The following is a 57671-nucleotide window of genomic DNA, read 5'->3' on the forward strand; positions in this document are numbered from 1 at the left end:
GCGTGTTCGTCGTGGATGCTGGAAAGTCGTTACTTCAGATAGCGCCGATTAGTTTACGCAATTCAGAGTGGATTTCAAAGGGCTACAAAACCCGACCTACCGGGAAACTTTGATCACCACCGCGACGTCGCTCGCTCGCTACGGCGCTGTCGAGAGAGCGCCCGCGAGCGGCTTCGCTGCCGCCCAGCCCACCACTTGTGGCGACGCGACCGGGTTTAGATTGTAAACGCATTTGGGCGGATCTGCTCGCCAACCTCGATGAACTTGCTCGCAATCTAGAACAAGGTCGAATGGCCACTGATCCTATTGTCCCGCAACTCAGGTACCGACCTGACACGAATGCTTGGATACGGGCGATGATTGGCGCGCACCTGGAGCGCACCACACGGCGGGCGCCCGCTATTTACTCCGCCGTCCCGATACCGCATTCGATCAAGCCAGAAGATAGCGAAGCGCCGCCGACGAGTGAAAGCCGGTGAGACGGTGCTCGTCAATCCGCGTTCGCTCCGATTATGAAGCGAGGGGCCGATGGGCTGCGCGCTTGTGACTGGCACGAGTTACCAAGACGCTGGCGCGGAGACCTTCGTGCGGAGCGAGTGCTCAAGCGGATTTAGTTTCTTGCAGTGTCGTCAGATACGACCCGCGCGTATGCTTTCTCCGCGACCCTGCGCAGCCGCTTGTCTCGTGTCCACAACTCGGCTCGGCTGTCTATTAAGGTTGACGCGAGCAGGTGGGCGTCCGTGTAGCCTATGCCCATGCTGTAAAGTTGGTACTCGTTGATCATCGACATGACTTCATCGTGCGTGGCGACGATGACCTCCCGCTGTACGGCCAAGAACCCGAGCGTGACCATGCGGTTCTTTAAACTGCCCAAGGCAAGTTCGCCAACGATGGCGGGATGGCAAAGCAACATATCGTTTTCGATCGTTTGGATTAGCTGCGGGTCAGCTTGGCGGAAGTGGTCAATCCAAATTCCTGTATCGGCCAGTCTCACTTTTCGCTCCGCCTCCGCGGACCAGCCTCCGCGTTGGGCATCGTTCCGCCCAAGGCAATCAGACGCTTGCCTGCTTCCATGCGAACCAGTGTTTCCAGCGCCTGACGGACGACCGCGGCGGTTTCTTTCGTGCCGGTCAGCGCCTTAGCCTTCTCCATGAGGCTGTCGTCTATGTTGATGGTTGAGCGCATGTGTTGCCTCCTTCGCTTGCATCAGAAATAACACCAACTGGTGCCGTTCTCAACGCCTGCTCAGCGATAGCCTCATTGATGTCTGGCCCATGCGGAAGTGAACATCACGCATAGATCAGAGACAAGATTGGAGCCGAGCGTCCCGAGAGACGAAAGAAGAATCTCTCTTAGGTGGCTACAGGAATGCTCTGATCCGACGCGATGGTCAGAGCGCAGATTGAGCTACATCAGGAAACGGGCGCCGCCCGCTATGGATCCTTGATACTGCCTCGATGTCCCGACGCCGGTTCGATCTCACCGGGGACATAGCCGCCGCCGATTGGGCATCTGTCCGGATTTCAGACTTCTTTTCTGCGAACTGGAGGCGCGGGTTCTGGGGCGGGCGCCGGAGTTGATTTACTGCCCAACGCTCCCACCAGGGCTAGCTCCGAGCGTTTGTTGCGTTTAACTCGGAGCGGTCATCGGATAGATCGAGATCTGCCCCTCAACGACCTCGCGCAGCCCAGGATCGTCCTCGCCAGCATTTCGTTGGGGACGAGGACCGCATCGTTGCCCGCCTGTTCCGCAAGCAAACGCAGCCGGGTTGCCGTAAGGGTTCTCGACTACTGCAGAAGCAGTTCGTTCGCCGCGGCCGCCTGAGTGCCCTGGAGGACCACGATCGAGTCGGGGGCCTGCACTAAATCCCCGGTCCCGGACTTTCAGCGACTGGACAATGCCGCCTTCCAGGTGCTGTACGGTCCGCCGGCTTCCATCCTGGCTAATTAGGCCACGGCCTCCAGCCGCCTGGCGCAATCCTGACCCGCGGAACGTGCAAGCACCCGCAGGGGCGGATAAGAGCCGCTGCATGCTCCACGCGCAGTTCGGCCCGATGGCATAGTGGAGCCTCTGCTTGGCTTGCCAGGGAAATCCGAGCCATGCGCGGAGAGTGTGTGCCGATTACGTCGCGAAATCGGTTGCAGCACGGATGGCGGAAAGAAGTTCATGATGAAAGTAAGAGCCTTCAGCGCGAGTGCCGGAGCAATACTGTTCGGCAGGAAGCCTCTCACGCCGGCCTCTGATGCTCGGGCCATCTCCCCCGGGCTCGTCGCGATCGGACATGACAACCGCCGGGACTCCGATACGTTGCCGATTGTTACGAATGAATCCACTCGGTCCAGCGTTGCACCAGAAGGCCGCATTCCCGATCGAAATCCGTCATTAGATTTCTCTATTTACCGAGCGGGAAATTCGATCAGTTTCCTGCGTCTTAATTCTCCTATTTTCCCGATCGGGAAAATCTCTCTGGACAAGAGGCAACTTCGCTGCTACTTTCCCGATCGGGAAATTTCATGGCAAAACAAGTCAGAAGTCCAGCCGACATTGGCGCCCTAGTTCGAAGTGCCCGCAGGGAGCAAAACTTGCGGCAGGACGAGCTCGCGGGCGTTTCCGGCGTGGGGCTTCGGTTCATTGTCGATCTTGAAGCCGGCAAGCCCACAGCACAACTCGGAAAAGTACTGCAGGTTCTACAAACGCTCGGTTGCACCATCGAAATCCTGGCCCCAGGTGAACGCAGACAATGACGACCAAGGCCCTCAATGTCTGGTGGAACGGCCGCGTCGTCGGTCAATTCACCCAAGATAGGCATGGAGAAATCGGCTTTGCCTATGCGCAGGCATGGCTTGAGGATGACCGAACGCTCCCGTTGTCCGTATCCCTTCCTAAACGATCGGAGCACTTCTCGCGACGAGAGTGCCGGCCGTTTTTCGGGGGCCTGCTTCCCGAGGAAAGCCAGCGGGCAGCCGCCGCGCAAGCATTGGGCGTTTCGCCCGCGAACGACTACGCGCTTCTTGATCGTTTGGGCGGGGATGTCGCCGGCGCATTGCAGCTACTTCCTGAGGGCCAAGAGCCCGCAGAGATCGGGCCGACTGGCAATCAGCAGCCGACGCCTCTTGACGAGACCGGAATTCTTCGCGTGCTGGACGCGCTCCCGACACGGCCGCTTTTGGCCGGTGAAGAGGGCCTCAGACTGTCGCTGGCCGGCGCGCAATCGAAAGTGCCGGTTGTCTCGGTTCGTGGTCAGATTGCACTTCCGCTGCCTGGTCAGGCTACCACGCATATCCTGAAACCGCCAATCGCCCGCTTCAACGCCACAACCGAAAACGAAGCCTTGGTGATGAGACTTGCGGCCGCCATCGGGCTCGATGTCGCACCGGTCGAACCGAGATACGTGCAGGGGCGCTCGTTTCTTTTGGTCGAAAGGTTTGACCGCATGCGCGATGCCAGCGGCACAGTGCAACGCATCCACCAGGAGGATTTCTGCCAGGCGCTCGGCGTGCCACCTGAAACGAAGTATGCGAATGAAGGCGGACCGACCTTCAAGGACTGCTTCGAACTATTGCGGCGGGTCTCAACAAGGCCGGCCGTCGATGTGCTGAAAATGTTGGACGCGGCAATATTCAATTTGATCGTTGGGAATGCCGATGCACATGGAAAGAACTTTTCCATCCTGTACGACGGGCAGGGCCCGAGGCTCGCTCCGCTTTACGACTTGCTTTCGACGGTGGTTTATTCAGAACTTTCGGCGAAAATGGCGATGAGGATCGGGAAACGCGCCACGCTCGCCGAAATGGATGCAGGGGGGTGGCAGGTTTTCGCAAAAGAAGCGGGGATTGGCTTTCCGCTGTTACGCCGCCGCTTGAGCGAGCTTTGCGACAATGTAAACACGCTAATCGGCGAGGTAGTTGACGATCTCGTATATGCATCGCCTGATCGAAAGCCAATCAATGAGATCGCCGCCGTGATATCAGACCGGGCAAAGATAGCGAAATTGACTGCGAAAGGCTGAGGGAAGTGAGGATCAATCCCCAACAACTCACTCGAACGCCAGGACGAAAGAATTTTCCGGCGGGCGTAAGCTGCCGGTGCGGCGCTTGGTGGCAGCCGTGCGGGAAAGATGCGGCTGACGCGGTTCCTGCGCGATTGATGCCGTGACGCCGCAGCTCTGCCTCGGTCGGCATGTTGTGGCGATCCAGGACCCGGCGGTGCTGCGCTCGACAGGCAACCCATCTGCATGCGGTTGTGGCGGTGGATGGCGAGGACGATGCGGTTCTGGGGCTTGATCGATAGGACTTTCCTGGAGCGCGGCGGCGGCCGACGCTCCGGATGGCGGCACGCGTGGATTGAGCAGAAGGAGAATTTCCGCTGGCTGATGGATGCGGATCAGGTCGCTTCGGCCTATCTTCGCGAACGGGTGAGGCCTATCCCGGCCTGACAGGGCGGCGGCTTTTCCGCGAGGTCAAGGATCTCGGCTGTTCCGGCGGCTACACGGCCCTGACCGACTTCTTGCGCGACATTCGGCCGCCGGATCTGAAGTTCGCTTCGGGTCACCGCCGGGCGAGCAGGCGCAGGTCGATTTTGCGCTTCATTCGGCGAGGAGGCTAATGCCTCGCTTCGTGGCCGCGAACTCGAGCCATCCGCCGCGCATGACTATTTTGCGACGTGGGCACAGGCCCGGGCGGCGTGGGCGAGCGAGCCCGTGGGTCTTCTGCCGTTCGGTCTTGCCCTCGAGCAGGGCACAATAGACTTAGGCTCGAAGGCATAGGAAGCGCACCTCCATCGTGGCCAAGCGCGATTTGCGCCCCCGGGGCTTGGCCGCAAGCGCCAGTCCGCCCGACCGGCCACCGGTGCAGCGTCAATGGCGCCAACAGCAAACGTTTCGATTGCGCAGGCAAAGATGAACGAATTTCCATCGAGGATTTCGCTCAGTCTTCGGCATCTATCCCTCGCGCAAATATGAGGGCGTAGCGTAGCGCGATATCGCCTCGGCCATTAGCGTAGCCGTTTCCCCTACGGCGGCTCTCGAATTCGTCCGTCGGCTGGCACTGAGCGTTGTTACCGCAATGGCGACATGCACCTGAAGAACTGGTCGGTAATCTATCATGGAGCTGTAACATGCCGGCCCTTGTGCCAATTTGCGACGTGCTGTCGACGGTGCCATATCTTCCCGCAGACGCTATGGCGCTTTTGCTCGGCGGAGAGCGGTCATTCAAAGCGTTCGCCAACCGCGCGAGGCTCCCGGCGATCCTGAAGGCCGGAGTGGAAACTGTAGAGGTGGTCAACCAGCACTGGTGGCTATTTCGTTGAAATTGTTCCCACCAAGGTCCTTGAGGGGATCGATGAGCACGTGCAGGCAATGACGCCGATATTGAAGACGATGTCGTCGTGCGCGCCTTGCAAAACAGCAAACAGTGCCATACATTTTGCACATAGAATGCGTTTTCGAATATGGCAGACAGCAAGAATGGTTCAGGCGCAGAAAGTTCGTAGCGAGAACGGACCATTGGTTCTCTCCTATATGGATCGGAGTGGAAAGATCGCTGTTGAGCAGGTGGCAGACGGTTTTGGCATGTCCAAAAGCCAGCTCGCCGCGACCGCGGGGCTTGCACGCGAAACACTTTACCGAACCGAACGCAGCCGTGGGGCAAAGACGCAGAGCCGCCTTCGGGAGATGCTCGAGATCATCAGTCGCGTTACCGAGTGGGCCGGGGGCAAGGAACAGGCAATGGCCTGGTACCGGGCCCAACCTCTGCCGGCATTTGGCGGACGCACCGCCGAGGCGCTCGTCAAGGACGGCAAGGCCGCAGCCGTTCGCGATTATCTCGACCATATGGCCGTCGGTGGCTTTGCTTGAGGTTTGTGGGAACGTGCTACCGAGCGCATGATCCACGCTGGGCTTTCAAACCGACATCAGGCGATGGCGCCGCCATCAGAGGCGCGCGGTTCAATCCGAAGGGCGTGCCCGCGCTTTACCTTGCGCTCAGCATCATGACAGCTGTCAAGGAGGCCAACCAAGGCTTCGCGCACCGTATCGATCCCTGCGTGCTGTGCTCCTACAATATCGATTGTGAAAACGTCTTTGACCTGACAACGGAGGAGGGGAGGGCCGCGCATTCCGTCTCCATGGAGGAAATGGCTTGTAGCTGGGCCACAGCGCTTGCGGAGGGGAGGCGTCCCGCCTCGTGGTCGATCTATGATCGCCTCGATGCGCGCGGGACGGCCGGTATCTTGGTGCCAAGTTTCGCGCCGCGTGCTGAGGCGGATGACCGGAACCTCGTTCTGTGGAAATGGGGACCGGATCTTCCGCGCCAGGTGAACGTGAATGACCCGAGCGGCCGGCTACCCCAGGATCAACTATCCTGGCGCTGACTTCCTTGTGCGCGGCTTTCACGGTCCGTCACAAACTGCCCCAAAATTCTAATGGTTCGTCATGGCACCCTGGCAAGTTGATCGTGCATTGAGGAGGATGGGTTGTTTCAGCAGCCATTTGGAGCAGAGCCCGCGCAAGGGTTGCCGGGCTCTGCTTGCTGTTTGCGAGCGGCTGACGTTCGTCAATGCCGCTGTTACTGACTTGTAATGCTGGCCGATATCGCACCTATTTTCAGTCGCTGAAGCTGATAACGCCAACCGCCAGAGATCCGGCTTTGCCCCCGCGTAACTCCGAGCGTTTCATGTTTTGACGGAAGCCTAGCCTGCGTTGGCCAGATAATTTTACGACAGCGCGGATCGTAGGAAACACGTTCAGAAATAAGCAGTTTCGAGAAGGGAAGCTTGAAATCACCCTCCTTAGAATGTATATGCCTGTGTATATGCACAGGAGCCCGGCATGCCCCAACTCCACCACAACCAACCTAAACCTCCCAGGGAAGCTAAACTCTTCCGAAATAACAAGAGTCAGGCTGTACGCATCCCGGCTGACTTTGAGTTTCCGGGCGATCGGGTGATCATCCACCGCGACGGAGATCGGCTTATCATCGAGCCGATGCAGCGTAAGAACCTGCTGGAAGTTCTGGCCGGTTTAGAACCGCTCGGACCTGAAGATGAGTTCCCCGATGTTGACGACACACTGCTGCCGGTGAAGGAAATCGATCTTTGAGCAGGCTCTATATGCTGGACACCAATATCGTGTCGGAGCTTGCACGGAACCCGAGGGGCGCTGTCACTGAACGTATCGCTGAGGTTGGGCCGGATGCGATCTGCGTCAGCATTATTACAGCAGCAGAGTTGCGTTATGGATGCGCCAAGAAGGGATCCCCGAGGCTGCTGGCACAGATCGAGGCCATTCTTGGAAGCTTGCAAGTGCTCGCGCTCGACGTGCCTGCTGATGCCGAGTACGGCGGCATCCGGACTGAACTGGAAGCCGCTGGCAAACCAATTGGCCCAAATGACCTGTTCATCGCTGCTCATGCTTGTGCAGTCGGAGCGGTACTCGTGACGGCGAATATCGGGGAGTTTGCGCGCATTCGTGATCTCCGTATTGAAAACTGGCTGGATTTAACATCCAGGCAAACAAAGGGCGCCTCCTATTAAGGCAGGCAATTATCAAGGGAACAATCACGACACCGCAGGTCAACTAGAGCATTCCAATAAGGCAGAATGATCGACGGCGTATGCTGCAGGCAAGCATCCTTCGGGTGGCTTAATCGCACTCGGGCGGATCTCTTATGTGGATGCCTTGGGATACTGCATTCCAACCAATCGGAAAAATCGGCGTCTGCGGTCAGCATTGCAACTAGCCGTGGACCTTGCGCGCGGCCGTGAGGCGAGGGGAGGGCGTCCACTCCACTCTTGCCATCTTCTTTCGTGCGCTTCTCTACGGTCAGGCTAAGACTAGCGGCATACGGCGTCGGGGGTGCTCTTTAGGCGGGCAAGAATTTCTACTGTTGGAATGAGCGACGAAAGCTGCACGCCCTGCTGACGGGCGTAGTCCCGCAACGCGTTTTGGCTGACGAGACCCCACTTGCCGTCGACTTTTCCGAGAAGGCACCCGAGGCGCGCCAGTTCTCTTTGAGCTTCCACGGCAAGGCCGGCGCTAAGCGTTGGAGCATCACCTTCAATCTCGACGATAAAGCCGGTAGTGCCGTGACGGCCAGGCTTGTCGTCCCATCGCAGTGGGCGCTGTTCGTCTTTTGGTTCCAGCTTTCCGTAGCTGTGGAATAGCGCTGAATCATGATCGGGGTCGTAATTGTTCGGTTGCCCACGGGTCCAGTTCTTGTAACGGAATGGCTCGCCGGTTACCCATTGCCATCCACCGGCAGGTTCCGTTGAACCCGGCGGCTGGTAAAGTCCTATCCACGGTCCTTCCTTTTGCTCACCGATCCGAACAAATCGGCTGTCTTCCGAAAAGAGCTTGTAGACAAATGCGTTCTCCTCTCTCGTGGAAAGCGTCACCAGATGACCGCCAGCAGCTTCGGCCAAAGCTTTGGATCTAGTCCAGCTGGTGTGGGCGAGGACAGCCACGTAGAGATGACCTCCGAAGAAGTCGTAAGTCATTTCATAACCGTTCAGTGCGAGAAGAGCTTTCACCAACCGTGGATCGGCATCGGGCCCGACATGGGCGGCAGCGATTCTCGAAGCTTTACCGCGTGATCTACTCTTGGGCGGCTGAGTTGGCGCTGGGTCTCCAAGAGGCTTCAAACCAAGGTCCGGAGGCTGGAGGAAAGTTTGCAGCTCACCTCCTGCGGAATCCGATGACGCTTGCGGCCGAGTAGCTTTCGCTGCCTGCGTAGCGGCGTCGACTTCTTCGATCTTGAGCTTTGCAATGTCCGTGAACAGCCCATCAGGGAAGCGCTTGATATAGGTCTCGAAGTACGACTTGGACTTTGCGTCTTTGATTGAGTCCCAATAGGCGAGTTCGACCGAACGATCCGACGGTGGCACCGTGTCCAGAAGGCCAGAGTTGCCACTCTCCTGCGCGTCAGGATTGAGGATGACGGGACCGGTTAGCGACGAACTATCCCATGGCACCTGTTTGCCGTCCGTCGCCTCCAGGACAGCGCGACGCACCGCGATTAGGTCATCGGTTATGCTCTGCCCAGGCGTGCCGAGGTGTTTCAGCAACGCTGTCGTAAACGGAGAATTCCGACCAATACCATCGAGTGCAACATTTCCCGGTTGCGTAGCAAAAGCAATCAGCGAGCCAAGGCCGGTACCGAGCTTGGCTAATCCGCGGCCGACGGCCGCAGATCGTGTTCCCATGGAACGGGCCAGGGTCTCGGCAAGCGGGTTGTCGCGGCAGGCATCCAGAAACACCAGATTGACACTCGCGTTACGCTCCATCGCCGAGAGCACGAGCTCGATCGGTAGCGCCTCAAAGTCCAAGTCGTTATACGACGTAAGTCGCGCGTCGATGGGGATCAAATAATTGTCGCCGCTTACCTGCACTCCGTGACCGGCGTAGAAGAAGAGTGCCATGTCCGCACCTTCGAGTTTTCCCACAAAGTCACGGATTGACCGACGCATTTCGGTCAGGTCGAGATCGCGGCCAGTGAAGACCTCGAAGCCAAGACCGGTCAATTTCGATGCCATGTCGCTGGCGTCATTGTCAGGATTGGTTAGCTGTGGTGCGTGTTGATAAGCGGAGTTTCCGATGATCAGTGCGACTCGCTTCTCCGCGACCGCATCGCTGGAAATGCCCGCGAGCAGCACGACAAGGAAGATCCAGATCCACCGCATGACAGAAGCCCCCTCGGGTATTTTATCAAACCTTGATAGTCGAGAAAAGGAACGATCCGGTTAGACGGGACCAGTCAAAAGCAGCACTTCTCCTCCGATAGTGGCACCGTGACGTTATTGTTTGTGTGAGATTGAGCCGGTATCCTTCAGTTGCAAAAGCGCTGCGCCATCTTGAGGTCCGTTTACACGTGCGAGCAATAAGATTGATCGCGAATAAAGGGCTAGGCGTGGGCGCAGTGTGCTTGATGTACCTTGTACTTCTGGCCGTCGCGACCGCAATCTTCTCGCCTCCATTGCAAAACCTGTTACGCGACATGATGATGATTTCGATATCACCCTTCACCAATCCCAAACCAGGTATTGTAGTAGTGGCCATCAATGAGGAGACGTTGGCGCGCCTTCCGTACCGCTCACCGATTGATAGGGGACTGCTAACCGATATTCTCAACCGGATCCAATCTGGAAATCCGCGGGCGATTGGAATTGACTTGCTGTTCGATCAGCCGACCGAAGCTGATAAGGACCTGCGATTGCGCTCGGTCTTGGAGAGCTTTCCGGCGCCTGTCGTTCTTGCATCGGGTACGAAACTTGACGGGCTCAGTTCCGAGCAACTCGATTATCTCAAAGCGTTTTCTCCGCGGGCCACTCAAGGCCTTGGAACACTGCTGCACGACAACTTGGATCGGGTTGTTCGAGGGGCTCATTTGGGAAGGACGATTGACGGTGAATGGGCCCCGAGCTTCCCGGTTGCCATTGCCGAGGCCGTAGGTGTCGACAGCGGGCAGGGCTCCCGAGAGATGGTTTACTACCGGGACCGCAATTTCGCCCCGTTTAGATTTCTCGTTTATCCGGCGCAGGCGGTCCAATTTGCTCCGTCGAGTTGGTTTGAGAATAAGCTCGTTCTGCTCGGACTTGATCTCCCACAAGTGGATCGTCACCCCACTCCGTTCACCTTGCTCAATGGCGCCGACAAAGGTGATTTGCCCGGTGTGATCATCCACGCACATTTGCTGGCAAGCATTCTTTCCGGCGACAGGATCAACACACCCGGGCAGATCATTGGATTTGCACCCTTCGTAGCAGCTTGCGCCTTTTCGCTTTGGATCTCATGGCGATCCATCGCGGTAATCCAAAAGCCCATCGCGATTGCTGCCGCTCTTGCCGTTGTATGGGTATGCGCCGGGTTTGCGTTCGCATGGTTCGCGATCTTGATTCCGCTGGTTGCACCTAGCTTTATTGTCGTAGGCCTCTCCAGTCTCGTCTCGTTTCTTGCATGGCGGCGCGACTCGAAGGAACGTCAATTCGTAGAAGGAGCCTTCGCAAAGTACGTCAATCCAGCTGTTGTGACGAAAATAGTCCGCGAACACGGGGAACTCCGGCTTGGTGGTGAAAGACGCGTGATCACTTCCATCTTCACGGATCTAGAGGGCTTCACCGGACTTAGCGAGAGTGTCGGGCCCGAAGAGGTGGCCTCGCTCTTGAATGAATACCTCGATCGGATCTGCGATCAATTCATCGAGCACGGAGCCACGATTGACAAAATTGTCGGTGACGCTGTCGTCGGGTTCTTCGGTGCTCCTGCAGAGCAGCACGACCAGGCGGATCGGGCGGTTGCCCTCACGCTTGCAATTGAAGGCCTCGGGCAGAAGCTCCACGACGACACGGCCAAGCGCGGCCTTGCGCTCGGCGGCACACGGATCGGCGTGCATGCGGGGCCGGCCATTGTTGGAAATTTCGGGGGCGTCAGATTCTTCAACTATACGGCCGTGGGTGATACCGTGAACATTGCGGCCAGACTTGAGCGTGCCAATAAACTCGTCGGCACGAAAAACTGTATAAGTCTCGCGGTGTCCAAACGAACGACCGGATTTTTACTTCGGCCGATTGGTGTTCTATACCTCAAGGGCAAAACAGAGGGTGTGAGTGCTTGCGAGGCCTTGGTAGATACTCAGGAGAATCGCACGCGATTTACAGCGTACACGAAAGCCTATGCGCTCGCTGCGGCCGGAGATAGCACCGCATCGCACGCATTCGAAATGCTCGCCCAGACTTACCCGCAGGATGGGCTGATCCTTTTTCATCAAGGTCGGCTGGCTGGTGGAAACCAAGGAATGGAAATTCACCTGACTGGTAACTAGAGCTGTTGGGAATGTGGCAGATAAGCACGCGCAGACGGCTGCTAAGCAGTTTTCTTTGGCTGGGGGTCGCCTTCCTTTCTGGGTTGGCGCACAACGCATCGGCAGGCAGCCAATACGTCATCGTGTCGGCGAACCCAGAGTCTAAAGAATTGTTGCTGGGCAGGCTTTTTGTGCCCGGAGATACTATCAGAATTCCGGCGGGCACAACCCTGACCTTGCTCGGTGAAGATGGAAGCGTTACTTCCATATCCGGCCCCGCCGCTTACATGGTAACTGAGGAGAACTTGGAAGCCGAAGGATCCGTCAAAGCGCCCGACATCCGCGAGGGCAGAACCAAACTTGGCGCAATTGCAGGTCTGTTGACGAACGAACGCAAGCGGACCGAAGCCTTAGGAAGTTCGCGGGCTTCAACAATCGCGACCGAACGGAAGATTATCGAAAACCCGTGGGCGGTGTCGATCGAAGAACCCGGACCGGCGTGTGTTCGAGATGACCATCTTGTCTTGTCGCGGTCCGAGGCTACCAAGGAAATGAGCTTCTCCGTGGTGTTTGGTAATAAGAAGAGAATTGACGGGCTGTTGTGGAAAGCAGGTGAATTCCTCTACGCCGTACGAGATCCCATTCCGCCTGGGACACATGTGATTGTTGTCGAAACCCACGAGAAGTGGGGGCAGATTGATGTGAAAATAGCGTCCGCGGGCGCTGATCTTGCGAACCCCATCGAGGTCCTCCTATGGATGTTCAACAATGGCTGCCGACGTCAGGCGATAGCCTTTGCACTTCAATTGAGGGGAATAAAATAGCGACTGTAGTGAGCCGAACACGCATTTTTCCGGGGAGCGGATCGGCGTCGAAAGCGATGGCGGCGAGATGTCGGTCTGCGCGGTTGGCCGCGGGCGTGGTCTATCACCTGGCCATTTGTTCACCGCCGCCCGTTCTGGAACGTCCCCGCGTTAAGTCCCAACGCACTCCAGCGGTTGACACGGGCCATTTGCCGTGATGGAGACGCTCTTCCCTTGGGGAGCTGGAAGGCCGAACGAGAGGGCAGGGCATGGCAGATCAAGGGCGGCGTGCAGCATGACAGATAAGAGCCAGGGTACCGCAGCACGACCGAAGCTCGACGACGAGGCGTTCGAAGCCTTTATGAGGGCGCGCCGTCCAGTATCTCCGATCTGGACGATGAGCGGCCTCGACGGCTATCTGACGGCGCTTATCATCGGTCCGAAGTTCATCGACCCACGCGAATGGTTCCCGGAGCTCACCGGTTCAGAGGCCTTGGATATGCCGATGGAAACCACAGCGCACCAGGCCGTGCAGACCATTGTTGCGGAATATAACCGGATCTCGGCGAGCCTTGCCGAAAAACCTGAGGATCACCGGCCGAGGTTCAGCAGGATCGACGATCGAACCTTCGATACCATGGATTGGCACGTCAGCTCTCTGATGGGGACAGGCTTCTCGCAGAAGCAGTGGCGGCCGGTCATCCGAGGCCATGCCGTCACTGGCGATATCATCGCGCCGATCCGCAAGCTCAGTGAAGCTACTGGGCCGGCCACCCAATCGGATGCCGCAGCGGTCGCTGAAGCACTCGTCAAGATCCGCAGCTACTTCATGCGGAAGCGGGCAAAGCAGAAGTTCTAAAAAGCGCTATCGCCATTCCGTCAATGCCGAAAGCGGTGGTTTTGCCAGTGTAAAACTGTGGTACTTTGACTACCTTGGGGTGGACGAAGTTGCTTGGAACAGGCGAGGTCTCGTGTCCGGGGCGAGATGGGTTGCTCTGCATTGCTCTGCCGACGCCAAAATCGTTCAGTCCCCGTTACGTATAGGCGGATGCTTGTTATGCAAAAGCCTTTATCCTATTATCAGGGCTGAATTTTTCCGGTCTGTATTATTTATTAATATCTGAAAGGAGACGTTCTCGTGATGTTGAAACGTGTTTCCGTACTCCTCTCGGTCTTTCTGACGGCGTGCGTGCCGTCCTGGCGGCCTTCGCCACCTGCGCCATCCGAAGCCACCTGTCAAAACACGCCGCCCAGTGCCGCCGAGTCTGCGGACTGGCGCCGTGCCCAAAGGCTGAATACGCGCGAATCCTACAGGGATTTCCTCGCTAGGCATCCTCGCAGTTGCTACTCGGCTTTGGCTGTAAGCAGGATGAAGACAACGGTTCAAAAGCAACCTGTCGCCGTACGCAACGTGCCACTCCAACATCGACGGGCTTGGTCCGGACGAACAACCTACTAGCGCTCCTAAGGATCTCAGTGCCGTTCATGGGATTGCGATTGTTGCGAGGGGAATGCTTTGCGGCGTTTGGATATCGGGAGCGCAGGACTTTGCAAATCTCAAGGTTGAAATCATGCTCCGAGTTGGCTGATGCACTTTGATGTTGTTCATGCGGCCGACCCACGATTTCAGGGCGGCACATCGAGCGCACTAAGAGCCGAACTAAAGGCGGCGGGACGTTGGGAGTTGAACTGCGGACTGCTGCCGTTTCTTGGACATCAACAGTCTCCAATAGGCCTCTTCGACAGCCGTACGGCAGCGGTGATCGAGCAATCGAATATCGCTTGGCTGACCGGATCGGAAAAGGCGACCTGCGACATTCTTCTGGCGCACCACCCTGCCGTCTTTGAGCGGATGCCGCTTTCGCCGGTGCGCTTGCGGCCTCGCCGTGTCGTTTGTGTGGTTCATCATCCGCTCTTCGACGGTCAACGCATTCAGCAATACGATCCCGCAGTCGTCGAGCGCGTTTTGGATCGCCTCTTCGGAGTCCCGGTCGTGTTTGCTCCTGTCGGTCCGAAAGTCAGATCTCAGTTCGAAGCTCGCGGTACGCAAGGGCCTACACTTGTTCAGCACGATCTATGGAACATGGTCGACCTCGCCGAATGGCCCCAGCATCAGAGAAAGGCTCCAAAAGACCGCGTTAATTTGGGGCGGCACACGAGAGGGGACCCCATGAAATGGCCTGATTCTGGGGATGATCTGCGAGCAGCCTACCCTGACCGGGCTGATTTCAACATCAAAATCCTGGGCGGTGTCCCCGACGCTATCAAGAATTGGATAGGCTCGAACTGGGAGATCTGTGCTTTCTCGGAAAACGACGTACCTGACTTTCTCAGTCGCCTGGATTTTTACGTCTATTTCCACAGCAGACATTGGGTAGAGGCGTTTGGCATTTGTGTCGCGGAAGCAATGGCCAGCGGTTTGGTGACAGTGCTTGATCGTTCATTTGAGAGCCTCTTCGAAGATGGCGCTGCCTATTGCGATATCGCTGAAACACGGAACGTCATCGAGCGGTTCATCGCTTCGCCTTCAGCTTATGTCCAACAATCAAATGCCGCACGAGAACTCGTCCGGAGGAAATTTGCGATCGATCAGTATCCGCAAAGAATGGCACGCCTCTACGATGATCTGGAACTACCTATGATTTCGGGCCTGAATAACAGTCGAACGACGATCAGTAGTTATTCAAATGGGCGCAATGTCGAAGACAAATCGGTCCGATCACCGCCTCGGCATATGGGCCAAAGGCGACGGATACTTTTCGTGGCCACAAATGGAATAGGACTGGGACACATCACTCGTCTGATGGCTGTCGCTGAGCGTATGTCTGATGACGTGGATCCTATTTTCTTTACGAGATCGGCTGGAGCCGCCCTGGTTTTTGCGCGAGGTCACGCCATAGACTATATCCCTTGCGGACTGGCGATGGGAGTTACAGACACAAGCTGGAACAGAGCGTATGCGCAAGAGTTGCTGAGCGCAGTGGAGGCCTTTGATGTTTCGGCGGTGGTGTTTGATGGGAACAGGCCGTTTCCAGGATTGGTTGCCGTTGCTGAAAGCCGGCGTGATTTGGCCTGGATATGGATACGTCGCGCCTTGTGGCGCGTTGATCATGAGTTCAGTGCGGACGCCCAGGACACATTCGACATGGTTATAGAGCCAGGCGAATTTGCCCATGACGAGGACCACGGGCCGACTCGCGATTTGCCCGGTGCCGTTGCCGTCCCCCCATTGCTTCTTTTGGACCCCGGCACTGGATCGCCCCGGAGCGAAGCTGCCGCCAAGCTAGGCGTCGATCCAGACCGCTTCACTGTCGCAGTTCAACTTGGCTCACAGCGTAATTTTGACTTTGCAGGCCTGCCTGAGCTCATTTTTGCCGGACTAGCAAGGCGAGATGTGCAAACGGTCCAGATCCTCAATCCGCTTGCCAAGCCCTTTAAAGAGGATGGGTCGAGGGTTCCACGCAGAAGCCTTTATCCCTTGGCGGAATATTTCTCAGGGATCGATCTTCTGGTGACCAATGCCGGATATAACAGCTTTCATGAAAGCATCTTTGGGGGAATCCCCTCGATCTTCGTACCCAACGAAGCGCCGGAGATGGACGACCAGCATCTTCGCGCTGTTTATGCACAGTCGGCGGGGTTGGGCCTGTGCTTGCGATACTCCGAGTTGAACCGCGTGGAGGCAACGCTTGATTTGGCGCTGTCTGAAGACTTCCGGGCCGAGGTTCGCCGGCGATCAAGGAGGTTAGGTTTCATCAATGGCGCAGCAGATGCCGCCAAGGCGATCGAGCAGCTTGTCTTCAGTATTCGCGCTGACCGTCCTTTGCATGCCTCGATTGCTCGCACGTGAGCTGCTGCACGACGTCGGCGCCGATCTGATCGGCAAGAAATTCGTCGATGCTCGACGACAGCGCGATTTCGTTTGAGACGTCCCATTTCGCCATGATCAGTGACCAGCGCTGCCGGATATATCTGCCATAGATTTCCGCGGGCACCGAAGGCAGGTGCCGGCGCGTGGGAATGAATTCCAGCGGAACGGAACGGGCGGCAATCAGATCCAGACGCAGTTCAGACAGGATAGCGATCGGAAATTCGGCCTGGTCCCTGCAAGCCTGCACTGCGGTATCAAGAATCTCGACAAGATTGTCGGGCATCGTGCCCAGGACGGAGATCAGGCTTCTGGGGTTAGCCTCGAGCGTGGGGTCGTGGAAGACATACTTCAGGCTCTTCTCTTCCTCCGCCAAATCGATGGCACTCGTGATTCTTCTGGACCTGCCAAGCGAAAAGTACCAGCCAGCTCTGTCGATTATCCAGCGCACTGCCACTCCTGTGTTTTACAAACTCAAGCAATCTCAAAGCCCGTTTTGCTGAACAAATAGTTCAACCTCTCCTTCGACCGCTTTTCGAGTCGCAGCATCCAGCTTTTCGCCGACGGATGTCCTCGTTTGCTCCGCCCCTTCGACCTTGAAACGGGTCGCCAGCGTTGCGTTGAAATATGCGCGTCGCAGGTCCGGCTTTCCGCGGGCAAAAGAGCCCTGGGCGTGACCTTTGGCAAGTTCAAGATACGCGTCCTCAAAGCCGCGACGCGCCGACAATTCAAACAGCGAAAGTGCGCGCTTCGTATCGCGGGACACCTTGCCAGCTCCTTTCAGAAGAAGGCGCCCTGCGTAGAGTGGCGCATACTGGTTGCCCATCTCCGTCGCGCGGAGCATCAGATCCAGTCCTCGTTTGATGTCTTTCGGCACGCCCAAGCCGCTGACATAGGCACGGCCGAGATTGTTGATCGCGTCGATCTGCCCGGCATCGGCCGCTGCGGAATAAAGCTTTGTCGCCTCGACATCATCCTTCTTCACGCCCGTGCCGCGGCGGAAGCTGTCGCCCAACGCATTGATTGCATTCGACCAGCCGCTTGATGCTGCAAGTTTGTACCAGAGAATCCCTTCCTCGGGGATTTTAGGCACTCCTTGGCCGCGTATGTAAGCTGATCCGACATTCGTCCTTGCTCTGAGATTTCCGAGAGACGCCGCCTTCATGTACAGATCGAAGGCACGCTTGTAATCGATCTCGCGGCCCATCCCGACGCGCGCCATAAATCCGAGATTGACGAGTGCGGCGCTGTATTGCTGCTCGCCGGCGAGCTCGTAGAAATGCTCCGCCCAGTCGTAGCGCCGGGCTATTTCCAAAACCCGGCCAAACTGGTACTGCAGACGTGCGTTTGTAGGATTTGCAGCCAGGGCAAAGCCACAGGCTCGCAGCCCATCGCGAACATTCACGAGTCCGTTCGTAACACCAGGTACAACACGTTGTGGGTCGTTTGGGTCGGCTGCGTAGAGGTCGCAATCCGTTACCAGAGCCTTCATTCCACTTCCTGTAGCTGGCATTTCTCGCGGCCAGATACGAAAAGTCTCGCTTACGGCGCGCTCGCCGGCCTGCTGAAAAACGAACTCCTCACCGGCGGCCGCAGTCTTTGCGCTCAAAGGCGCCTCGTTGGAAATCGGTGTGGCAGCAAGTGCGCCGGTGACAAAGAGCCCACGCTCATGCAGTGCAGCAATCTGGAGTTTGCTGCGCTTGAGCGCTTCCGCCGAAAGCTGGCTATTTGGAAATGCCTTTACGAAGCGTTCGAAATCCCTCGGGTCGGGACTGTCCTGAATGAAGTGCCAGAGCACCCGGTCAATCGTCAGTTCGCCATTGCCTGCCGAGACCTCCGACGCCGATTTACTATTGTCGCTCGCGCGAAAGACGAACCTGGTCTCAATCGAGCCCGTGATCCATGGTATCTGCGATCCATTGGTGGCGAGGCGTACGTCTCCGCGCACTGTTCGGAATGTGTCATAAACGTCGAGTCCCGGCTGCTGAAGTGCATTGGCCAGCGCCGAAGAATAAGGGCTGTTCACGCCCGTGCCGTCATAAGCGACTTCGCCGGCGCCAGTGGCGAAGGCGATGAGAACCTGGCCTGCGCCGGCCTCGATGTTCGCCAAACCCTCTCCCAATCCCTTTTGGCTTGTGAGCGGATTGTTGCGGCAAGCGTCCAAAATGATCAGCTTGACGCCAACCGGATCGTCCTTGACGATGTCGAGCAGGGTATTGAGGGCGATGGCGTCATCAAGGACTTCTTTGGCCGATCCCGTTCGTACATCGACGGGTAGCAGCAGGTTTCGACCTTCATGCTGCAACGCATGTCCGGCATAGTAGAGGATCGCCATATCGGCGCCGAGAAGATGGGTGCGGATCGCATTCTCGAGATCGTCGACGGCTGCTTTCTTGACATCGTAGAATAGCAGGACATCGAACCCAAGCTCCGTTAGCGTGGCGGCAATCAGCTTGGAATCGTTTTTTGGATTTGCCAGAGGCGCAAACTCGTATTCGCCGTTCCCGACCACGATAGCCGCTCGCCGTTCCGCGTAGGCCATCGACGAGAACGCCGTCAAAAACAGCGCCACCAGCGGGATCAGGAAAGTCCATTTCAGCGCAAAGGAAGAAATTTTCTGTCTCATTGGCCGGTAAGCCTAATTGCTGCTTCGTTCAATTGATTAGGCGAATATTTGCATGACCATAGTAGTGCAAATTTCGCAGCTCCGCAGCCGGGAAAAAAGAGGGTCATTCCCTATGTTGTTCAAGCTGAATGCGTTGCCGGATCTCGACGGCACAACGTGAAATAGCCGGACATCACGCTTCTGGGTCTGGGCCAAGCAGGCCAAGTCGAGCAGAAATGTATCCATAACTCGGCTTGAGTTCTCGGTGGGAAAATTCAATCGAATTCGATACTTCAGGCATGGAGTACAGAACTGGTGCAATCGACATGTGTCTTTCGAGGTGGCAGGTCGTTATGGTAAGTTCATGATCCAAGTCTGCCGGCGTCACGACACAGGGTTGTTCTCCGCATGTCCGAAGACCGCAAGACATTCGTCCAGACGCCGCTCGATCCCGCGAAGCTGACCTTCACCCATCTGCTCGGGTATGACGAAATCAGCCGCTGTTTTGCCTTCACCGTCGGGTTTGTCAGCCCCGACGAGAATGTCGATCCGCTGAAACTCCTCGGAAAACCAATCTCGGTCGAGGGAGAGTCCGGTGATCCGAAACGCTGGTTCAGTGGGCTTGTTTCGGATTTTCGCCTGATCCGGATACAGGAAGGGCTTGCATATTACGAGGCGGAGGTGCGGCCGTGGCTTTGGCTGTTGGGCAACACGACCGATTGTCGCATCTTTCAGAACATGAGTGTCGTGGAAATCGCCGAGGAGATCTTCTCGAAATACAAGCCCGCCAAGTTCGAGAAGCGGTTGCAAGGTTCCTATGAGGCGCGGGAATACTGCGTTCAGTATGACGAGACTGACCTGGACTTCGTGCAGCGCCTATTCGAGCACGAAGGCATCATGTATTTTTTCGAGTATGGCGACGGTGAGCACACTCTCATCCTTGCCGACGCTATGAACAGGCTGAAGCCTGCCCCGGGTTATGCGACGGTCAAGTTCCGTGCCGAAGGCGAACCGATCCGACGGGACCAGGAATATATCACAGAGTGGGTAGCGACCAGTTCCGTCCACCCGGCCACCTATGCCCACACGGACTACGATTTCACCAAGCCCGCCGCCGACCTGATGGCGCAATCGGCGCAGCCCTTTGCGCATTCGCAATCACGGGGAGAGTATTACCGTCATCCCGGTGCCCACCTGACTGTAGGCCGCGGCGACTCCGTTGCCGTCGTAAGGCGAGAGGAAATTCAGGCTGCGCACAAAAGGATCGCGGCCGCCGGCACTGTGCGTGGACTGGCTTCGGGTTGCACGTTCAAACTGGAAGACTTCCCCCGCAAAGACCAAAACGCGGAATATCTAGTGCTTCGCGCCGACTACCGCCTTTTTGACCCAGGCTACCGCCCCGCCGCCTATGCGGACGAAGAGACCTTCCGCGCGAACTTGAAGGTTGCGCCGACTTCGCTGACTTATCGGCCACCGCGTATCACGCCTCGGCCGATCATGCGTGGTCCGCAAACGGCGACAGTCGTGGGCCCCAAGGGTGAGGAAATCTTCACGGATAAATACGCTCGGGTGAAGGTGCAGTTTCACTGGGACCGTCTTGGCAAGAAAGACCAGAACAGTTCCTGCTTCGTGCGGGTCTCGCAGACCTGGGCGGGCGCGGGCTGGGGGTTCATTCAGATCCCGCGTATCGGCCAGGAGGTGATCATCGACTTCCTTGAGGGGGACCCGGACCGGCCGATTATCACTGGCAGGGTCTATAACGGCAAGGAAATGCCTCCCTACGAGCTACCGGGAAATGCAACCCAGTCAGGGCTGAAGACGAATTCCTCACCTGGTGGGGGAGGCTGGAACGAACTGCGCTTTGAGGACAAGGCGGGATCGGAGGAAGTCTACTTCCAGGCGCAGAAGGACAACAACCTGCTGATCAAGAACGACCGCAGCAAGCTGGTCCAGCACGACCAGTCGGACCGTATCGACAACAATGCCAAGCATTCTGTTGGTGTGAACCTCGATGAGGACGTCGGTAACAACAAGACGACGAAGGTCGGCGTCGACCGAACGGTCGATATCGGCTCCAACGATACCGAAACCGTTGGAATCAACCGCTCGCTTACGGTGGGCGCTGACGAAACGATCAGCATCGGCTCGAATTCCACCGAGACGATCGGCTCAAATCACACCCAGACAGTTGGCATCGTCCAAACAGTCACTGTGGGGGCGGCACGCATCGACTCAGTCGGGGCCTCAGAAACCAGAACGGTAGGGGCCTCACAGACGAACACCATCGGCACGAACCGGTCAGTGAGCGTGGGCAGCAGCCAAAGCCATGACATCGGTACGTCCGACAGCTGGGAAATCGGCACCGACCAAAGCGTTCAGATCGGCGGCGGACAGACGAGCGAGATCGGCAAGGGCCGCAGCGCGAAAATCGGCGAGGACGATGCAACGCAGATCGGCGGAGCGAGATCGATAAAGGTCGCCAAGAGCAGCCTGGTCGAAATTGGTCAAGACGGTGGCGTGAACGTCGGGAAGAAGCTGGTGATCGAGGCAGGCGAAGCAATTACCATCAAGACTGGCTCAGCAATGATCGTAATGAAAAAGGACGGCACGATCACGATCGAAGGCAAAGATATTTCTGTCAACGCCAAGGGCAAGTTTGTCGGCAAGGCTTCGGGCGAGGTCAGTTGGAAGGGCAGCAAGATCAATCAAAATTAGAGGGGCACTCGGATGTCCGACACTCGGGAACGTATTGAAGGAGTGGTGATCGGTGTTTTGCTGGGGTTCGAGGCAGGCGCGCCGCTGGTGGTCTTTCCAGGCAATCCCCGGGAGACCGCGATGCCTGCGCGCAGTCTGGCCGACCTGACGTCTGTGATGATCGGTGCCGAGGTCGCGTTGCTCTTTGAAGGCGGAGATCCGACGCGGCCGCTCATCGTTGGCCGAATTGTTGAACCGGCGCGCAAGCCTTCGATGCCGAATGTCGTTCGTGACGGCGAGCGCGTGCGGATCACCGGCGAGGAACGCATTGAGCTTCGCTGCGGCAAGGCGACGATCATTATGGAAAAGGATGGTCATATCACCATCCGCGGCACCTATGTGACCAGCCACGCCAGCGCCGCGAACCGCATACGTGGCGGATCGGTGAACCTCAACTGATGCCGGCCGCGCCTGTTCTTCGCGAAATTGTCCGTCAGCATGCCGAAATGGCCGCATTCCTGTGGACGGTTTACGACCGGCATCTGCTGCATCCGGATGAGAACCCGGAGATGGACGAGGAGCGGCTCGAACGGTTGATTGAGCGATTGGAAGCGCATCTCGACGGTCTACGTGTGGCGGGCGAGGCGGGGCTGGAAATTGCGAAGGAGCGCTACGCCGAATATCCGGAGGCTGGCGAGTTGTTCGTGATCCGAATGCTCAAGGCAGCACGGCCTATCCCGGTCAGGCAATTGGACCTGGAGAAAGTCAGGGAATATCTCAGGGTGAACGGGGCGTTGCCCCGCTGAGGACAGCGCTAGTCGCCGGCCAGGCCCCACATGTCGTCAGGGATCGGCACACGCTCCCAACGATCCTCCTTAAAGACAGCGACGCCGCTATAGTCAAAGAGAATGATATCCCGTCCGACCACGTCCATGCGGTTCGGCGTGCGAAGATCGGCTGGCAGCTCTATCGACCGCCTGTAGGCCAACGCCGTATCGAAGATATGAACTCCCGCCGCACCCAGGATCGCGATTTCGCTCTGCCAAGGGCTGATGGTGTAGAAATCGTCAGTCAGGCCGATGGAGGATAGGTCCTCTGTTGCGTTCAGTCCGCTTGTGCGCACGATGACACCGTGGTCACCCACGGCAACGATGTCACCGCCGGGCATGACGATACAGTCGTTCAGACCGCCGCGAGCGTCCGTCGGGGCTTCGGTCCACCCACCGTTGCGCAGGTACAGGGCAGTCGAAGGCGGCACGCGGATTGTCCTAAACCTATGCTGGAGATCATCTGCGCCCTCCGCATCGCCACTTGCGCGTGCGCGGTCGATCTGCGCCTGTTGCTCGGGCGTAGGGTCGTTGTATTGAACCCGCTTCTGGCCGCAAAGGGCCACCGGACCGGTGCCAGGCCGGATCGCCATTCCGAAGAAGGCGCAGTCCTCGACCCCCCGCATGTCAAAATCGCACAAGCGCACCCAGTCGTCCTTCTGGCGGCGCTCATACAGCTGCGAACCGTACCCGCAGGCATAAAGCCTGCCATTGTCCCTTGCGATCCGCGACATTGCTCCATAGCCTTCAGCGTCGTCGCTTAGCACGCCGGCGCCCTCTATCTTTTCGACAGGGATGTCGCCGATCAGGAAGTATACGTCTCCCTCGTTGCTCATCGGAACGAAGACCGGCTTGCCGTCGCCGGGGTCAACGATTGAGGTGATCGACTTGATCGTGCGCGGAAGCTCCGCGTAACCCCATAAGATCTCGTGACCTTCGTTGTACATGAGGACGATGCTCTGAGGGTCTTCGTCCCTGAGTTCGCCAATCGAGATCGCGAACTGCTGTCGCGACACTGCGTGCCCCGCCCATAACCTGATCATCGGCCTCGTTCCTTCCTACCGGTTCATCATGCGGCCTTTGGCGCCCCGGCTGGGCAACGCGTTTGACGTCCGCAGCGTCTGGTCGTCATCGAGCATCTTGGATTGCTTGGTTACGGCCCGCTTTGCCTTCCGGATGCATTCCGGCGAGAGATCGAGCTCGTCGAGCGTGGACTTAGCCACCTCATGAACTTCTTCCGAAGTGCCCGTGCCCCACTCGCCGGATTTCTTCAGCTCCTTTTTCTTCTTCTTTAGAGCCTCGCCCTTCAGCGGCTTGCCTTTGGCATCGACCGCACCCGCCTTTCCGATCGCGTCCATGCCCTCGCGCTCGACCTCATGGATTTTGTCGTGATTCTTTGGTGACAGGCAGATGCATACGCCTCCTCCGAGGGTGGGCGCTCCGGCGACTCGCTTCTTCGGATCGTCGGCCTGGTCGCGCGTGCCCGTCCGGTAGGCCTTGTCGGGCACAATGTGGTGGGCCTCGCCCCCGGCCTTGTTGCACTTGTCGGCGATGTCGTCGTAGCTGCCCACCATGCATTCTATGCCGGCGTTCGGCTTCTTTCCCGGCCGGCCGGCGCGGATCATCGGCGGTCCGCCACCCTGCGGGGAAGTGTGGTCGTTCGAGGCGATGTCCGAGAACCGGTTGACGGGCTCACCGTCCATCTTCACGTCGTTCGACCAGGCGTGCGCGTATTCCTTACCGGTGATCTTCGAGGTTATGATGTTCTTTTTCGGCGCACAGCCCGCCTCGTCTCCGGTGCACTTCGAATAGTACGATTTGTTCTTTTGATTGACGGTTTCTCCCCCGATCTTGACCGTGCTTGTACCCTTATCAGTGTCCGAATCCATTCCGAACGTTGGGTAGGGCACGGGCACGCCGGGCGGTGTGGCCGGCGTCTGCGGCGGCGTGAAAGCTACATAGGGAAATGCCGCGATCACCTTGTTCGCCTGCGCCTTGCAGGATACCTCCAGTCCGTTCGCGAACACGGTCATTTTCGCCATTCCCGTATCTTGCCGGAGGCGAACACGGCCGCACCGCAGCCGCCATCGTCGCCCGAGGCTTCGATCAGAACTGGCTCGCCCGCATTGTATCCCTTGCACGCGGCTGTCATCGCCATCCCCGCCATCATCGGGACCACGGCGGCCCCGACATTGCCGACGCTTTCGGTGGGGCTCCAGAAATCCTGAAAGCCATGATGGCCTCTGACCAGTCGCAGTGACGCAAGTGCAGATTGCTTGAAAAAGTAACTTTCGCCGATGACGTCGGATATTCGGTAGCCGATGCGGTTCATTTCTATGCCTGCCTCGGCGAGCGCGGCGCGGTAGGCGCTGGTCATGCCATCGCCGCGAAAAGGGAGGTCGGCATGATTGTAGATGTAGGCAGGCTCACGGGCGAGCCCGAGACCGAGGAGGCGAATGCGGCCGTTGCCTGGCGGGGCGCAGAGGACCGCGGCGGCGGCTTCGCCGGGAATAAAGCCATTCGGATTTTCCGGCGTCAGCAGGCGATTGTCTGCGAGGTAGTGAGTCATGGCCGCTGCTGTCAGATAGCTGTCGACTCCGGCGATCATCACATAAGGTGCCTCACCCGCTGCCAGGATCCGCCGCGCCCGCTCGAGTGCGACATGTCCGGAGGGACGCCCATGGGCAACAATTCTCGAGCGGCCATGCGGCGGACATTCAGCGATCTCCCCAACCCGACTTAGAAGGCGCGGACCATCGGGGGCAGGGCGGCCGGGTCGACCCTCCTCGGCAAGGCAGAGAATGAGGGCGGTTTGGCCGCGCGCTTCAGGCACGGTTTGGAAAGCCTCGCAGATAGCGCCGGCCGCCAGATGGGCAATACGCTTTTCGCCGATCCAGTTGCGCGGCAGGGGCACCGGAGCACCGATCAGCCAATCGCCACCAGATCCGAGAAAGCGCGTCTCCTGAAAGCCGTCCAGCCGCGCCCGCATGGCCGCGCAGGCGGAAGGCGCGTCCAAGCCGACGGCTGTTACCATGCCTATGGAAACGATGTCGATCGATACGCTCAAACCTCTTCTTCCTCTAATCCTTCTGCCACATCGGCGCGGATGTAGCGTCGACCCGAAGCCCGCGCCCGCAGCATGGATTCGGTCGGCGGCCCAACCCAGCATTCGCTGAAGTCCAGGATTGTTCGGTGGATCCGCTGCGAGACCCGCCACACCAGCGAAAGACGGCGGTGCTCCAGGTCGAACAAGACAGTGTCGGGCAGTGTCGCCCTCTCAATGGCTTTTTCGGTTCCCTTGAACAGCGACATTGGCAAGCTGGTGCTGGGAAGACGAAAGCTCTCGCGGCCCGCGGGGGTCAGGTTCACCAGTACCACCTCTTCGCCCCCCTTTGGAAAGCTGATCTGCTGATCGGGGGGCGCCATCTGGAAATAGCGCTCGTCGAAATCCGATGGCAGGAAGGGGAAGATGTTGTCGGCCCAGTTCTGGTCGTAGGTGCCGCCGAATTCAATCCTGGCCGGCCAGCCTCGCCCCATCGGGCCGAAGCTCATTGGCCGGTAGTCGCCGAAAGGCGAGCGGATCTCCTCGCCAATGGCTTGAGTATTGGGCAACTTGAGACCGGGAATAAGATGCTGGTTCTTCGGTCGCGCCCATCCCGTGCCAACGGGGTTGAGATGATAGCTGGCGGGAAGATTGTCATCTGGATCGAGGCGGTCCCTGCCTCCCCAAGCTGTATCGTAAGAAAATGGCTGGCGCAGGAACGGCAGCGGCGCCGTCGCGGAAAAGAGCGGCCCGCGGGCGCGCCATTCGCGATCCCCCACCACGTCAAAGGCCTTCGACCATTCACCAAGCTTGATGCCGACCCGGACACGCTGGGCGGGACGTCCGCCCGGTGCATAGGCGCACCCATTGGCGATCACGTCGCAGCGTGGCTTGCGGAAGGCGAAGTCCGTCTCCCAGAGCGTGGCTGAAAAACCCGGTTTACCGGTATGAGTATCGGCCATCACCAGCGGCACCTGCTCGGATGATTTGCGCACAGGACCGCCCGGCGTCTCGGGAAAGTCGAATGTTCCCTTGACCACCACGATGACGTACTCGTGCCCGGCTTTGTCCATGCCCATCGTGAATTCGGTCGGGAAGCCGGTCTGGTTCCAAATTTGCATCAGCCGGACCCCAGACTTGCGCAAAGGAGTTGGCGGAGCGTCAATTCGGGCACGTCGGGGTTAACCTCAATCGGTTCGGATCGTCGAACCCAGAATACCATGCGCCGGACCAGGTCGCCGGTGCCCGCGACTGCGGGAAAGGGAAGGGAGATTAGGCGGGCGGCCAGGCACTCGCCGTCGAGTTGACCCTCGCGCGCTGACGTCCCAGCCGCCTCCAACGTGTCGAACCACTCCGCAGCGGCAGTCGCGATATCGATGGTCGCAATCAGCGGCGCGGCAGCAATCGTCAGCGGAAACTGCCGGCCTGCGCGGTCGGCGCTTGCGATCACCACGCCCGTCATAGGCCCGAAGGCCTCGTGCCCCAGCAAAAACCGCAAAATGGGCTTTTCCTGCATCGAACCTTGCGAAAATCGGTGAACGAGATGTCGGCTGATCCAGCGATCCCATGCGCCAACGAAGGAGGCGGGCAGGCCGCGCGTGACAAAATCCCCCGTCGCCGGCAACTTTCCGAAGAATCCCGGCAGGATCAAAGCCGCGTCGGACACGTAAACCTCGCGAACATTTTCAGGTCGTAGGGATTGGCTACGCTCGCCGCCCGTAGCTCAAAATCTGCGTAGTAGCCTTGGGCGGCAAGCCGCAGCCGGTAGAGTTCCGGAAGCTCGGTCCTCGTCAACCGCCCGGCACGCAGCATCCGCAGCAATGCCCAGCTTCCTGTCTCGCTGACCATTACCTCCGGCGAGCCGTCGATCGGCTGGAAGGCGAGGGTAATCACGCCGGTTCCGTCCTTGCCTGGCCAGGTCATCGGCTGCGGTCGGGTTGGGTTGTTGTAGTAGGAGAGGCTTTGTCCATCGACGTTCAGCGTGACGCGGCCGACGGTCGGCGAAAGGTCCTTGGCCTCGAGTGTAAAGGTCAAGATCGGTCCGGCGCCGCCGGGGAAAAGACTGTCGCGGATCAGCCGGCTCTGCTCCAGGGCTGCCAGAGCGGATGAATCAAGCCGGATATCCGAGCGCCACTTCCAGGGGTGCCGGGTTACGTCGATATAGCTGACCAGGTGATTGTTTATGAAGCTGTCGATCAGTCCTCCGGGACTGAAGATACGGGCAAAGTCAACGACGTTGACGTCGATTGCGCTCTCAGGGACGAACGGGTATCGATTCGTGAGCGCAGCCTGACAGAAGGGCAACACGTCCGCGCGCCAGATGGCGTTCAGTTCTGAGGTGACGGCTCCCGTTGTAAGACCGCTGGTGTCCCCGGCGATGCCTGCCAGCCAATCGTCGAGCGGGTCGGGCAGGGTCGCGGCCTGCCTTGCCACGGCCCCCGTGAGTTCGGCCAAGCCGCCTTGTCGCTTGATTGCGTCCTGGGCATCGGGACTTGCCTGTACGGTCTGCAGCATGTTCGAGAGCGCGGTCAGCGCCGTGACTGCGTCATTGAGTGCCGGAGGTTGGCCGTCGACCTCGGCGATTGCGCCCTTGATGGGCTTGAAATGCTCTGCGACCAATGCGCCCGAGAGATCCACTTCGGACTTCGAGCCGGGGGTGGGCATCAGCTTAACGCCTTTTTTCGCGAGCTTGCCGATCTTGCCGAGCTTCGACAGCAGCTTGGATGCTCCGGCCGGGGCCGCTTTGCCGCCGCCATCGGATTCGGAACGGGTAAGTTCCGTCTCGTGCACGATTGCGTCCAGCAGCCGCTTCATTGAGGAATCCGCACTGGAGAGATCCTTGAGATTCTCGCTGGCAGTCTGCAGGTCCCCAAGCGGGGCGAGCCTGACATCGCGCAGGAAGCTATCCCACTGCGAAATGTAGTCGTCGTAGTAGAGCTTGAGGATGTCCTGAGCAAGCGACGCGACTGACGGGCTGGCGCTTTCCGAGCAGCCGCCGGCAAAGACGGAACGATCGAGCGCAGCCTGCGCGGCCACGTCCTCCAGCCTGGCGAGGATCACGTTATGGAAGCCGTCATAGGTGAAGGCCCCGCTGATCCCTACTCTAAAGGTCTTCTGCGAGCGGCGAGCGAGAACCTTCGGGCCGTTCGGGCCGACATGATCCGCGGGGATCCATTCCTTCAGCGCCCTGACCTCCGGATCGGAGAGCAGTGCGTTATAGGCGCGCACAGGCAGTGGAATCGAGCAGATGCTGCGCAATGCTTCGCCTACCAGCGCTTCATCGGCAGAGATCAGACTTTGATCCGCAGCCATATTGGCGATCGCGGCGAGTTGATGATCGGCGGCCATCTCGGTGCGGAATGGCGGCACGGGCGCGAATTCAGGCAGCCGCTCCGTCCACCATTGCTCGGCGAATTCGAAGTCCATCGGCGACAGCCCGGTCATCATGCGATACGTCTTCAGCGCGCCGAGCTGGAATTCCGGGTCGCGGATCTGGCGCCACATCGTTGCCTCAAGCAGCGCGACCATACGCGGTTCCAATATGTTGCGTAGTGCGCGGTCATAGGCATCAGCCTGAGCCTGCCTGATCTCGGTGGCGGCGGAAGGGCCGATCAAGGCCGCTATACCAGCCGGCGGTTCGCTACGGGCATTCGAAACCTCGGTGACGGCCTCGAGCGCCATATCCAGATCGAGGGGTTCCAGTGGCGCCTGGCGTGCGGCAACCGGAGTGAGCGGAAGCTGCAAGGCCTCGAGCTGTTCTGCTTGTGCAGCAAGAGTTGCGCAATTCTTGCGATAGGAGATGGTGAAGACCAGACCGGCCATTAGGACCAATCCCGCTGCGGCCACAACGGCGCCGCGCCATATCCAGATACGCCGTTCCTCTGCGGCGGGATCGAAAGTCCCGAGGCCCGCTTCCTTGAAGATCACCTTCGAGAGCAAGTCCCTGAGGAAAAAGCTGCGCTTCTCGGCCCGCGGCATGGGGGAGGCTGGCTGTGCCGGCAGGCCGAAAGACGACGACAGGGCGGCCGTCAGTCGATCGATCGCCGTGCCTTCTTGGGTTGCGGAGGTAAGATAGATACCGCGCAACCAGGCGCTTTCGGCATAGCGACTTTCGCCAAAGATGGTCTCGACCAAGACGCGAACCGGTTCCGAAACGGTCTCAACCTGAGCGGGGAAACGGAATATCTCTGCACGGGCGACAAGGTTCTCTTCGTTTTCGAGGCGGGGAATGAGGCGTTTTTCCAGCACGGCGGTCAACGCCGTGAGTTCCTGTGAGACCTCGCTGCCGTCAATGCGTGCACCGGGGGGAAACGTCGCTCCCCACACCTGCTCGCGATCGGCTGTCGAGAGCCCTTCAAAGAACGTCTCGAACCCCTTGATGAGATCCGCCTTCGTCAGCATCAGGTAGACCGGCAAGCGGATCTTGAGGTGTTCCTGAAGTTCGGTCAGCCGTTTGCGGATCTGCCGACCATGTGCGCGAATGACCGCGTCGCCCTCCAGGAGCGTCTCGATAGAGAGCGCCACGATAACACCGTTCAAAGCGCGACGGCCCCGGTGTTTCTTCAGAAGATCGAGGAATGCCAGCCATTCCGCTGCATCGACCTCAGGTTGGCTTTCCTGTTGAACGTAGCGCCCGGCGGTATCGATCAGTACCGCCTCTTCCGAGAAGAACCAGTCGCAGTTGCGGGTTCCACCGACCCCATGCAGATCGTCAGTAAGATCAACGGGGAAGCTCAGTCCTGACTGGCGCAGTGCCGTGGTCTTGCCGGTTCCCGGCGGGCCTATGATCACGTACCACGGCATATCCCGAAGGAACTTTCGACCTCCGACTTTATGACGTTTCAGTTCGCTCATCACCTCGCGAAATTTCGCGCCCACCGACGCAACGCCCTCTTCTGCCGGGGATGGTGGCGCCTCCGGTTGAGGGGCGATTTCGGATACGAAAATGCGATTGGCGCGGATCGCCCGGCGCTGCGCCGCAATCCACCAGATGACAAACAGAAGGAGGAGGACGCCGATCACAAACAGCCGCACCATCTCCGAAGCGAATGGCGTGCTCTCTCCGACACTGATGATCGGACCGAATACCCAGATGAGCAGGGATAAGAGCATCAGGCCAATGAAGGTCCAGAGCCAGCGCGAGGTGAGGACAGCCCAGACAAACCTGAAGATCTTCATCTCAGAGCCTCTTTGCGATCAAGAGCTCGATCCTGCGATTGGCGGCTCGACCTTCTCGACTATCGTTCCTGGCCAGGGGCTGCGTTGCCGCACGTCCTTCCGATCGCACGTGTTCAGTTGGCACGCCGTTGGCCGCCAGCAAAGCAGCAATCGTAGCAGCGCGCGCCTCGGAGAGGCGTTGATTGTTTGAAAGCGGATTGGTGGCCTGGAGTGGAACATTATCGGTGTGACCGACGATCGTGACACTTCCGATCAATTCAGCATTATCCCTGAGAACAGCCGCAATAGAGACGACGAGCGGTTCGAAGCTTTTCGTCAGTTCGGCCCGTGCAGACTGAAAGAGCTCCGGATTGCTCGATTGAAGCAGGAGTTTCACAGAAGAGGCGGTTTCATTGCCCTTCAGGGCTGACAGAAGGGCAGGAGGCGCGGCGGCGCGAAATTCGGGCAAAAGCTCGAAAACGACCGCTTGGACCGATGGCGCATCCGGCGCCGGCGTGCGCTTGTTCGGGCGATAGATTTCGGCCCGCTCCGGCGGCGGCAGTGCCCGAACGAGCGTTGCTAGTTCTTCCGCCTTGGCCCCCAGCCGCATGGACAGCGGCACGTAAATCGCGGTCGCAAGCACCACCGCCACGACTGCGAGCACCCAGATCGGAATGGCAAAGCGGGAAGGTTCGTCGGCTGCCATGACGCCCTCCCACCTGGGCGAGAGCGGCGCACTCTCGCCATCGGGGTCCCGCAGGAAGCGGGCAGCTGCAGCTCGCACAGCGCTGAGGGAGCGATCACCTGCACGCCCCGGCACGCGGTATTTGCCCCGGAAGCCGAGCGCCAGGCAGAAATAGTGCAGCTCCAGCAATTCACGATCGCGGCCGGGATGGCGCTCAAGTTCTTCCAACCGGGCGAAGAACTGTGCACCCGCATCCACGTCGCCTCGAAGCATGACGACGAGCGGCTGGCGAGGCCACGCACTGGAGCCGCCCCATGGTGTGTTGAGCGCCAGATCATCGAGAAGCGAAGCGACAGCCCAGGCGGCCGCGTCTGCCCTTGTAAGGCTTGCCCCGGAGGCAACGGCCGCATCTCGTGCAGTTACCAGCTCCTCCATGAGCCTTGTTCTCAGCGCTTCCGGATTGCCGGGCGGCAGCGCATTCTCGAGTTCCGGCGCAAATTCCAAAAGCGTAGCGAAAGCATTGATCAGCGTGTTGGGATGGCATCGCGCCCGCCTCACTAACGGGCCGGTGGGAACGATCCGCTTGGCGGCCGGCGGCGGGCGGATACGCGTACGGCCTTGATCTTCCGAAAGGCCGAATGGGTCCTCACTTGCCATGGCGCTACCTGCTTACCGAATAGCAGTCGACTTGTGGCTCGCTGGGCAAGATACCGGAAACGCCAATTACGAATCCCGGCGAGCGCAGCAGCGATTCCCAATGCTCGCTGCGTTGATCCAGCTCCAGACAGAGACGGTCTCCGTCATAGGGGATTTCGCGCGGCTGCGAGTGAAGAGGCTTGAGGCGTATGCCTGGCAGTCGGGATTTCCACAGTGCCTCGAATTCGTCCGCAGCACCGACGGTCACCTGGTCGACAAAGATCTTGCGGAGCGCTTCCTCTGAGACGTCGCACCCGACGCGCACAACGATGCGGCTCGTCGTCAGCAGTTCGGGGTTGTCGATGCGCACCTTCCAAACGTTGGTCGAATGCTTCACAACGGGTAGCGCCCGCGACTTCGGCTCGACATAGCGCAAGCTCAGGATAAGCGATCGCAAGGTGTCTGCCAGCGCAGCAAAGGCCGGCCCGGGTGCCATATGCTCGTAGGTGGGAAGCTCGGTCAGCCGCCTGGAGCCTGATCCGTATGTCGCCATCCGGCCAGCCAGTCCGCTGAGCTCAAGAAACAGCTCGGCCGGATGAAAGACCTCCTGTGGAAGCATATGGGCCAGTCGCGGTCGGGCCGTATTGGCGAGATCGAGCACCAGCAGGTTTTCCACGCTGCGGCCGGCGGCGCCGAGCACCATCTTGCCATGTGCGTCGGCAATGCGGTCAAGCCCAGTGATTACCTCCTGCATGAGCTTGCCGTAGAAGGGCACAGCACCGGTCGTCAGCGCCGGAGGCAGAAAGTATTCAGCAACCGCGACACTACCATCAGCAAGCAGTCCATTAACGCTCGTCACTGGCATTGCCGTGTAGCCGCCAGTCGCCTGAGCCGGCGACAAGAGCAGGGCTTGCGGTCGACCAATTTCAATCTCTTCAGGATCGGCGCCGCCATGGACTGCGTCGCGTATCCACTCGATCCGCCCTCTATAACGCGCTCCGGTCGGTTCGCGGTGAGCGGGATCGAAGCTGGCTTCGCCCGGGGGCTCCAGTGGCAGAGCGAGTTGCACCGCCCCCGCGCCCATGTCATTCGTGATTGCCAAAGGTGTGGGGGCGTCCATTGTTTCTGGTATCGCGAATGGGGTGCCGTCCGGGAAAATGCCACGCGCTGACGATACGGCGACCCGTCCAGCTTCAAGTTGCGTGGCATCGAGCGTGAGCGACCTGAAACCAAAGGTCTGAAGCCGACCCGCCTGCAGCGAACCTCGCATCAAGGCTTCGTTATAACGATCCTGCTGCTGGAAATGCTGCGTCCGGAGGAACAGTCCCTCCAGCCAAAGCACCTTGTTAGCGTCCGTCATACTGAACGCCCTCCATTCAGGCGAGCGCGAGCGCCATACCGCCGCGGTTTAGTGTCACGTTCGCCGTCACCGTCGATTCCGGTCTGATCTGGGCGGTTCTTCGCCAGGTGCGACCGCCAGGTTCCCGGAACAGAGCGACGAGACCGAGGAAAGTGGCTTCGGGTGGAAACGCGACTGTCTTTGAGGCGCTCTTGCCTGGAGCGATGGTGATTTGATCAGACCCCACGAGGTCCGCGCCGAGTGTGGCGGCAGGATCTTGAAGTGCGAAACTGTCCGCAGCGTTGAACTTTCCGACATCCTTGAGCCTGAGGATGAGCAGGGTCACCGGACGCTCCCCGCCGTCAGCAGCCAGGTTCATCCCCGCTTGCCCCACCGCCGCGACGGTCACGGTTGAGGATTTGGGCGGACCACTCATGCAGCCCGATATCAGGCCTGTGGCGCCGATCACCATGAGAAAGTCGCGTCGATGCAGCATCAGTCGTTCTCCCTCTCTTCATAACCGTCCCGAAAGTCGCTCCCGATCTCACCCAGGAAGCGCGTCGTCGCACTCTTGGCAATTTCGCGATAGCGGTTCTCATATAGCTCCCAGAGTTTCGCCCGCCGGCCACCGGCCAGCAGGGCGTCCCACGCTGAAAGGGATTTCAGTTCGCCTTCCAGAGCCGCTGGGTCGAAGCGCTCGATCATTCTCGCAAGCGCCGCCTGCACGCCGCGCCACGTTCTTACATGGTGGTGGGCGAGATCGCGGATGGAGCTGCTGATCGCTGCCTGCGGAGGAAGAAAGCCGACGCTGCGTTGAGCCAGGAACGTCGCAATTACATCGTCCGCTGTAGGCAGGAATTTGAGGGGGTTAACATCGGACGCTCCAACCACCGTCTGAACGATCCTGGCCTCGCCCTTTTCTTCGGCACGCTTGCGCAGGAGATGCATCATTCCTTCAAGCATCATGCGGTATTCCCGGCCGAAATTCTCCATCTGTGCGACCGGGTCGGATGTCGGAAACTCGCCGGCGCTCAGCCCCAATCCGCGAAGGAAGGCTTCACGAAGCTCCGTTTCAGAGGGAGCCGCTATCGTCGGCGCCGGTTTCGCATGCTGCTCCGGGGCGCGGGGTGGCGCCGCCTGTGTTTCAAAGGCGGGAGACTGCGATGGTGCACTCGGCCACGAAAAATCAAAGGACTGCTTATGCTGGCTCGATTCCGGTAGAGGATCAAGACTGAACGGATCGTCAAACATCGGTGGTTGTCTTGCCGCCTCACCTTCGTCAGGGGTTTCAGCCGGTTGTTCGAACGGGTTCGGTAGTCCGGCCGGTCGCTGGGGAGCCGGCGGCGGCTCGCTGCGCTCAGAGAAGAACTTGTCCTGCTCGAAACCGATGGGCGGAGAAGCCGTCTGTTCTGAAAGCCGCTCGCTGGGGGTGGCTTGGAAGTCGACGCGGATGACATAACCGCCGAGTTGCAGGCGTGAGCCATCATGCAGCGGGGCGGAATTCCCGGGCCCGAGCGGTGTTCGCGACCCGTCTATGAAAAGGCCGCCGCTTGAGGTGTCCGTCACGAGATATTGACCGCGAACGCACGCGATCGTGCAATGAGCCCGCGAGACATACATGTCGGGATCGTCGATACGCCAATCGGCCTCAGCGCTGCGACCGATGACAAGTTCGCCCTCGACCAGTCGCATCTGGCGAACAGCTTGCACCCGGGGTGACTGCTCGAGAGTAAGGGTCAGCATGTCGCAGCCTCCAGCATTTCGGGCCGCCAGCCATTGACCGTGCGCATGCACAGGTCTTCTGCGTCACCTCGATCTTTGGGTGGAGCGACCCACGCCGTGTGTCCAATCCTCGCTTCCCCCAGTCGTGCCGGAGGAATTTCGTCTCGCTTGAGCACGAGCCTGACATCGACGTCGAGTCCGAATCCAACCAAGTCGGCGATCGCCCTTTTCAAGGTTTCGCGCCGTTCGCTGCCGGGGAGGAAAGCCAGGTAGTCTTGAAGCGTCAAGGGCCCCAAGGTGAGCTCGATTCTTTGCTGCCGCTGGAATGAGCGAGGCCCGATTGTGGCGCTTTGGGCAAGTCGAACATGGGCGTTCCCAAGGCGGGATTGGAGCCCTGTTGGTATCGCGATCCAGGTGCCGACAAACTCCCTAAGCCGAACCGGGACCTTTATGAGGTCGGCAAGAAATCGAGTGAGCCTTTCGGGCCCTTCTACTTGATTAGCAAGCGCAGGCGCGTGACATAGCTTGGCGGTATCGATCGCTGAGGGCTCATGGCGTTCTGGTCCACTGAGGCCGAGCCCGGCCAGTGCCGCCGATAACGCGCGAATGCGCCCGCCGCCCGGACGCCCGACCTGCACTGATGGATGAGCGTCCGCCCATGCCCGATAAAAGAGTGCAATCATTCGATGCTGAAGAACATTCACGAAGTCGACGAATGTCGTATCGCTGATCTCCCGCATGTCGGCCGTGGCGAACCAGCGCTGCGAAAGGCGATCCAGTACCCAACGTGTCAGATAGAGGGGCATCGGACCTTCCGGCCCGAGCAATCCGATATTTGTCACCGTAACCCGGGCTGCCGCCTTGTCGGTTGCCATCTCAACTTCGGTGATGTCCTGCACTGCAAAACCGAGCCGCACATGTTGTCCAAGCCTTGCCGGCTCCCGATCTGGTCGGCCCGACTGGCCAAAAAGCTTCCCGTCTTCTTCCAGGCGCCGCAGGAGCTCAAAGAAGTCGAACTCAGTCGGGAGTGGCCTGGCGTCCTTACTCAGATCAGGCTGCGATTGCCCGGCGTCATTGGCCATGGCACATCCTCCTGCTTCTGTATCACACGCGCGCGCGTTCGCACGAACGCATTGATTGACGCATAGCGGGCAAAAAGCTTCGAAAGCAGGCCGGAGAGTAGCAATGCGCTATGCCCGGCAAGCACTGACTGGTCGATATGAAGCGTAACCTCGGTGCCACGCGCAAAGCACATCGGCCCAGGAATGGGGAGGCGCTCGATCACAGACCGAGACTCAATTCTGGCAATCGCGCGTAAGTGCCGGCTGAGGCTTGGATCGCCGCGTTGGGCGTAAAGATCAAGCAGGGCGTGAAGCGGGTCCACCCCGCGGCCTTCTTCTGCCAGGCTGAGAAAATTGAGCGAGAGCTGCGCCACAAACCGCCAGGCAAGTTCATCGGCTCGCGTGGCATCCACAGCGCCAGCCGGGAGCGTGGCCGGAATTGAGGGCACCGGCGGCCGCACCGCTCCGAGAAGCCGAATAGTCTCGACCGGATCGCCGCTCTCGAGGGAGAGCGACGGTGTGTCGTCCAAGATCGGCAGGTCACGATTGGTGCAAAGCGCCGTCACCTCGAGCCGTTTCAGGGGCCGTGCCGCCTTCGAGTGGGCTGGACGCGAAAGCGTGACGAAGACATCGTCACCAACGTAGGACGTTCGCGTTTGTCCCTGGCGCAGCTCGTCCTCGTTCGGTCGCCGCGGGCGGCGTTCGGTAAAATATACCCAGCCATTTCCACGATTTTGGCCCAAGCTGAAGAGCGCCGGTATCTCGGCGTCCGGGCCCCCGGCGTCAGCGTCTTCGACACGGATTGCGCGATGGATTTCGAAATCGCCTGGGCGGGTCCGGTCGGCATGGAGCACCTGCCGTGTGCGCCTCTGGTCGAGTTCGATGACATTGCAGCTGCGTTCGAACAAATTGATGATCGGCGTTGCGAAAAGTTCGAAATCAGTTGCTGCGATATTGGCGAGCTCGGGGACGGGACGTCGCAAGAGAAACACCAGTTCGAGCCCAGCCCCACAGCGACGAACCACTGCCTGCAGTCCTTTGATACGTACGTAGTGGAATCTCTCTGGCGCGACAAAGTATTCGCGCAAAAGCCTATAGCCTTCAAAAGTTTCGCGCGTGCGCGGTAGCAGCGCCTCGTCATCCGAGATTCCGACCATCTCCGGCTCGGCCAGTGCGCTCAGCGGATTATCGCGGCCTTCCGGGCGAGCGCCGGTGGCGGAACAGACGCCAAAAAGCGTATCGAAGAGCAAGGGCGCCTTGCTTTTTTCAGCGAAATAAAGATCAAGGCGATCGAGCGACAAATCGCTGAGCCTGCCTTTGCCGGTTCGACCGAAGACGATGCTCAATGCAGCGGCGCCGGATTGTCCGCCGATCGGAGCTATTCCCGCTGCTGCAAGTGCGCTTCGATCCTGGATGTAGGTGACCGAGGCGATCGCAAGCGGCCAGAGCATCACATCCTGTGCCGTGGTATAGATGCATCGCGTCGAAATTCCAGGGCGGGCGCTCGAAACGAGCCGCGTCCCCCGCCTAACGAGGTGCCCCGCAGCCATTGTTTGAACCTGCTGGCCGGGCTTCAGCAATGCCATGCCGGTTGCCGGCGCCGGGCAAACAAGATCGGGATAGAAATTCTCGAGCACGCTTCGGGCAAAACGCGCGCTCTCCGCATCCACTTTTTGGCGGGTGCGCGCGGCGAGATAGGCGACGCCGTCGAGCAGGCGTTCGACATAAGGATCGGGACAGGGGACCGTGTCCAGGGAAAGGTTGCGGGCGATCGAAGGATGCATGTCCGCAAACTCGGCGGCGAGAGCGCGGATATGTGTGAGTTCTTCCTCGTAATATTCCAGGAAGACTCGGTCCATGTCAGGTGTCCTTGAGCTCGGTGCGTGCCGAACCGTTCTCGAGATCGAGAAAAGTTCGAAGCCGTAGCCGCTCGGGTGCCGGCGAGGTGAGCAGCAGGGCGTCGATGTCGATCCTCAGACCAGTGGCTCTGTCGCCGAGACTGACGGTCACTTTCGTCGCGCTTTCCTTTAGCCGAGGTTCAAATGCCGCGAGCACGCTTCTGATTTCCTTCGCCAGTTCATCACGGTCGAAATCGCGAGATGATCGGCCGGAGAAGGGCGGCACGCCGTAATTGACCACGCTGCGACGAACCTCCGGAAAATCCTCAAGCGAGGGAGGGTTGTCGCGAATCTGATCCGCCTCGAAGTCCGTCAAGAGTGGCGAGGATTCGAAGCGTTGCGCATTAAACAGCGCCTCGATGTCTCGCCGAACTGCTTCACGCAACACATCGGTCGAGACGACGACGCCGCGGCTTTCCAGTTCTGCCCGACGCCGCTCCAACGAGACCAGACGGTGCAAACTCTTCTTTTGCTCGGCGCTGGTATCTGTAGCGGCGTCGATTTGGCGAATGCCACCGGCAACCAGCGCATCGAGACGTTCGCCGTCTATATCGTTCTGTAAAGCCTGCCGAAGTTGCTTGATTTCCGAGCTTAGCCCCGGCAGGTCATTGACCAGGCGATCCCACAAGGATGGCTGGATCGCTTCGCGAGTCGCCCGCAGGTGCCCCCCGGGCGGTCTCGCTTCCCTTCCCAACCGTTTTTGCCAGGTTTCACTTGCCGACATAGACATCCATCTCGACCTCGTCCTTATCGTCGTACTTGAAATTGATGTTCTTGTAAGCGAATCCGACGCGCTCTTCGATGAGGTCTGGCTCGTCCTCACTTGGCTTCATTACGTAGCTGGTTACCGATGCATCCTTTAAGGTTACGACCAGATAATCGCTTGTCTCGCCTTCGATCGTTCTTCGTGCCGAAAACGTGACTTCGTCCAGGAGCGTGTTGTCGAAGAGAGCCTTTTTCAGGTAGGGCGAAGACTTGTCGTAGTTTTTAATGAAATTGACCATGCCCAAGCTGACGCGGCCCCTCCTCGATAATGAATTGGGATCGAAGGGAGCTTGCATTTCAAACTCTACTCCGTGCACTTCGATCTCTTCTTCGTGGCCATCGCGGATGCTTGGCCCCGGAATGTCGGGGACCTTTAGAAATCCATCAATTTTCATGAATAACCTCCATCGGCTCTCTGGTTTTTTCACGACTTCATAGACGGCAGCTCCGAAACGAGCCGGAGCGAAGCATTGATGCCTTCCAACTGGTAATGTGGTCGCAGGTAGAACCGGGCATTGTACCAGCCCGGCCGGCCCTCTACGCTGTCAACCTGAACTTCGGCGGCCGCCAGAGGCCGCTTTGCGCGGGCCTTTTCATCGGCGAAGGCAGGATTGGCCAGAACGTAGCGATTGATCCACTCCGTCAGCCAGATCTGCATGTCTGCGCGTTCCTTGAATGAGCCGATCTTGTCCCTGGCGATCGCCTTCAAATAGTGGGCGAAACGGGAAACCGGGAACAGATAGGGCAGGTTCGCGCTCAACCTCTCATTGGCCTGAGCGTCCGGATCGACCAGCCGGCCCGCTCGCGTCTCATCGTCCTGCAGCGAATGGGCACCGATGAAGGCGGCAATATCGGTGTTCTTGCGATGAAGGATCGGCATCAGCCCGAGCTTGGCGAGCTCAGCCTCGCGCCGGTCATCGATCGCGACCTCGGTGGGGCACTTCATCGCTACCGTGCCGTCATCGGTCGGAAAGGTGTGGACCGGGAGATTGATGACTGCGCCGCCGTTCTCGACACCTCGAATTTGGGTGCCCCAGCCGAAGAGCTTATGACTGCGGTTTATGTTCACTCCCATCGGGAAGGCCGCATTCATCCAGACATATCGGTGATGGTCGCCGTGGACTTCTTCCTCGAAGGCGAAACCCTTCACAGGGACCGTTTCTGCGCCATAGGGCAGTCTCGCCAGCACTCGGGGCATGGTTAGCCCAATATACCGCGAGTCCTCACTCTCGCGCAGTGACTGCCATGACGCATAGGCTGTTGACGACACGATCTGTTGCAGGTCTTGCGGGTTCGGCAGTTCCTGCCAGCTCTCCATGCGAAACAGACGTGGGGAAGCGGCTGCAATGAAGGGAGTATGTGCCGACGCGCAGATGCCGGACATGTTGCGAAGGAGAGCGACATCCTTCGGGTGATTTGAGAACTCGTAGGCGCCTATCAGGCATCCATACGGGTTTCCACCGAGCATCGAGTATTCGTCGGTATAGACTTTCTTGAAGATGGGACTCTGATCCCACATCTGGCCTTCGTAATCCTCGAGAGTATCGGCCAGGTCCTCCTTCGAAATATTCATGACGCGGATCTTCAGTTTTTGATCCGTCTCGGTATTGTTGACGAGGTACCACAGCCCGCGCCACGTTCCTTCCATCTGGAGCACTTCCGGCGCATGAAGGATATGGTTGACCTGCTCGGTCAGAAGCTTGTCGATGCCGGAGATCAAGGACTTGATCGACTTGATCGCGTTCGATGAGATGACAGTGGATTCCGAGCGTGATCGCGCGGCAAGCGCCAGATTTTGCACCAGGACTTGAAGCTTCTCGCTATCATCCTTCTTGACCTTGAAGTCCTTTTCCAGAAGCTCGCTGAATTCCCCCAGATCGACTCCCTCCGCTTGCGCGACACCAGCAGCGGTGGCTTTTTCCTGTTCGGCCATGGCTCAGACCTCCGATTTGCTGCTATCGTCGATCGCCTGGTCTGCGATCTTTGCAATGAGGGGCTCATTGTTCAAAAGCTGCGCGATGCGTTTTTCGGCGTCGATGCGACCATCCATGAAACCTAGCAGTTCCTCAAGCTGGCGGCGCATCCTCAAAAGCTCGGCAAGCTGCGGGACTTGTTCGGCAACACGATCCGGCGTGAAGTCGGCGATGCTCGTAAAGGTAAGGTCTACCGCAAGCTCTTCATCGCGTTCTTCGCCCGGAGGCTGGGGCAGAGTGTTCTTCACCCGAGCTTTGACGCGGGGGCTGAGCGCTTCCATGAAACGGCCGAACCTGTTTGCGTCGGTCTCGACAAACGTGCGGTCCCGTACGGACTTGCGCGCCTCTGGTGTCTCGGAGGCGCCGGCCAGATCAGCCATCACGCCCATCACAAACGGCAATTCGATCGTCGTCGGGCTGCCGTATGTTTCCACTTCATAGGCGATCTGGACGCGAGGCGCCCGGTTTCGTTCAATTACCTTCGCCTTAGTTTCGCTCATAGGTCACCTTTCGTCCCGAGATTTCTTGTTTTCTGGCATGCCGGCCAAAAGCCGGAACTCCTTTAGACCGGAGGGCGCCAGATCCTCCATGAGTTCCAGAAAATTCATCGGCACCATGCGTTTGATTCTGCGCGCCAGATGAGGGATGGGGCTTGACGGCTCCGTGCGGTCGTAGAAATCAATGACGAGGTCGATGCACCTTGTGACATCCTCGCGCGAGGCAAGCCGCGACGGAAAGACTGCCGCAGTTGCGATGTGGCTCGAATCCGCGCCGGAGATCGCTTGTGGAGTTACCTTCTCGCGAACGACGCCTTCCTCGCTTGCGATCTCCGGCCGGGAGCCGGGTTGCGCTCGCTCGAGCGTCGAAATCACGCGCTGAAGGAACCGTCCCAAATCCGACAGTGTGAAGCGCACATCACCGCCCATCTGCCGGTTGAGCGATGCTTCGAGCTCCGCCAGTGCAGTGGCCGCACTACGAGCATGGGCGACAAGCTCGGCCGCTTCGCTCGAGGATTGTTCCGCAAATGCCGCGCAGCCTATTCTCATGCGATCCAATAAGCGGTCATGCTCGCTTACGAGTGACGACTTCTCGGCCTGGCTCAGCCCAGGTGCAGCCTCGCTAAGAGCGGTTCGGGTGTCGATCGATCCGCGCTCCAAATCCCGGCCGGTGAAGGGGCCAACACCATGGGGCGCAAAAAAGGTCATCCTCCGAAGGTCGCCCAATAACCCATCCTTGTCGTTTTGCAGCTGGAGAAGTGCGTTGGTCCGGCGCAGGGCCGCATCCCGAGGCGGGGAATCCCGCCGAAGTTCTGGATGCATCGTCTCCCAATGCAGGTCGAAAGTCCGAGCGATCAGGTTAAGTCCCGAGGCCAATCCGGCAAAACTCTGTTCATTTGCAAGGGCTCGAGTCACGATCACCAGGAGCCGCAAATCCCGCCCGTGCTGACGCAACTCCTCAGATTTATGAAGAACGTTTGTCCAGTCGACAGGTACTTCGGCCCTTTCTACGGGATTGTTGCGTTCGTCTCGGCTGATCTCGATTTGAGGTTGCATAAGGCGTTCCAGTTCGTGGAATCGCCCATCATTCCGCAAGCTTTCGCCAGAGGGGTTATTGCCATTCAGTGGACTTAGCCAGAGAGCGGAGTCGAACAACAGATCCCCCCATTTACCAACTAATGTTGCCCTCTCAATGTAGTTTTACCACAGTTTTTCAAGCTGTTCTATTTCCACGTCACGCCGTTCGCGATTCAATTTTTAGTTCCGGGTATCGATCAGTCGGGTGGTCATAGAGAGGACCGAGACATTTCCCGCGGCTATCACCGCACGCAAATCTTCGGCAAAAGACTTGGTGGACTCGGTTGTGGGGCGAAGCTCTGGAAAAAAGTGGTTGGTTGGTCTGCATGACGATGATCAGACTTCTGCCGAATGTGCTGTCAACGGCGAAGGAGAGCTTCGCCGGATCGACTGCACCCTCTGCCGTCGGATAGGCAACCCGGATGGTTCGCATTCCCTCAGACACGGTCCCGAGGTCGGAAAGCGCATGATCCGGTCTTTTGATGTTCGGAAGAACGTTGAAGAGATTACCGGTGACGTCGGCGATTGCGACCCACAGGTATCCCTCGTCAAGTGTGGCCGGCGCCAGCACGTCGATAACCGGGTTGTCGCCTACGGAATAGATGCCGGACATGTTCGGTTCGGACTTGTCGCCGTATCCGAGAACGATTGTCATCGGACCCTGCCTTGCATCCGGCAGCAACTCCTGAACAACGCACAGCTGGCTGTTGAGCACTGTGGTGTCGACGCGCAGTTCGCGATCCCCGAGATGCGGCGCAAGCGCCTGCTGAACGGCCTGGATGTCCTTGCTGGAGGCGACGTTTCCTCGGATCGAGACTACCGCTCCAAGGGGATAGGTACCCGCCTGCGGCGGTGGAATGAGAAGCGGCCCGCAGGTCTCCAACGGGACCAGGAGGGATTTCAGGTGATCCGGCGACAGATCCCGCGGGCCGGCGGCCACACGTACGACAGGTTCATAGCCGGCCTCTTTGGCCGCCGCAGCAAATCGGCTCACGGCGGCTTCGCGCCCCTTGTTATCGGCCGCAAGTCCGGTAAGGCGAACCGTCCGATCGGCAACTTCCAGCTTCCACTCCTCTAACGGGGCGGCGAGCGCAAAAAAGGCGGCCATGTCCTCAGCCCAGCGTTCGGACGGTGCGCCGTCAGCAAGAGTGAGGGTGCCCCCGGGGGAAGGTACCCCGACCGCTTGGGCAAAGTTCGTGACGATTGCCTCTTGCTGGCCGGCATTGGGAGCAAAACCGGTAAGCGTGGCTCGTCCGTGTCCGTCCACCCCGGCAACAAGCTTGTAAGGGGTAGCGATCGGCACCGTTGTCGTCGACAAGTCCTCAAACGCCCCGAAAAGCCAAAGCCCTGCGATTGCTGCCAGCGTTGCGATGGGCAGGATGGCAAGCCATGGTCGCCAACTGGCCTTCTCGAAGCGCCCGCTCTGCTGCGCACCGCCGAGACCGGGCTGCAGCAATCGCGTAATTTCCTTGACGACGGCGGCGGCGCTTGGCGGCCGATGGGCAGGATCGGGCTGGGTGAGATCGTCAATCAAGGTCTTCAGCGGTTCCGGAACGCCAGACGTGTCAAGCCGGCGTTCCTTATGACGCACAATCTCGCCCGGGCTCCTTCCGACGTCTGGAACCCTCCCGCGAAACGTTGCGAGTAGCGATGCTCCCAGGGCATAAAGATCAGAGCGCGGTTCGGCTTGCCCATGCATCTGCTCCGGCGCGGCATATTCGTACTTGCCCGCAAACTCGTTGCCGACGATGGTGCGTGCCCCTGGGGTGCTGTCCTTCGCGATGCCAAAGTCGATAATGACGGCTTCCTCCGGTCTGCCGTCACGCAGGATGATATTGTCCGGGGAAAGGTCGCGATGGACGATCTTTCGCTCGTGCGTAGCGACAAGGCCTTCGGCCACTCTGTGTGCCACCACCAGCAGATCTCGCGGGGAAGCCGCGCTGCGCTCGAGCCAGTCGCTGAGCGGGGTGCCTGCGACGTAATCCATCACCAGGTATACGTGCCCGTCGCCCGTCTGACTGCAGTCGGTGTAGCGAACGACAGCGTCATGCGAGATGCTGCGAACCTCTTCCTCTCGCTTCATGAGCTCGAGGTAACTGGCATTTGCCGACAACTCTTGGTTCAGTGCCTTGATCGCCACCACACGGCCGGTGATGCGGTTGCTTGCTCTGTAGACCTCGCCCGTTCCGCCGCGGCCAAGGAGGCCCTCTATCTCGTAGGTGTTGTTGAGCACCTGGCCCTTGCGAAAGATGTCCCCGGGCAGTGGATCGAGCATATGGAATCTCCAAACGCACCCTATGGAAACCACGCTACCACAATATTCATTAAGAACGTGCTGGCTGATTATTTGTCAAGAATACTATAATGTGGCACGCTGTGACTAGTGATCCAAGACTAGCTGCGCCCCTTCAAAAGCACTGGCAGGAGCCCGACCGACATGCAGCCGAACATGTCTTCTCCAAGCTTCAAGCGCAAGGAACTGGTCGGCAAGCTCAACCCCGTTTGCCTGCGTGCGTTCAAGGCGGCGGCGGACGCGGCCAAGCTTCGCGGCAATCCCTATGTTGAACTCGTTCACTGGATCGAACAACTGGCACTTGTCGACCGTGCCGATTTTCAGTTGATCCTGAGAGATGCCGGCGTGGATCTCGGCCGCCTCGCCGCCGACATGGCAAGGGCGATAGACAAACTACCCTATGGCGCGACCTCGATCGAGGAGTTTTCCGACCACATCTTTCACGCCATCCAGGAGGCGTGGAGCCTCGCCAGCCTGCAGTTCGGATCCGAAGAGGTGCGTGGAGCCTTTGTCCTCATAGCCTCAAGGAAGTTGCCCGTGCTGGACGGGCTTTTATCGAAGATCAGCGTTGAATTCGATCGGATCGATGCAGACTCCGTCATCGCCCGGTTTGACGACGTCCTTGCTGGATCACTTGAAAGTACCCGCAGGGAAGAGACTCCCGAACCATCCCGGAAAAGACGCCCCTCAGGGGCTGAGTCCGCATTGGCGAAATATGCCGTGGACCTCACTCGACGTGCACGCGACGGAAAAATTGACCCGGTTCTGGGCCGCGACCCAGAGATACGGCAGATCATCGACATCCTCATGCGTCGCAGACAGAACAACCCGATCCTGACGGGCGAAGCCGGTGTGGGTAAAACCGCGGTCGTCGAAGGCTTTGCTCTGCGCCTTGCCGCAGACGATGTGCCGCCGCCGCTCAAAGAGGTGTCGCTTCACATGCTCGACATCGGCTTGATGCAGGCGGGGGCGAGCGTCAAAGGTGAGTTCGAAAGGCGGCTGAAGACAATTATCGATGAAGTTCAGGCATCGGAAACACCCATTATTCTTTTCATCGACGAAGCTCACACTCTGATCGGGGCAGGCGGTGCAGCGGGAACAGGAGACGCCGCAAATCTTCTTAAACCCGTATTGGCGCGCGGCGAGCTTCGCACGGTCGCTGCAACGACCTGGGCCGAATACAAGCAGTACATTGAGAAAGACCCCGCTTTGACGCGACGTTTCCAGGTGGTCAAGGTCGAAGAGCCCGATGAAGAGGGCGCCGTCTTGATGTTGCGCGGTGTGGCAGGCGTGTTGGAGAAGCACCATCAGGTGCAGATTCTCGACGAGGCGATCGAGACGGCCGTCAGCCTTTCGCATCGCTATATCCCGGCGCGCCAACTGCCCGACAAGGCGGTCAGCCTCCTCGATACCGCATGCGCGCGCGTGGCTGTATCGCAGCACGCCACGCCGGCGGAAGTCGAAGACCTTCTGCGACGCAAGCAGTCTCTTGAGATCGAAGAGGCGATCATCGGGCGCGAAGGCGCGATCGGCATCGAAATTGAGGACCGCCAGGCCAAGGTTGCAGCCGCTCTTGCCGAAACCGAATCCGCTTTGCTAGCCGCAAAGGCTCGCTGGGAAAAGGAGCAGGCCATGGTCTCTGAAATTCTCGATCTGCGGGCGAGGCTGCGCGGAAAGGGAGTCGAACTCGACCATGCGTTGGCCGACGGGGCGGCAGGCGATCAAGCGGCAGCAACCCCAATTGTGGATGAGCCCGCGTCGGGAGCCAGCGAAGGAGCGATCGCCGACCAGAATTCGGACCTTGTGCGGCTCAAGACGCTGATGGCGGAACTTGCCGATGCACAGGGTGAAACCCCGCTCATATTGCTTTCCGTGGACAGGAATGCCGTGGCCTCGGTGGTACAGGATTGGACAGGTATACCGGTTGGCAGGATGCTGACCAGCCAGACCGAAAAGGCGTTGCAGCTGGCAAACGTTCTGTCAGAGCGTGTCGTCGGTCAGGACATCGCGATGGAGTCGATCGCTCGGCGCGTACAGACCAGCCGAGCCGGATTAGGCTCTCCCGAAAAGCCCGTCGGTGTCTTTCTGCTGTGCGGCCCGTCCGGGGTCGGTAAGACGGAAACTGCACTGGCTCTCGCCGAGGCGCTCTATGGCGGCGAACAGAATCTGATCAGCATCAACATGTCCGAGTTTCAGGAGGCCCATACAGTCTCCACTCTCAAGGGTGCGCCTCCGGGCTATGTTGGCTATGGCAAGGGGGGCGTCCTGACCGAAGCCGTCAGACGACGACCCTATTGTGTTATTTTGCTCGATGAAGTCGAGAAGGCACATCCGGATGTGCACGAGATCTTTTTCCAGGTATTTGACAAAGGGATGATGGACGACAGCGAGGGTCGACGGATCGACTTCCGCAACACTCTCATACTGCTGACCTCGAACGTTGGTTCAGACGCCATCATGAAGCTTACCGATGGAGGCCGGATGCGGCCCCCACCTGAGGAGTTGGAAGCCGTACTGCGGCCGCAATTGCTGAAGGTATTTCCGCCGGCATTTCTCGGACGGGTTATTGTCATCCCCTATTATCCGCTCTCCGATGCGATGATCGAGGCAATAACACGACATCACTTCGGGAAAATCGCGCGCCGGTTACGCGCCAGCCATGATGCTGAGCTGGTCATCGAGGACGGAGTTCGGGAATTGGTCAAGGCGCGTTGTACCGAGGTCGAATCGGGAGGTCGCATGATCGACGCGATCCTGACCAACACGCTTCTACCGGCGTTGAGCAAAGGCGTTCTGAATTGGTCGCTCGAAGGCAAACGCCTGACCAAGGTCACGGTCGGCGCATCTGAGGAAGGCTTCACCTACTCGTTCGAATGACCGTCAGCCTTGCTGACGATGCGGCCGCCTTCTCAACTTACGGCCTGAAACTCCACGCGCCTGTTCTCGTCAGCCTTCGGGTCTTGCGGGTTGAGAAGAAACTGCTCGCCTACACCAACCGCCTCGAGACGTTCGAGAGCGATCTCGCACTCGTCCGCGAAGAACCGCGTTACTTCCTTCGCTCGCAGCGTCGACAGCTTGTGATTGTAGGCCGCACCTCCGACACCATCTGTGTGCCCTATGACCCGGACGAGTTTGATGTCCATCTCCTTCATGACTCTGCAAAGCTGACGCAACGTTGCTTTTTGGTCCGGGGCGATGGCAGCGGAGTCAAAGGCAAAATTGACGCGCACATTAATCTGATCAGTAGGCGGCAGCTTCCAATATGTCTGCGGATCGGCGGTCGTTGCAGCGGAAACGCCTGTGGTCGGCGACGCCCCCGTAGGCGCGGGTGTCGAGGGCTGAGCCACATCGCTGCTATCTGGAGCGGATTGGATGCCTTGGGTCGCAGGAGCAGGAGGGGAAGCCGGAGCGATTTTCGCTTCGCCAGGCGCGTCAATTGCCAACGGCGTGGCTTCTACCGTTGACCCGGGATTGGTAAGGACCAGACCGCGCGTGGCTCCGAGCTTCGAATCCCCTGCAGCCTTGAACAACTCTATTTGTCGCTGAAAGCGCTCTTTGAGCGTAGAATCGGTTAGTTCCTGTGCCTTCAAGTCACTTTGGGGGACGAAGAATAGAGCAAGAAACACCGTTAGAATCGCAGCCGGCAGGCGCATCATCTTGGGCTCCCTTTGGCGAAGAGGTTTCGCCTCCTGTGAAATTACTATAGGATAACTTGAGGGGCAACCTTTCAGGTAGCGGCTTCGCGATGGAGCGAATTAGAGGGTTCATCCGTTCATGAGCCAGGATTCGCGGGACAGTTCATCGACGCGCGTTCCTAACCGGCTGGGCAGGCCGGAGGGGGCGGGGCTGAGCCACACCGGTCATGTGCGCAAAAGCAATGAGGACGCGATTCTCACTGATCCCTCAGGCGCACTTTGGGCTGTCGCCGACGGAATGGGCGGCTACGGCCATGGCGACGTCGCTGCTGACATGGTTATCGAGCAGCTTGCTCTTCTACCGCACGCTCCGATTTCGTGCGCTCATCTCGTTGGAGCGCTCCAGGCGGCCAATTCCGCCATACGTCGATGGGCGGCCTCGGCAAATATAGAGCAGATGGGCGCAACAGCAGTGGCCGCGCTCGTTGATGGTCGCGCAGCGACAATCGCATGGGTGGGAGACAGCCGGGCTTATTGCCTGCGAGGAGGGGAGCTGTCGCAGCTTACACACGATCATTCGGTCGTGCAGGAACTTCTCGATAATGGCGACCTGACGCCGGGCGCAGTGTGGCAGCACCCGCAAGCCCACGTTGTCACGCGGGCAATCGGAGCAGCCGATCGGCTGGATGTCGGAACGACCGAGGTCGCGTTGGAGCCCGGGGATATCTTGATCCTTTGTTCCGACGGTTTGACCGACTGCGTTTCAGAGGCCGAGATCATCTCATGCATGAATGCGGAATCGGCCCCTGACGCTGCCTGTCGTCGACTGGTTACAGCCGCTCTCGATCACGGCGCGCCGGATAACGTCTCTGTGGTTGTAATTCGGATTGACGGAGCTGCAACGCCTTGAGGCCACTCAACCCGATTGCAGCTGTCGTCATTGGCATGAGCATCATTCTTGCGGCGGCGACCTTCGCGTTCGTTGCAGACCTGCTTCGAAACACGGAGCAGGATCCGAATGCGGCAAAGATCGACCGCCTTGCTCTACAGCTTGCTCAACAGGACGATGAGATTCAGGCCCTGCGCGCTGAACTCAACGCACTCAAGAGAAAACTTACAGAATTGGCGGAAGCGCCTCGCCCAGAACCGGTTTCGCCGAGCCAGGTCGTGCCGCCACTCGACAAACCTCCCAACGAGCCGGCATTCTCCATCGACCAATTCGGCGGTATGGCGCCGCCACAGGAGACCGAAAACCTGACGGAGCCAATGCAATTGGCAAAGAAGCGCTTCAACGACGGCGTCATCCGTCCCAGACCGGGGGTGCTCCGCGAAATCCTCGGCGAGCCGCGAAGTGCATATTCCACAAACTGCCAGCCGGTCACCAATGCGAGATTGGTGAGAACTCTTGAGACCCGCAATTTCGGAAACTTCCGCCTGACGATGATCAGGCCTGCGCTCGATTCCCTGGGCCAGATATTGGAGCGCCTGAAAAAAGAGGAGCCGGACATCTTTGCCGCGATCGGGACGGCTGGTGCGCTTTGCGCGCGTTATGTCCGCGGTTCTGCCAAGTCCGTATCGTCCCACGCATGGGGGGCAGCCGTCGACCTGACGCTCAAGAGGGACCTCGACAGGATGGGGGATGGCAGCACGCAGTTCGGACTCGTGGTGCTCGCGGAATTTTTCAACGATGCCGGCTGGTACTGGGGTGCGGGCTATGGTCGCGAAGATTCCATGCACTTCGAGGTCGGCGAGGCGCTGCTTCGAAAATGGGCCGCAGAGGGCAAGCTGTGAAAGACCATGCTCGACTTCCGGGTCACGATGGAATGCGAGCAGACGTTCTTCCTGCACTGGCGCAGCCACTGCTTGCCCTGGCAAAGCGGGCCGAAAGTGAGAATAGACCGGATCCAAATGAGTTGGCTGCGACTGCCCGCACGCTCGTGGCTGCATTCGAGACCGAAGCGCGCCGCATGAACATTCCGTCGGACTGGCTCCTCGATGCACGCAATGCGCTTATCGCATTGCTCGATGCGCGTGCGCACAATAACCCGGCGCTGCCAACACGGCGATGGGAGCGGGCGCTGGCGGCCGCGCTGCCAATTAGCTTGAGCATTGATCCGAAACGCCTCGCCGACCGGGCGGCCGAGGCAGCCAGAAGCGGGCCGGCGCGGCGTGATCTTGCCCGTTTTCTTGGGCACTGCAACGAGGCAGTTCAAGCTGCCCATTCGGTCGGTGAGAAGCATAAAACCCGAGCAGATCGCGGCCTGGTTTTCGTCGCGGTCGCATTCTTCTTCGCGGTCCTTGTGGCCTGGGTAGCGTGGGCCGAATGGCGTTTTCGCGAGCAGCTTCTGGCGCAATTGCCCGAAGTGAGACGAGTTATCGAAGCTGGCAACACTCAAACTCCGGCCGCGCGCGCGGCTCAGCTCGATTCCTTCGCCGCCGCAGTGCGCCTCGTAGAGCAGGATGCTGCTCGCTCGCCGCTCGGCCTCATTCATTATGTTGAGAGCGTCGACCCGGGTGCGGCTGCGCGTCGCCGCTATAGCGACGTGGCGGATGCGCTTATTGCAGAGCCTCTCGCCGAGGCCCTTGGTGTTGCCCTCGCAACGGAGGGGGAGCCGAGCGCGCTCTACGATTCACTGCGTGCCTGGTCGATACTGAAGGGCACATCTGGCTGGCAGCCCCATTTTCTGGCGGGCTGGGTCGCCGACCGGGCTGGGACCTTTCCCGAACTGGCGCATCTTGCCCAGCATGTTGCCGCTATGTCCAAGGCCCCGGTGGGTATTCCATCTCCGGATCCCGAAACGATTTCCCAAGCACGGCAGTTCGCTTCTGAGGGATTGGCGAGTGAGCGCGCCTTGCTCGAATTGACCCGGGCTGAGGAAACGGCAGCACTCCCTTCGTGGTCTCTTGGCGAGGCGGTCCCTGGCCTCGACGCGATTTTGATCAACAGGTCGGGTCTGCCGATCGAACGTGGCGTACCGGGCTTATTTACGGAGGCTGGATGGAACCATGCTCGGTCCGGCGGCGTGGAGCAGGCGATCCGGCGGGCAAGCTCGGAGGCCGCTACACTCCTGGCAGCTGACGGCACGGCAACAAACGACGCGGTAATGGATCTTCTTCAAAAGCGCACACTCGAGGCATGGTCGCAATACCTCGGTGATCTTCGCGTCCGGCCGTTTTCCGATCAACCTACCGCCGTGGTAATCAGCGGTGCGCTGAGCGCGAGCAACTCGCCGCTTTCGGCGCTAATTCGAGAGGTCTGGCGCCAGTCCGGCGGCACCGATCGCAACCGAAGCCATGCCAACCAGCTTCGCGTCGCAGCGGCGTTGGGTCCGGCTATACAGTTCGTGGAGCAAGGGCGGATGTCGGACATCTCCCATCTCTTTGTGTCGTTGAACGTAGCCCTCTCCGTTCTCGATGCAGATGCGGAGCTCGGAAAGAAATCCCTCATGGACGCTCGGGAGCGCGCCAACTCAATTGTAGCATTGCAGCAAGCCCCCCTTCTTGTCGTGCAGATCGTCGAGGATGTGATTGCACAGACGGCTGTACCGAAAGTGTCCGAAGCTGCTGCGGATCCTGTCCCACCTGAAGCTCCTGCGGATCCTGTCGCACCAGCCAGACCTCAGACACCATGGGGTTCTAAGATCGCGACCGCCTGTCAAGCCGCCGTGAGCGGTCGTTACCCCTTCTTTGATGGGCCCGATGCTGATATCGCCGAAGTGGCTCGAATCTTCGCCCCTGACGGCACAGTCGGGAGCTATTTTCGTGCGCAGCTGGCACAATTGATGGATACGTCGACAACGCCGTGGCGCTGGAAGCCGGAAGCGCGACTTTCTGGCTACACACCCGAAAGCGCAGCCTTTTTCCAAAAAGCCCTTGCCGTGGGCGACGCCTTCTTTCAACAGGGAGCGTCGCCCGACGTTCCGATCGCGCTTGAGGCGCTCGCTCAAAGAGGAGCAGCAACGATCTCGGTCGGCGGTGCTCATGTCCCGGTCGTCACCTCCGGAGAAACGGTCACCTTGAACTGGCCAGGACCCTCACCGGCGCGCGGTTTTGAAATATCCTTCGGTGGCGGCGCTGTTGTAGAGAAGAAGAGCACGCCCGGACCATGGGGACTTTTGCGGTTCCTGGACGGGGCACGCTTGCGGCCACGTGACAGTGGTAGGCGCTTCCTGATTGATGTGCGTGCGAAGGGCGCGCGCGTCTATCTTCAGATGTCATTCGCAAGATCCGCAAATCCGGTCGCGGCGCGTGCACTGCTACGAGGCCTGATTTGCCCGTCCTCGCTTTGAAGGAAGCACTGTTATTGTATCCGAAGGGTATCGAACCAAGCCGCTGACCGGCCTTTGCTCCCGTACGCGCTAAATTTAGCGAAGCGCCGTCGGCTGGACATCTATCCTAATTTCAGACCTATTTTCTTGCGAACTGGAGGCGCGGGTTTTTGTGCGGGCGCCGGCGTAGATTTCTTGCCCAATCCTGCAGCCCGGGCTAGCTTCGAGCGTTGTTGCGCGTAACTTGGAGCGGTCATCGGATAATCGGCGGGAAGCTTCCACTTCTCGCGGTATTTTTCGGGCGTGAGACCGTACTTGGCCATCAGGTGACGCTTCAGCGACTTGAACTGCTTCCCGTCCTCGAGGCAAACGATGAAATCCGCCGTCACTGACTTTCTGACGGGTACGGCAGGGCGTAATTCCTCGACTGTCGGATCGGCTCTGTCTGGCTGAGATGTGCCATGCAGCGAGGCGAAGGTCTCGCGGATGAGATGCGGCAGATCACCGGCCGAAACGATATTGCGGCTCAGATAAGCAGTGACGATCCAGCTGGTGAGCTCGAGGCTGCACTGCTCTTTGCCCTCACGCGAGTCGGTCAATGATTATTCTCCTGTAATTTTTTTGGGATCGGCGCAGAGTTGCCAACTAAATTTGCAGGTACTTTGGCCCGAAGCAAGGCGATCAAAGAGAAGAATTGTGTTTCCCGGGAGATTTCCGTTTGTTTATTTTCTCTCGCCGTCGTCGAGGCCGTAGTTGCGAGCGCCTCCCGAGCCGATCGTGTCCCATCAGGTGGTGTAGGTCCTGAGGTTTAGGCGGCCATCAGTGTTTTCCATTTAGGGTCGGGTTGTTCAAGACCAACCTGATGGAAAGATCACCGATGACCAATGACATGATGAACGTGCGCTTCTGTAATGGGTCTTCCCGAGTCAATCCCTTTTAAGCTCATCCCTCGCCGATCACTTGCTTCTGTCCGCAGTCGGCGTGGAAGTCGCTGCTTTATGGGGTCGGTGAGGACCGGTCGGCCGATGGCCGCGCGGCTCGTCAAAAATTTGCCAGCAAGAGCGGATTGTGGAATATGCCGCCGGCGGCACGGCAAAGGCCGCCGGCAACACTAATGGCAATCCACACGAGGGCCTGCGTGAAACTCATCGAACAGCATCTCCGAGTGACGGCGGCGCTCATCGTGCGGGAAATGTCGACGCGTTATGGCTCGAAGCCTGGCGGCTATCTCTGGGCAGTATTCGACCCCGTCGCCCATGTCGCGATGATGACGCTGATCTTCCAGGTCTTCGCCCGGATGCCGGCGCTTGGCCTGAGCTTCCCTCTGTTCTTCGCCAGCGGATATCTGCCCTTCACCTTCTACCAGCGCATGGCCTCCTTCATGGCCGGCACGATGAAGGCGAACAAGGCGCTGCTCTCCTATCCGGTCGTCTCGCCCTTCGACGCGATCGCCTCTCGCTTCGTCCTGCAACTGATGACCGACGCATTGGTGTCGGTTCTCATCCTCTTCCTGATCGTCGAACTCGGCGGCGTCAGCCAGCCGATGGACCTCGCCGGCATGGTGGAGGCCGCCGGTGCTGCCGCCGTGCTCGGCCTCGGCATCGGTACGATCAACATCGTGATGTTTGCCCGCTTTCCGCTCTACGAGCAGATCTTCGGCATCATCAACCGCCCGCTCTTCATGATTTCCGGCGTCTTCTTCCTGCCGGAAAGCCTGCCGAGCCCGTTCCGCGATTACCTTCTCTACAATCCGTTGGTGCACATCATTATTTGGTTTCGAAGCGCCATCTATCCCGAGTATCGCGCCGACGGGCTGGACAAGGGTTACGTGCTTGAATTCGCGCTCGTCTGCTTCGTCGCGGGGCTGGCGCTTCTGACGACGTCGATGCGGGAGATCCGAGAGGAACGGCTTTAGGCCTCAGGCCGCCATCTGCTCGGCACGCATTCTGGCAAGAACGTCGAGTGCCTGCTCGATCTCGATCGGTGTCTTGGTGAGCGGGTCGAGATACTTCGCATAAAGTATGTAGGCTGCGGCGAAGACCTCGTCGATCGAAAGCTTGCGGTCCCGGCGCGTGTTGGGCTGGCGATCGTCCGTCAAACCCCAGCCGGAATAAAAGGGACAGCCGACCGTCGTCACCTTGATGCCACGCAGCAAAGCCTCGAAGCCCGAAAGCGATGTAATGGTATAGACGTGATCGACGGTTTCCAAAGCGTCGGCGAGGCTGATGTCCTGCTTGAGGATCATCGCGATGTCGCGCACGTGCTCTGGATTGGATTTCGCCTCGGCGGTGCCTTTCAGCACTTCCGGGTGCGGCTTGTAGATCAGCTGCGCGTCCGGATTTTCCTGTCGGGCGAGCCGCACCAGATCGTTGTTCGTGATTTTGGTGGCGCAGCCAAAGGCAATCGACGCGTCGCGCTCGACCTGCCCGATGACGAGCACCCGCTTTCTCGTCTTCTCGCCATAGACGGAGGCGATGTCGAGCGAATGGCCGGAATTGTACTTGCTGAGACGGCTCGCGAGCAGTTGCTCCCGCGCCGTCCTCGCTCTTCGCACCAAAGAAGGATCGTTCTCGAAATCGTAGCTTCGCAGAATGTCTTCGAGATCGGTCGGGGCTTGCGCGTTGAAGTACATGTCCTGCGCATCGAAGGTGAGCGACAGCGGCGGCACCCTGAGCGCCCCGAGCGCCACCGAACGGAGGAAGCCATCCTCGACATATTGGAATGGTATGCCATGGAGGGCGCAGAACTCTTTAAGCTGAGGCGGTCCTTTGTATTGCCACGCCAGCACCTGCGTGCGGGGATCGCGGAGAAGCTGTCGCTTCCAGTAGAGGTCGAATTCCAGGGGCCATTGCTTGATGCGTACGAACCTCGGATCATGGTGCGGAAACCAGTCACAGATGAACGTTTTCCACTTGTTGAAGCCAAAGAGAAAGATCGGAGCGCTTCCCAAGCCCCCTGCGCGCCCGTTTCGACTGGTCCAACTCCAAGATAGTCTCATGGTCCTCATTCGTGTGTCAGCATCTATTGTTGCAATGTTCGCTCACGTCTTTGCGGTGCCGTAGGCCTCGCGTACAGGCCCTGAAAGCGTGATAACTTGGATCGCTGAGGACGCCGGAACCAATTATAGGCGGCCGGCGGGCGTGTCAAAGTAACAGTGGCTTTTTGTTTTGACACAAATTTGCTGCAACCGTTGTAGTAAGGCTAATGCCACCACCAATGGCTCAGCGCAAAGCTAAAATCGAAATAGCTGTGTTTGAAACGGGACGCATTATCCCTTTGCGCGGAGATTGGGCTAGTCGGCTCCAGCCTGATCGTGTATGTGGCCAGTGGGGGAGATGGGCGACTTAAACAGTTTGAAGAGCGGTTGAAAGTGGATACGATTACTGTCAGCGAGCAGCTATTTCTCTATCGTCTCGGTTCAGCGCAAATCCCTGCTGAGCATCTGAGACGGAAAAAAGCACCAATCTCGTTGGTTGTTGCATCTGGCATATTCAACTCATCCCACGCAGTTGGCGTAGCAAAGCATCTCGCGACGCATCGGGATGGTGATGTGTATGTCTTGAGCACGCAGTTGTTGGACGCAGACTTGGAAAGAATGGACGTCCAGATCTTGATGTCCCCAAGCATCGAAGCCACCGTATACGTACTTTTCAACGAAGACGGCAATCTACCTCTCCCGCCAAGAACAATATCATACCTGTTTCAAATAAACCTACGTAAAGTTTGCTCGATCGACCGTAGGTATGAGATCTCTGCTTACAGGCGACCGGAGGCGGGGAAACGGCAGGTACTCTTTGTCTCGGCGGGGTCAATATACCCGCTGAGCCTCGGTTCGCATCAGCGGATGTTTAACAGTATCCAAGGCCTCATTGATGCTGGATGCGACATAACGGTTCTCTATCAGCAGCAGCGTCGCGAGAGGGAAATAGGGGCGGTGGCGGCTTTAAGTCTAGTTGCCACCGAGACGCGCGCGTTTAAGCCGCAATGGGGAAAATTGAGAGGTAAGACTGCACGGCGGAGGACGGTGTACAATACACTCGCGAAGTGGCTGAAAGTTTCAAATCCGAATAAGCAGACATTCGCCGAGAAATGCCAGAAAAGATCCTCCTTTTGGCTATATAAGGAGTTAAAACAATTAGGAGAGACGGGCGCGTTTGACGCAGTCTGGGTCAATTATGCATGGATGATGGGCAAGGTCGATAATGGAATTCGACGGCTATTCCACACAGTAATTTGCGATACCCATGACGTACAGTTCTTCAGAAACGACGTGGCTCGTCCCCTTTTGGATAGAATTATACTAAACCAAAAATACGATAAGGTTATCGAGATCAATCAGCTCAAGAAGGCTGATATCGTCCTGGCAATTTCCGACCGTGATGCAACCTTGCTGAAGGATACTCTCCCGGAGAAACGAGTAATTACTCTGGTTCCTTCGTTTGATCAGCATCAAAAGCCCGTGAGACCTCGAGACATCTATAAGCCGTTGGTGTTTGGATTCATCGGCACTCGCATGGACGCCAATGTGAAGGCGCTAGAATACGTTATTCGACACTGGTGGCCAGAGCTTCATAAATATAGTCCCGAAAGCCGTCTTCTCGTTGCAGGCAGTGTTTGTGAAGAGCCGTCAGTGCAGGCGGCATCCTGGCTGTACGACGAAATTGAACTATTGGGTTTTGTCGATGATCTCAGTGAATATTATAGCAAAATCGACGCTTTGCTGTCGCCAGTCTTGGTGCGTGGCGGCTTGAATTTTAAGAATGTCGAAGCAGCGATGGCCGGGAAGCACGTGATTACGAACAGCGACGGAGCCGAGGCTCTTGCCCCCGTGCCTGTTAAAGCGTTGACGAGCGCGCAGGATGTGATCGGGTTTCTTACCGAAATAGAAATGAATCCTCAGTTGGACTTGTATCTACGCATGGAAGTTCAGCGTGCTGCTGCAAACCGCTTTTCGAACTCAGCTGAATTTGAATCGATCATCAGCGAAATAGCAAGCAAGCGCGAAAATAATCGGGCCTAACATGAAAGTTCTG

Annotated in this window: 48 protein-coding genes and 1 pseudogene (1 of these 49 cut by a window edge); 23 read left to right on the top strand and 26 right to left on the bottom strand. The window is 58.8% G+C overall.

Going from position 1 to position 57671, the window contains the following annotated elements; genetic code table 11:
- Positions 1-610: 610 nt before the first annotated feature.
- Positions 611-994, bottom strand: coding sequence for a type II toxin-antitoxin system VapC family toxin (locus USDA257_RS13680; RefSeq protein ID WP_041414201.1), 384 nt, complete (start codon positions 992-994; stop codon positions 611-613).
- A complete protein-coding gene (locus tag USDA257_RS13685; protein WP_041414202.1) occupies positions 991-1185 on the bottom strand; it encodes a type II toxin-antitoxin system VapB family antitoxin in 195 nt (64 codons plus the stop codon). The genes USDA257_RS13680 and USDA257_RS13685 overlap by 4 nt, the downstream gene beginning before the upstream one ends.
- A gap of 981 nt (positions 1186-2166) precedes the next feature.
- On the opposite strand from USDA257_RS13685, the gene USDA257_RS36925 reads away from it, so the two are divergent.
- The 9 genes and pseudogenes from USDA257_RS36925 (at position 2167) to USDA257_RS13720 (ending at position 7530) form a co-directional block, all read left to right on the top strand.
- Positions 2167-2556, top strand: a complete 390-nt coding sequence (locus USDA257_RS36925; protein ID WP_162531111.1) for a hypothetical protein — start codon at positions 2167-2169, stop codon at positions 2554-2556.
- Positions 2514-2744, top strand: coding sequence for a type II toxin-antitoxin system Y4mF family antitoxin (locus tag USDA257_RS13690; RefSeq protein ID WP_014763563.1), 231 nt, complete (start codon positions 2514-2516; stop codon positions 2742-2744). The genes USDA257_RS36925 and USDA257_RS13690 overlap by 43 nt, the downstream gene beginning before the upstream one ends.
- The gene (locus USDA257_RS13695) at positions 2741-4009 is read left to right on the top strand and encodes a type II toxin-antitoxin system HipA family toxin (protein WP_014763564.1); all 1269 of its coding nucleotides are present in this window, start codon (positions 2741-2743) and stop codon (positions 4007-4009) included. Before USDA257_RS13690 ends, USDA257_RS13695 begins: the two co-directional genes overlap by 4 nt.
- A 243-nt stretch (positions 4010-4252) precedes the next feature.
- Positions 4253-4435 carry a hypothetical protein gene (locus tag USDA257_RS37830; protein WP_223843431.1) on the top strand — a complete coding sequence of 61 codons (183 nt, stop codon included), beginning with the start codon at positions 4253-4255 and terminating at the stop codon, positions 4433-4435.
- Positions 4436-4872: 437 nt separating this feature from the next.
- A pseudogene (locus USDA257_RS34060) lies at positions 4873-5386 on the top strand (HipA domain-containing protein); the annotation flags it as partial.
- Between the two features lie 78 nt (positions 5387-5464).
- Positions 5465-5854, top strand: coding sequence for an MbcA/ParS/Xre antitoxin family protein (locus USDA257_RS13705; protein ID WP_041414204.1), 390 nt, complete (start codon positions 5465-5467; stop codon positions 5852-5854).
- Positions 5851-6369: an RES family NAD+ phosphorylase gene (locus tag USDA257_RS13710; protein ID WP_014763567.1), complete on the top strand. Its 519-nt coding sequence runs from the start codon at positions 5851-5853 to the stop codon at positions 6367-6369. Before USDA257_RS13705 ends, USDA257_RS13710 begins: the two co-directional genes overlap by 4 nt.
- 457 nt (positions 6370-6826) lie before the next feature.
- Positions 6827-7096 (top strand): antitoxin, encoded by a 270-nt coding sequence (locus USDA257_RS13715; RefSeq protein WP_014763568.1) that lies wholly within the window; start codon positions 6827-6829, stop codon positions 7094-7096.
- Positions 7093-7530, top strand: a complete 438-nt coding sequence (locus tag USDA257_RS13720; RefSeq protein WP_014763569.1) for a type II toxin-antitoxin system VapC family toxin — start codon at positions 7093-7095, stop codon at positions 7528-7530. Before USDA257_RS13715 ends, USDA257_RS13720 begins: the two co-directional genes overlap by 4 nt.
- Before the next feature lie 300 nt (positions 7531-7830).
- On the opposite strand, the gene USDA257_RS33215 is transcribed toward USDA257_RS13720, so the two are convergent.
- Positions 7831-9675 carry a caspase family protein gene (locus USDA257_RS33215; protein ID WP_014763570.1) on the bottom strand — a complete coding sequence of 615 codons (1845 nt, stop codon included), beginning with the start codon at positions 9673-9675 and terminating at the stop codon, positions 7831-7833.
- 245 nt (positions 9676-9920) lie between these two features.
- On the opposite strand from USDA257_RS33215, the gene USDA257_RS33020 reads away from it, so the two are divergent.
- The 4 genes from USDA257_RS33020 (at position 9921) to USDA257_RS13745 (ending at position 16445) form a co-directional block, all read left to right on the top strand.
- Positions 9921-11813, top strand: a complete 1893-nt coding sequence (locus tag USDA257_RS33020; RefSeq protein WP_144051929.1) for an adenylate/guanylate cyclase domain-containing protein — start codon at positions 9921-9923, stop codon at positions 11811-11813.
- 11 nt (positions 11814-11824) lie between these two features.
- Positions 11825-12616 (top strand): hypothetical protein, encoded by a 792-nt coding sequence (locus USDA257_RS13735; protein WP_041414205.1) that lies wholly within the window; start codon positions 11825-11827, stop codon positions 12614-12616.
- A 274-nt stretch (positions 12617-12890) separates the two neighbouring features.
- The gene (locus tag USDA257_RS13740) at positions 12891-13454 is read left to right on the top strand and encodes a UPF0149 family protein (RefSeq protein WP_014763573.1); all 564 of its coding nucleotides are present in this window, start codon (positions 12891-12893) and stop codon (positions 13452-13454) included.
- Between the two features lie 729 nt (positions 13455-14183).
- The gene (locus USDA257_RS13745; protein WP_014763574.1) at positions 14184-16445 is read left to right on the top strand and encodes a glycosyltransferase; all 2262 of its coding nucleotides are present in this window, start codon (positions 14184-14186) and stop codon (positions 16443-16445) included.
- On the opposite strand, the gene USDA257_RS13750 is transcribed toward USDA257_RS13745, so the two are convergent.
- Positions 16396-16839, bottom strand: coding sequence for a hypothetical protein (locus tag USDA257_RS13750; RefSeq protein WP_223843432.1), 444 nt, complete (start codon positions 16837-16839; stop codon positions 16396-16398). The genes USDA257_RS13745 and USDA257_RS13750 overlap by 50 nt on opposite strands.
- 108 nt (positions 16840-16947) lie before the next feature.
- Positions 16948-19089, bottom strand: a complete 2142-nt coding sequence (locus USDA257_RS13755; protein WP_014763576.1) for a caspase family protein — start codon at positions 19087-19089, stop codon at positions 16948-16950.
- 387 nt (positions 19090-19476) lie between these two features.
- On the opposite strand from USDA257_RS13755, the gene USDA257_RS13765 reads away from it, so the two are divergent.
- Genes USDA257_RS13765 through USDA257_RS13775 form a run of 3 tightly spaced genes read left to right on the top strand, consistent with a single transcriptional unit; the run spans position 19477 to position 22568 of the window.
- Positions 19477-21783 (top strand): type VI secretion system Vgr family protein, encoded by a 2307-nt coding sequence (locus tag USDA257_RS13765; RefSeq protein ID WP_014763577.1) that lies wholly within the window; start codon positions 19477-19479, stop codon positions 21781-21783.
- A 12-nt stretch (positions 21784-21795) separates the two neighbouring features.
- Positions 21796-22221, top strand: coding sequence for a DUF6484 domain-containing protein (locus USDA257_RS13770; protein ID WP_014763578.1), 426 nt, complete (start codon positions 21796-21798; stop codon positions 22219-22221).
- Positions 22221-22568, top strand: a complete 348-nt coding sequence (locus USDA257_RS13775; RefSeq protein ID WP_014763579.1) for a hypothetical protein — start codon at positions 22221-22223, stop codon at positions 22566-22568. Before USDA257_RS13770 ends, USDA257_RS13775 begins: the two co-directional genes overlap by 1 nt.
- 8 nt (positions 22569-22576) lie before the next feature.
- On the opposite strand, the gene USDA257_RS13780 is transcribed toward USDA257_RS13775, so the two are convergent.
- From USDA257_RS13780 to USDA257_RS13865, 18 genes are all read right to left on the bottom strand, one after another.
- Positions 22577-23632 carry a hypothetical protein gene (locus USDA257_RS13780; RefSeq protein WP_014763580.1) on the bottom strand — a complete coding sequence of 352 codons (1056 nt, stop codon included), beginning with the start codon at positions 23630-23632 and terminating at the stop codon, positions 22577-22579.
- A gap of 15 nt (positions 23633-23647) precedes the next feature.
- Positions 23648-24622: a PAAR-like domain-containing protein gene (locus USDA257_RS13785; RefSeq protein WP_014763581.1), complete on the bottom strand. Its 975-nt coding sequence runs from the start codon at positions 24620-24622 to the stop codon at positions 23648-23650.
- Positions 24619-25656, bottom strand: a complete 1038-nt coding sequence (locus tag USDA257_RS13790) for a 3-oxoacyl-ACP synthase (RefSeq protein ID WP_014763582.1) — start codon at positions 25654-25656, stop codon at positions 24619-24621. Before USDA257_RS13790 ends, USDA257_RS13785 begins: the two co-directional genes overlap by 4 nt.
- Positions 25653-26753, bottom strand: coding sequence for a DUF2169 family type VI secretion system accessory protein (locus USDA257_RS13795; protein WP_014763583.1), 1101 nt, complete (start codon positions 26751-26753; stop codon positions 25653-25655). The genes USDA257_RS13790 and USDA257_RS13795 overlap by 4 nt, the downstream gene beginning before the upstream one ends.
- The gene (gene tagF / locus USDA257_RS13800) at positions 26753-27298 is read right to left on the bottom strand and encodes a type VI secretion system-associated protein TagF (protein WP_014763584.1); all 546 of its coding nucleotides are present in this window, start codon (positions 27296-27298) and stop codon (positions 26753-26755) included. The genes USDA257_RS13795 and tagF overlap by 1 nt, the downstream gene beginning before the upstream one ends.
- Positions 27280-30810, bottom strand: a complete 3531-nt coding sequence (gene tssM, locus USDA257_RS13805) for a type VI secretion system membrane subunit TssM (RefSeq protein WP_014763585.1) — start codon at positions 30808-30810, stop codon at positions 27280-27282. Before tssM ends, tagF begins: the two co-directional genes overlap by 19 nt.
- 1 nt (position 30811) lies before the next feature.
- Positions 30812-32131 carry a type IVB secretion system protein IcmH/DotU gene (gene icmH, locus USDA257_RS13810; RefSeq protein WP_014763586.1) on the bottom strand — a complete coding sequence of 440 codons (1320 nt, stop codon included), beginning with the start codon at positions 32129-32131 and terminating at the stop codon, positions 30812-30814.
- A 4-nt stretch (positions 32132-32135) separates the two neighbouring features.
- Positions 32136-33470 (bottom strand): type VI secretion system baseplate subunit TssK, encoded by a 1335-nt coding sequence (gene tssK / locus USDA257_RS13815; RefSeq protein WP_014763587.1) that lies wholly within the window; start codon positions 33468-33470, stop codon positions 32136-32138.
- A gap of 16 nt (positions 33471-33486) precedes the next feature.
- Entirely contained in the window at positions 33487-33945 is a 459-nt protein-coding gene (gene tssJ, locus USDA257_RS13820; protein ID WP_014763588.1) for a type VI secretion system lipoprotein TssJ, read from the bottom strand.
- Positions 33945-35192 carry a type VI secretion system-associated FHA domain protein TagH gene (gene tagH, locus USDA257_RS13825; protein ID WP_014763589.1) on the bottom strand — a complete coding sequence of 416 codons (1248 nt, stop codon included), beginning with the start codon at positions 35190-35192 and terminating at the stop codon, positions 33945-33947. The genes tssJ and tagH overlap by 1 nt, the downstream gene beginning before the upstream one ends.
- Positions 35186-36253: a type VI secretion system baseplate subunit TssG gene (tssG, locus tag USDA257_RS13830; protein WP_014763590.1), complete on the bottom strand. Its 1068-nt coding sequence runs from the start codon at positions 36251-36253 to the stop codon at positions 35186-35188. Before tssG ends, tagH begins: the two co-directional genes overlap by 7 nt.
- The gene (tssF, locus tag USDA257_RS13835; protein ID WP_014763591.1) at positions 36217-38091 is read right to left on the bottom strand and encodes a type VI secretion system baseplate subunit TssF; all 1875 of its coding nucleotides are present in this window, start codon (positions 38089-38091) and stop codon (positions 36217-36219) included. Before tssF ends, tssG begins: the two co-directional genes overlap by 37 nt.
- Before the next feature lies 1 nt (position 38092).
- Entirely contained in the window at positions 38093-38854 is a 762-nt protein-coding gene (gene tssE / locus USDA257_RS13840; protein WP_041414209.1) for a type VI secretion system baseplate subunit TssE, read from the bottom strand.
- The gene (locus tag USDA257_RS13845) at positions 38841-39290 is read right to left on the bottom strand and encodes an Hcp family type VI secretion system effector (protein ID WP_014763593.1); all 450 of its coding nucleotides are present in this window, start codon (positions 39288-39290) and stop codon (positions 38841-38843) included. Before USDA257_RS13845 ends, tssE begins: the two co-directional genes overlap by 14 nt.
- A 29-nt stretch (positions 39291-39319) precedes the next feature.
- On the bottom strand, positions 39320-40828 hold the full coding sequence (gene tssC, locus USDA257_RS13850; protein ID WP_014763594.1) for a type VI secretion system contractile sheath large subunit: 1509 nt from the start codon (positions 40826-40828) through the stop codon (positions 39320-39322).
- A 3-nt stretch (positions 40829-40831) separates the two neighbouring features.
- Complete coding sequence (gene tssB, locus USDA257_RS13855) at positions 40832-41368, bottom strand: type VI secretion system contractile sheath small subunit (protein WP_014763595.1); 537 nt, start codon at positions 41366-41368, stop codon at positions 40832-40834.
- A 3-nt stretch (positions 41369-41371) separates the two neighbouring features.
- The gene (locus tag USDA257_RS13860; RefSeq protein ID WP_014763596.1) at positions 41372-42520 is read right to left on the bottom strand and encodes a type VI secretion system protein TssA; all 1149 of its coding nucleotides are present in this window, start codon (positions 42518-42520) and stop codon (positions 41372-41374) included.
- A 79-nt stretch (positions 42521-42599) separates the two neighbouring features.
- A complete protein-coding gene (locus USDA257_RS13865) occupies positions 42600-44717 on the bottom strand; it encodes a serine/threonine protein kinase (protein WP_014763597.1) in 2118 nt (705 codons plus the stop codon).
- Between the two features lie 162 nt (positions 44718-44879).
- Between USDA257_RS13865 and tssH the strand changes: the two genes are divergently transcribed.
- Positions 44880-47612 carry a type VI secretion system ATPase TssH gene (gene tssH / locus USDA257_RS13870; protein WP_014763598.1) on the top strand — a complete coding sequence of 911 codons (2733 nt, stop codon included), beginning with the start codon at positions 44880-44882 and terminating at the stop codon, positions 47610-47612.
- 32 nt (positions 47613-47644) lie between these two features.
- Here tssH and USDA257_RS13875 read toward each other — a convergent pair whose 3' ends face one another.
- Entirely contained in the window at positions 47645-48391 is a 747-nt protein-coding gene (locus USDA257_RS13875; protein ID WP_014763599.1) for an OmpA family protein, read from the bottom strand.
- A 118-nt stretch (positions 48392-48509) separates the two neighbouring features.
- Here USDA257_RS13875 and USDA257_RS13880 point away from each other — a divergent pair, with 118 nt between their 5' ends.
- The 3 genes from USDA257_RS13880 to USDA257_RS13890 are packed head-to-tail and all read left to right on the top strand — an operon-like array spanning position 48510 to position 52659.
- A complete protein-coding gene (locus USDA257_RS13880; protein ID WP_014763600.1) occupies positions 48510-49280 on the top strand; it encodes a PP2C family protein-serine/threonine phosphatase in 771 nt (256 codons plus the stop codon).
- On the top strand, positions 49277-50161 hold the full coding sequence (locus USDA257_RS13885) for a M15 family metallopeptidase (protein WP_014763601.1): 885 nt from the start codon (positions 49277-49279) through the stop codon (positions 50159-50161). Before USDA257_RS13880 ends, USDA257_RS13885 begins: the two co-directional genes overlap by 4 nt.
- Before the next feature lie 32 nt (positions 50162-50193).
- Complete coding sequence (locus USDA257_RS13890) at positions 50194-52659, top strand: ImcF-related family protein (RefSeq protein ID WP_014763602.1); 2466 nt, start codon at positions 50194-50196, stop codon at positions 52657-52659.
- Positions 52660-52760: 101 nt separating this feature from the next.
- Here the strand turns inward: USDA257_RS13890 and USDA257_RS13895 are convergent, their stop codons facing one another.
- A complete protein-coding gene (locus USDA257_RS13895) occupies positions 52761-53237 on the bottom strand; it encodes a MucR family transcriptional regulator (RefSeq protein WP_014763603.1) in 477 nt (158 codons plus the stop codon).
- Between the two features lie 539 nt (positions 53238-53776).
- On the opposite strand from USDA257_RS13895, the gene USDA257_RS13900 reads away from it, so the two are divergent.
- Positions 53777-54553, top strand: coding sequence for an ABC transporter permease (locus tag USDA257_RS13900; RefSeq protein ID WP_014763604.1), 777 nt, complete (start codon positions 53777-53779; stop codon positions 54551-54553).
- A gap of 3 nt (positions 54554-54556) precedes the next feature.
- Here USDA257_RS13900 and USDA257_RS13905 read toward each other — a convergent pair whose 3' ends face one another.
- Positions 54557-55636 carry a capsular polysaccharide export protein, LipB/KpsS family gene (locus tag USDA257_RS13905; protein ID WP_048657388.1) on the bottom strand — a complete coding sequence of 360 codons (1080 nt, stop codon included), beginning with the start codon at positions 55634-55636 and terminating at the stop codon, positions 54557-54559.
- Positions 55637-55891: 255 nt separating this feature from the next.
- On the opposite strand from USDA257_RS13905, the gene USDA257_RS13910 reads away from it, so the two are divergent.
- Positions 55892-57658, top strand: coding sequence for a glycosyltransferase (locus tag USDA257_RS13910; RefSeq protein WP_014763606.1), 1767 nt, complete (start codon positions 55892-55894; stop codon positions 57656-57658).
- 1 nt (position 57659) lies between these two features.
- Positions 57660-57671, top strand: partial view of a cps10C: Cps10C gene (locus USDA257_RS13915; protein ID WP_014763607.1) — the start only. The gene runs 1521 nt beyond the window's last position; 12 of the gene's 1533 nt are visible here — the first part of the coding sequence; it begins with the start codon at positions 57660-57662; its stop codon lies off the right edge, out of view.

This window comes from Sinorhizobium fredii USDA 257 (assembly GCF_000265205.3).
GTDB classification, from domain to species: domain Bacteria; phylum Pseudomonadota; class Alphaproteobacteria; order Rhizobiales; family Rhizobiaceae; genus Sinorhizobium; species Sinorhizobium fredii_B.

Bases quoted from the DNA above. Each gene is read 5' to 3' on its own strand.
- USDA257_RS13685 (WP_041414202.1), bottom strand. From the start codon at position 1,185: ATGCGCTCAACCATCAACATAGACGACAGCCTCATGGAGAAGGCTAAG.
- USDA257_RS36925 (WP_162531111.1), top strand. From the start codon at position 2,167: ATGATGAAAGTAAGAGCCTTCAGCGCGAGTGCCGGAGCAATACTGTTC.
- USDA257_RS13690 (WP_014763563.1), top strand. From the start codon at position 2,514: ATGGCAAAACAAGTCAGAAGTCCAGCCGACATTGGCGCCCTAGTTCGA.
- USDA257_RS13695 (WP_014763564.1), top strand. From the start codon at position 2,741: ATGACGACCAAGGCCCTCAATGTCTGGTGGAACGGCCGCGTCGTCGGT.
- USDA257_RS37830 (WP_223843431.1), top strand. From the start codon at position 4,253: ATGGCGAGGACGATGCGGTTCTGGGGCTTGATCGATAGGACTTTCCTG.
- USDA257_RS13705 (WP_041414204.1), top strand. From the start codon at position 5,465: ATGGTTCAGGCGCAGAAAGTTCGTAGCGAGAACGGACCATTGGTTCTC.
- USDA257_RS13715 (WP_014763568.1), top strand. From the start codon at position 6,827: ATGCCCCAACTCCACCACAACCAACCTAAACCTCCCAGGGAAGCTAAA.
- USDA257_RS33215 (WP_014763570.1), bottom strand. From the start codon at position 9,675: ATGCGGTGGATCTGGATCTTCCTTGTCGTGCTGCTCGCGGGCATTTCC.
- USDA257_RS33020 (WP_144051929.1), top strand. From the start codon at position 9,921: ATGTACCTTGTACTTCTGGCCGTCGCGACCGCAATCTTCTCGCCTCCA.
- USDA257_RS13735 (WP_041414205.1), top strand. From the start codon at position 11,825: ATGTGGCAGATAAGCACGCGCAGACGGCTGCTAAGCAGTTTTCTTTGG.
- USDA257_RS13740 (WP_014763573.1), top strand. From the start codon at position 12,891: ATGACAGATAAGAGCCAGGGTACCGCAGCACGACCGAAGCTCGACGAC.
- USDA257_RS13745 (WP_014763574.1), top strand. From the start codon at position 14,184: ATGCACTTTGATGTTGTTCATGCGGCCGACCCACGATTTCAGGGCGGC.
- USDA257_RS13755 (WP_014763576.1), bottom strand. From the start codon at position 19,089: ATGAGACAGAAAATTTCTTCCTTTGCGCTGAAATGGACTTTCCTGATC.
- USDA257_RS13765 (WP_014763577.1), top strand. From the start codon at position 19,477: ATGTCCGAAGACCGCAAGACATTCGTCCAGACGCCGCTCGATCCCGCG.
- USDA257_RS13770 (WP_014763578.1), top strand. From the start codon at position 21,796: ATGTCCGACACTCGGGAACGTATTGAAGGAGTGGTGATCGGTGTTTTG.
- USDA257_RS13775 (WP_014763579.1), top strand. From the start codon at position 22,221: ATGCCGGCCGCGCCTGTTCTTCGCGAAATTGTCCGTCAGCATGCCGAA.
- USDA257_RS13780 (WP_014763580.1), bottom strand. From the start codon at position 23,632: ATGATCAGGTTATGGGCGGGGCACGCAGTGTCGCGACAGCAGTTCGCG.
- USDA257_RS13785 (WP_014763581.1), bottom strand. From the start codon at position 24,622: ATGACCGTGTTCGCGAACGGACTGGAGGTATCCTGCAAGGCGCAGGCG.
- USDA257_RS13795 (WP_014763583.1), bottom strand. From the start codon at position 26,753: ATGCAAATTTGGAACCAGACCGGCTTCCCGACCGAATTCACGATGGGC.
- tssM (WP_014763585.1), bottom strand. From the start codon at position 30,810: ATGAAGATCTTCAGGTTTGTCTGGGCTGTCCTCACCTCGCGCTGGCTC.
- icmH (WP_014763586.1), bottom strand. From the start codon at position 32,131: ATGGCAAGTGAGGACCCATTCGGCCTTTCGGAAGATCAAGGCCGTACG.
- tssK (WP_014763587.1), bottom strand. From the start codon at position 33,470: ATGACGGACGCTAACAAGGTGCTTTGGCTGGAGGGACTGTTCCTCCGG.
- tssJ (WP_014763588.1), bottom strand. From the start codon at position 33,945: ATGCTGCATCGACGCGACTTTCTCATGGTGATCGGCGCCACAGGCCTG.
- tagH (WP_014763589.1), bottom strand. From the start codon at position 35,192: ATGCTGACCCTTACTCTCGAGCAGTCACCCCGGGTGCAAGCTGTTCGC.
- tssG (WP_014763590.1), bottom strand. From the start codon at position 36,253: ATGGCCAATGACGCCGGGCAATCGCAGCCTGATCTGAGTAAGGACGCC.
- tssF (WP_014763591.1), bottom strand. From the start codon at position 38,091: ATGGACCGAGTCTTCCTGGAATATTACGAGGAAGAACTCACACATATC.
- tssE (WP_041414209.1), bottom strand. From the start codon at position 38,854: ATGTCGGCAAGTGAAACCTGGCAAAAACGGTTGGGAAGGGAAGCGAGA.
- USDA257_RS13845 (WP_014763593.1), bottom strand. From the start codon at position 39,290: ATGAAAATTGATGGATTTCTAAAGGTCCCCGACATTCCGGGGCCAAGC.
- tssC (WP_014763594.1), bottom strand. From the start codon at position 40,828: ATGGCCGAACAGGAAAAAGCCACCGCTGCTGGTGTCGCGCAAGCGGAG.
- tssB (WP_014763595.1), bottom strand. From the start codon at position 41,368: ATGAGCGAAACTAAGGCGAAGGTAATTGAACGAAACCGGGCGCCTCGC.
- USDA257_RS13865 (WP_014763597.1), bottom strand. From the start codon at position 44,717: ATGCTCGATCCACTGCCCGGGGACATCTTTCGCAAGGGCCAGGTGCTC.
- tssH (WP_014763598.1), top strand. From the start codon at position 44,880: ATGCAGCCGAACATGTCTTCTCCAAGCTTCAAGCGCAAGGAACTGGTC.
- USDA257_RS13875 (WP_014763599.1), bottom strand. From the start codon at position 48,391: ATGATGCGCCTGCCGGCTGCGATTCTAACGGTGTTTCTTGCTCTATTC.
- USDA257_RS13880 (WP_014763600.1), top strand. From the start codon at position 48,510: ATGAGCCAGGATTCGCGGGACAGTTCATCGACGCGCGTTCCTAACCGG.
- USDA257_RS13890 (WP_014763602.1), top strand. From the start codon at position 50,194: ATGCGAGCAGACGTTCTTCCTGCACTGGCGCAGCCACTGCTTGCCCTG.
- USDA257_RS13905 (WP_048657388.1), bottom strand. From the start codon at position 55,636: ATGAGACTATCTTGGAGTTGGACCAGTCGAAACGGGCGCGCAGGGGGC.